The following is a 54,102-nucleotide window of genomic DNA, read 5'->3' on the forward strand; positions in this document are numbered from 1 at the left end:
GCGTGCGATCGCAAGGCGCCGGGAAGTCCTCGTAGCGGAGCTACTCGGGCTTTTCGGCAACGCCGCGAGCGTGCGTGCCAGACGCCGCCGGGCAGGCGGGAGTTTGAAGACAGGCCCTAGGGCCTGTCGTCTGGATCAGGCCCTAGATCTCGATGTCTCCCGAGCGCGTCGGCACGGCGTCCAACCGCGCCAGGGTCGGCGCGTCGAGGGTGAGCGCGCCCGCCGCGACGTTCGCCGCGAGGTGGTCGGAGTCGGCGGTGCCCGGGATCAGGAGGACGTTCGGGGCGTGGTGCAGCAGCCAGGCCAGGCCGACCTGGGCCGGTGTCGCGCCCAGCTCCCCGGCGGCCGCGCCGACGGCGGGCTCGTCGGTGACCTTGGGCATGCCGGGGAAGGCGCTGCCCAGCGGGAAGTAGGGCACCCAGGCGATGTCCTCGGCGAGGCAGAGGCGCAGCATTTCCTCGTCGCCGCGGGCCACGAGGCTGTACGCGTTCTGTACACAGGCGATCCCTGCGGGCAGGCCCCGGCGCAGTTCGTCGAGGCCCACGTTGCTGAGCCCGATGGCACCGATCTTGCCCTCGTCGCGCAGGGCGGTCATGACGGCGAGCTGGTCGTCGATGTCGACGACCTGGTCGCCCTCCGCCCGCAGGCCTGGCCCTGTCCCGGCGCGGCGCAGGTTGACCAGCGGGACCTGGTCGACGCCAAGGCTCTTGAGGTTGTCCTCGACGCCGGCCCGCAGCTCCTCGGGGCGCTGGGCGAGCCGCAGCGGCAGCGGGCCGCCGGAGTCGGGGGTGGCGCCGACCTTGCTGACGACGAGGACGTCGTCCTCGGGGCGCAGCGCCTCGCGGATGATCCCGTTGGAGAAGCCGTCCCCGTAGAACTGGGCGGTGTCGATGTGGTCGACGCCCAGTTCGACGGCGCGGCGCAGCAGCGCGACGGCCGCGGCGCGGTCCGGGTCCAGGCGCGGCAGCTGCATCGCGCCGAACCCGACGCGCGAGACGTCCCGGCCGATGAGCCGTCCGGCGCCGCCGGGGCGCGGGGTGCCGTTCGCGGTGACCGCGAAAGGAGGGGAAGCAGAAGAAGACGCGGAAGAGGTCATGGGAATCCCGCCTCGTGCGAAGATAGAAGAAACGGAGGAACCTCCGTTACGCCGAAGGTAGCACAACCGGAGGAGCCTCCGCTTTGCCTGCGTCCACATCTTCCCCGAACCCGGCACCCGGCGGGGACAAGGCCGACCGCCCCGCCCGCGCGGACGCGCGCCGCAACCGGGAGCGACTCCTCACCGCCGCCCGCACCGCCTTCACCCGGGACGACACGACGGTCGCGCTGGAGGCGATCGCCCGCGAGGCGGGGGTCGGCATCGGCACCCTCTACCGGCACTTCCCCACCCGCGAGGCCCTCGTCGAGGCCGTCTACTCCGCCGAGCTGGACGCCGTGACCGACGCCGTGCAGCCCTTGCTCCGCGAACTGCCGCCGCAGGACGCGCTGCGCGCCTGGCTGGACCGGTACGCGGACCTCGTCACGGCCAAGCGCGCCATGGCCGGCAGCCTCACCCTCGCCCCGGCCTCCGGGCGCGGCGTCACGGCGGACACCCGGGAGCGCCTGACCGCCGCGGTCGCCGCGTTCCTCGACGCCGGGTCACGCACCGGCACACTGCGCACCGACGTGCCCGCCGACGACGTGATCACCATGCTGCTCGGCGTGTTCCTGTCCACGACGGCGGGCGACCGCGCGGACCGCGTCGGCCATCTGCTCGACCTCGTGGCGGACGCTCTGCGCCCGCGCGAGGCGCCGGAGTAGCTCCGGAGCCGGGTGGCCGATCAGCACCGCACACCTCCCCCGCCCACGTTTCGCCCCGCACACGTCGGCAAGGCACCCACGGACGTCGATCACTGCGTGGGGAGGCCAGATGCGGACAGCCGGTCACGACACCGGCCGGGACGGCAACACGGGCGACGGGGCGGGCGGTTCGCGGCGGGCACTGCTCGCCGCGGGAGTCACGTCCGCGGCCGCGCTCATCGGCGGCTGCGGCCGGTCCGGGGCCGACGACCGGCCCTCCGGTACCGAGAAGGCCGGGCGCGGCCCCTCGGAGTCCTCGCGCTCACCCTCACCCCGCCCCACCCGCCGCCGCCCCGAACTGCCGCGCGGCGGGCGCCGGTTGTTCCCCGAGCACCGGCTCGTCGGCTACTGCGGGCTGCCGGGCGCGACCGCGCTGGGCCGGCTCGGCACGGGTGACCTCGACGACCGTGTCGCGGAGCTCGAACGGCGCGGACGCGCGTACGCCGACGGCCGCCGCGTGCTGCCCGTCCTGGAGCTGCTCGCCACCGTCGCCAACCCCGGCGCGGGCCCCGACGGCACGTACCGCACGCGTACGCCCGACGCGACGATCCGCACCTTCCACGAGGCCGCGCGCCGGCACAAGGCACTACTGCTCCTCAACATCCAGCCCGGCCGCGCGGACCCACTCGGCGAGGTGAAGGCCCTGGAGAAGTGGCTCCTCCGGCCGGACGTGGGCATCGCCCTCGACCCCGAGTGGGAGATGGGTCCCGGCCAGATCCCCGGCGACACCTACGGACACACCAGCGGCCCCGAACTCACCCGGATCGCCGCCCACCTCGCCTCTCTCGTGGACCGCCACGACCTGCCGGACAAGGCGTTCGTCTACCACCAGGTCGCCGAGTCCGTCGTCCACGACGAAGGCGCTCTCGATGCCCCCGAGGGCGTCGCCGTGATCAAGAGCGCCGACGGCATAGGCAGCCCCCAACTCAAACGGCACACCTGGGACCGCCTGGTCGACCCCATGCCCGACCGACTTCACACCGGTTTCAAGCTGTTCTACGACGAGGACACCGAGGGCGGCACCGACCTGATGACCCCCGACCAGGTCCTCGGCCTGCGTCCACGCCCGTCGTACGTGATGTACGAGTGAGGGTATTGATATCGCGGACATCTCAATAGCCTGCAACAAGATATTTGTGGGGTATGGGGTCCGCTCCCTACGCTGAAGCGCAACGAGGGCCCCACCGATCCGCAACAAAGGGGCAGTCGGATGGAATTGAGGCACCTGCGCTACTTCGCGGCTGTCGCCGAGACACGTCACTTCGGCAAGGCCGCGCAGGCACTGCACATGGCTCAGCCGCCGCTCTCCCAGGCGATCCGCCGCCTGGAGACGGAACTGGGCGTGGAGCTGTTCACCCGCACCACCCGGCAGGTGTCCCTGACCGGCGCCGGCGAGGTGTTCCGCACCGATGTGGAGCGCATCCTCACCTCCGTCGACGAGGCGGTGGCCCGCGTGGGGCGGTTCGCCACCGGCGTCGAGGGCGTGCTCCGGGTCGGCCTGACCGGATCCGCCTCGTACCGCCAACTTCCCACCCTGGCACGGCTGGTGAAGCACGAGATGCCGCACGTACGGATGGAGGTGCACACGGAGATGCTGACGCCCGCACAGGAACTCGGCCTCATCGAGCGGCGCCTCGACGTCGGCGTGCTGCGCCCGCCCATCCGCCAGGAGGGCATCGCGCAACGGCTGATCACCGACGAGCCGCTCATCGCGGCCGTCCCCGAGGGCCACTGGCTCGCCGACACCCAGGGCATCCGCGTCGAGCAGCTGCGCCACGAGGACTTCATCATGTACGGCGCCACGCTCGGCTCCGTCGTCAACGACGCCGTCGTCCGCTCCTGCCTGGCCTCGGGCTTCTATCCGCACCGCGCGTACGAGGTCACCGAGACCTCGGCCGCGCTCGCCCTGGTCGCCGCCGGACTCGGTGTGGCGGTGCTGCCCGACTCGATCCGCTCCGCGCCCCGCGAGGGCGTGGTGTGCCGGGAGATCGAGGACGCGCTGACCGTGCCGCTGGCGCTGGCCTGGCGCCACGACGACGATTCGCCGCTGATCCGGCAGCTGCTGGACGTACTGGAGCGGCACGACATGTTCGTGAGAGAGATCGAGGGAATGCCATGAAGATCGTCAAGGTGGAGGCCGTTCCCTTTGCCATTCCCTACGTCAAGCCGCTGCGGTTCGCGAGCGGCGAGGTGCACACCGCCGAGCACGTACTGGTCCGTGTGCACACCGACGAGGGCCTGGTGGGAACGGCCGAGGCGCCGCCCCGCCCCTACACGTACGGCGAGACGCAGGAGTCCATCGTCGCGGTGATCGAGAAGATCTTCACGCCGCAGATCCTGGGTCTCACCGTCCTGGAACGGGAGGTTGCGCACACCCGCCTCGACCGGACCGTCGGCAACCCGGCCGCCAAGGCCGCGATCGACATGGCCCTGTGGGACCTGCTCGGCCAGTGCGCGGGACTGCCGGTGTCCGGGCTGCTCGGCGGCTTCGGCGACCGGATGCGCGTCAGCCACATGGTCGGCTTCGCCCCGGCCGACGCGATGGTCGCCGAGGCCGAGCGGGTCAGGGACACGTACGGCATCACCACCTTCAAGGTGAAGGTCGGCCGCAACCCGTACGGCGAGGATGTCGCCGCCTGCCGGGCACTGCGTGCGGCCCTCGGCCCGGACGTGGAGCTGTACGTCGACGGGAACCGCGGCTGGTCCCCCTCCGACGCGGCCCGCGCCCTGCGCGAGATGGCCGATCTGGACCTGACGTTCGCGGAGGAACTCTGCCCCGCCGACGACGTGTTGGGCCGACGGTGGCTCGTCGCGCAGAGCCAGGTCCCCTTCATCGCCGACGAGAGCGCGACGCGGGCCGCCGAGGTCACCCGCGAGCTGCTCGGCGGCTCGGCGACCGCCATCAGCGTCAAGACCGCCCGCACCGGCTTCACCGCCTCCCAGCGGGTACTGCACCAGTGCGAGGGCCTCGGCGTCGAGGTGGTGATGGGCAATCAGATCGACGGCCAGATCGGCACGTTGTGCTCGGTCGCGTTCGGCGCCGCCCACCGCTCCTCCTCGCTGCACGCGGGCGAGCTCTCCAACTTCCTCGACATGTCCGACGACCTGCTCACCGAGCCGCTCACGATCGCGGACGGCACGCTGCGCGTCCGCGAGGGCGTGGGTCTCGGGATCGACATCGACCCCGAGAAGCTGAGCCGCTACCGCCAGGACGTCTGACCCACCCGACGCACTTCCACCTCCTCAAGGACGGGACACACCATGACCGACACCGCCACCGAGCAGGCCACGGCCGCCGCGTCAGGGAACGCGGCCACCGAGCAGTTCCGCAGCAAGCAGCGCGCCGGCGCCCCGGTCGCCGACACCGGGCGCGTGAACACCCTCGTCTCCGAACTCCTGGGCGCCACCCACGACATCATCCGCCGCCACAAGGTCACCTACGCCGAGTACGACGCGCTGAAGTCGTGGCTGATCCAGGTCGGCGAGGACGGCGAGTGGCCGCTGTTCCTCGACGTGTGGGTCGAGCACGTCGTCGAGGAGGTCGCGAGCGAGGACCGGGAGGGCAGCAAGGGCACCATCGAGGGCCCGTACTACGTCCCCGACGCGCCGGAGCTGCCCGCCGAGGCCACCCTGCCGATGCGCGAGGACGAGGGCGGCACGCCGCTGCTGTTCCAGGGCCAGGTGCGCACGGTGGACGGCACGCCGCTGGCGGGCGCCACCATCGAGATGTGGCACGCCGACGACGACGGCTTCTACTCCCAGTTCGCTCCCGGCCTGCCGGAGTGGAACCTGCGCGGCACGGTCGTCGCCGACCCCCAGGGCAACTTCAAGATCCACACGGTGCAGCCGGCCCCGTACCAGATCCCGACCGACGGCTCCTGCGGCAAGCTCATCTCGGCCGCGGGCTGGCACGCCTGGCGCCCGGCCCATCTGCACCTCAAGGTGTCGGCGCCCGGCCACCAACTCGTCACCACCCAGCTGTACTTCACCGGCGGCGAGCACGTGTCCGACGACATCGCCTCCGCCGTCAAGCCCGAGCTGATCCTCGATCCGACGCCGGTCGCCGCCGGCGACGGGCGCGAGGTGACGTACGACTTCGTTCTCGACAAGGCGTGATGCACTGTGTTGTTCGCTGTACGCATGGACGTCGACATCCCGCGCGACCTCGCGCCGGACGAGCGCGCCGACCTGGTGGCCCGCGAGAAGGCCTACTGCCAGGAGCTTCAGAAGTCCGGTGAGTGGGTGCACATCTGGCGGTGTGTCGGCCAGTACTCCAACCTCAGCGTCTTCGACGTCGCCGACAACGAGGCGCTGCACCGCATCCTGTGGAACCTCCCCCTCTTCCCCTTCATGTCCATCGAGGTGACACCACTCGCCCAGCATCCGTCGGACCTCGCGGCCGGGGGCGCGGGGGGATGACGACGATCTGCCCGTGACATCGCCGCTTTCGCCGAGGCACAACTCAGATGGTTCCCTCGCAACACCGCTATAGGGTTCGATCATGACCGAAAGCGCACCTTCCGACACACCTCCGGGCACACCTCCGGAGGCTGCCGGGTACGACCGTGCCGCAGTGCGCGGTGAGCGCCTGAAGGAGCGCATCTACGCGTCCTTGACCCTGCTCGCCGTACTGGTCGGCCTCGCGCAGGGCGGGCACAGCACCCACACCGGGGCGGCGGTCGCGGTGGCTGCCACCGCGCTCGGTCTGTGGATGGCGACCCTGGTCGCGGACATGCAGGCCCACCCCGTCGTGCACGGCAGCCGCCCCACGCTGCACGAGGTCCGGCACGAGCTGTTCACCAGCAGCCCGTTGCTGACCAGCGCCATCGGACCGCTCCTGCTGATCGCCCTGTCCGCCCTGGGAGCCGTGGGCCTCACCACCGCGCTGTGGATCGCCGCAGGCAGCGAGGTCGCGACGCTGGCCCTGTGGGGGTTCGTCGGCGGTCGCCGGGCCGGCGCCGGCGTCCTGCACGCCACGGTGACATCGGCCCTCAACGCCGCGATCGGCCTGGGCGTGGTCTCCGTGAAGCTGCTCGCCGGTCACTGACCCGCGCGCCGGGTGGCCTCCTCAGAGCGGATACGTGATGACCTCCGAGAAGCTCATGCTGACGCCGCCCGGCGCGACGAAGTTGGCGATGTCCTCGGCGCCCGCCCGACCGGCCGGTGTGGCGAGCGCGGCGAGCGCCTCGTCCTTGGAGTCCCAGTCCAGCGCCGCCACCACGAAATGCGGAGGCCGCGATCCGTCGGGCATCTCGGACACGCTCCACTGGAAGGACCGCAGCCCCGGCGTCTGTGAGGCGAGCGGCGCGTGCACCTCCCGGTAGTGCTTCAGGAACTTCTCGGGGTCGGCGGGGTGATCGTAGATGACGGTCATCCGGTACATCGGTCGGCCTCCTCGTGGCACGGTCCGCTGAAGGCGAGGGCCGTGTCGCCCGGCCCTCCCGCACCACTGTCACCTTCCCCGGCCGCGACAGAGCAGTCCGGCTACTTCTGCGGCCCGTCCTGCCCCTTGTCCTGATCCATTCCGAGATGCTTCCTGGCCTGCTCCTGGGCGGAGTCGACCTGGGAGCTGTACTTGCCCTTCGTCCTCTTGTCCACGGCATCGCCCGCCATGTCGACGCCCTTACCGGCCTGGGTCTCGTGCCCCTTGATCATCCGTTTGATCTTGTCCAACGCGGACATGGCAACCTCCTCGTGGGCCACTCTCCTGTCTTCCAGGATCGCCCCTGCGAGCGTGGCCCGCATGCGCGCGCACCGGCGCGGCGGGGAGGGAGCGGGCGTGGCACGCGGGGAAAACGGAGTGCCCGGGGCCCGCCGTCGGCGGCACACTGCCGCCATGGATCACGTGAGGACCGCAGAGCGACTGGTACGCGACCGCTTCCCCGACGCCCGCGCCGCCTTCCTGGCGGGCAGCGTCCTGACCGAACGCCGTACGCCGCGCTCCGACTTGGACATCGAGGTCCTGCTGTCCGGCCCGCCCGCGCCCTACCGCGAGAGCCTCCTCCACGAGGGGTGGCCGGTGGAACTGTTCGTCCAGACCGAGGCCGACTGGCACCGCTTCGTCGAACGGGAGACCGCGGACCGCATCGGCGCGGCGCTGCGGGTGGAGGCCCGGCGCCGGTGGGCGGCCGGGCCTCCACCGGCCTCGGAGAGCGAACTGGAGGACAGGCGCTACGCCCTCACCGACACCCTCGACGACCTCGAAGGCTGCGCCGACCCCCTGGAACGCACCTACCTGGTCGCGCACTTGCTGGGCCGCGCCTCGGAACTCGCACTGCTCGCGGGCGGCCACTGGCTCGGCAGCGGCAAGTGGCTCTCGCGGCGACTCGCCGACGCCGACGCGGAGTTGCACAAGCGTCTGACGGACGGCGCGGCGGCGGCAGTGTCCGGCGAGGACGACGCCGTAGGGCGCTTCGCCTGCGAGGTGCGCGGGATCCTGGAGGCGGCGGGCGGACCGTGCTGGGCCGGGTACCGCCGCGGCTGATCCGCCCCTGAGCTCGGTTACGTCCCGCGTGGCAACGCCCGTGGCCCTCCGACTCCCCCTCACCCACAGCCCCTTAGCCCCATAGCGGTCATACTCGATGAAACACGCACAACGTCGCAGATCGAGGAGTCCGTCATCACCATCACAGGAACCGTGCACAGCGCGGCCGTTGACCGAACCCCCGGCCTTTCCCGGCCCTGGCACGGCGTGTTGGCCGTCGTCGTCGCGGCGGCGCTGGTCACGCAGCTCGTGCTCGTGTTCAGCGGCGGGTCCACCGCCGGGGCCGGGGGCGCGACCGGGGACGAGGCCGACGCACTGACCCGGCTGGTGCGCACGCTCAGCTATTTCACCATCCAGAGCAACATCCTCGTCCTGGCCTGCACCGTGTCTCTGGTGCTGCGCCCCGGCCGGGACGGCCCCGGGTGGCGGGTGCTGCGGCTCGACGCGCTGCTCGGCATCACGATCACCGGCCTGGTGTTCGCGATCGTCCTCGCACCGCAGATCCACCTTGAGGGCGTCTCGCTGTGGGTCACCGTGGGGCTGCACTACGTCGCGCCGCCGATGACGCTCCTCGGCTGGCTGCTGTTCGGGCCGCGCGGGCGGATCGACGCCGTGAGCGTGGGGTGGGCGTTCGTGTGGCCCGCGCTGTGGATCGCGTACACGCTCGTGCACGGCGCGGTCACGGACTGGTACCCGTATCCGTTCCTCGACGTGCACGCGCGCGGGTACGGCCTCGCGCTGCGGAACATCGTCGGCGTGCTGGCCGTCGCGGGTTTGCTGGCCTGGCTGTTCGCGTGGATCGACCGGCGGCTGGGGCGTCGGCTCAAGCGGCCGCTGCCGCTTCCCTCTCGCTTCTGACGCGGAGCGCCCCGCACACCCCTGTCGTCACGGCCTCACCGCGTGAAAGGATGCGCGAGCACAACTCCGACACAGCACGCCCGCAGGAGGCCCGCATGCGTAGGAGGACGGGCGGGCTGTTCACGACCGGTGACGGAACCGTGGTGATGCTCGCCGAACAGCGCCCCGGCGCCGACGGCCAGTGGCGGATCACCGCCCGCACCCAGGCCGGCCGGCAGATCGCCGAGGTCGGGTTCCGGTTGTGCGAGGACTGCGCCGTCGGGCGGATCCAGGCGATCTGGGTCGACGAGCCGTGGCGCCGCGAGGGGATAGGGCACGAGCTGCTGCGCGGCGCGATCGCCGTCGGTGACGGCTTCCGCTGGACCACCACACTCCAGTCGTCCGTCGGCCGCCGCTTCTTCGTCGCCACGGGTGCCACGGAGGGCGTGGAGCTGCTGCACGGCCGGCCGCAGTGCCCGCACATGATGGGGCGGTGGGGCCGGGCCTGGGCGAGACGGGCGGCGGCCTGACCCGGTCGCCGTCCCCCTCTGATCTCTGCTGCATGGACCGGTACGCCTTGGGTACGCGGGGCGCCACCCGTCATCCACCAGAGGCGAATGATCATGGATCCGAACGCAACACCCCAGAACGGCCACTCCCCCGCGCAGCAGGCGCTCAGCGCCCTCAGCCTGAACACAGAGGACCAGGTCGCACTCGACGCGCTCGCCGGGTGCGAGGTCCTCGTGCCGGTGCCCGACGACGTGGGCGAGGAACAGGATTCCGACTCCCCCGCGCTGTCCCTGCCGGTCATCGAGCAGCCCGGCGGCGAGCAGCTGGTCCCGTTGTTCACGTCCGAGCTGCGCATGTCGGAACTGCTTCCGTTCATCTCGCGCTGCACGCCGGTACCGCTGGGCGCGCTCGCCGCGCGCTGGCCCGCGGAGCTGTCGATGACGATAGACGCGGGTTCACCGGACGCCCTGACGCTCAACGGGGAGGGCGTACGGGAGTTGCTCGGCCACCGGTCCTGAGGAGGCACCCGTGCCCTTTCGTGACCGTACGCACGCCGGTGAGGAACTCGCGCTGCGGGTGCTGGAGTGGGCCGACTCCAGCGATCTCGTCGATCCGGTCGTGCTCGCGCTGCCACGCGGCGGCGTCCCCGTCGCGGCGCCCGTCGCGCACGCGCTGCACGCGCCTCTCGACGTGCTGGTCGCCCGCAAGATCGGCGTGCCGGGCCGGCGCGAGACCGCGATCGGCGCCGTCGTCGGAGAGGAGCCGCCGCTGTTCGACCGGGCGGCCCTCGAACTCCTGGGCCTGAGTGAGGACGGGCTCGGCTCCGATGTCGCCGAGGCCCGCGACGAACTGCACCGCCGCGCCCATCTGTACCGCACCGACCGCCCCGCGCCACCGGTCGAGAACCGCACGGTGATCCTGGTCGACGACGGGCTCGCCACGGGCCTCACCGCCACCGCGGCCCTCCTGTCGCTACGCCGCCGGGGCGCGGCCCGCCTCGTTCTCGCGGCGCCCGTCGGCAGCCCGCAGTCCGTGGCGGATCTCCGTGCGCACACGGGCGACGTGATCTGCCTCGACCAGCCGCCGGACTTCCGCGCCGTGAGCGAGGGCTATGAGCGGTTCCCGCAGGTTTCGGACGCGGAGGTGATGGACGTACTGAACGCGTTCCGCGCCCAGGAGGAGCGTCAGGAGAAGAGCGGGCGCGGGCGCTGACCCGCGCCGGGCTCCCGCCTCACCATCCGGTGAGCACCAGGTGGTTCACGAGCAGGGCGAGCGCCACCTGCGCGGCGAGCCACGGCCTCGCCCGGGGAAGGAACGCGCAGGCGGGGACGAGCCACATCGCGAAGGGCAGCCAGATGCGTTCCGTCTCCGCCTTGCTCATGCCGGACAGGTCGGCGGCGAGCAGGGCGAGGAGGGCGGCTCCCGCGAGGAGCGCGAGCCGTGCCCGCCCGCTTTCCCGGTCGTCCGGCCGGACCAGTTGCCCGACGGCGCGCCGCAGGCCCGCCACCGTCGCCACTCCGACGACGAGGACGGTGCACGCGAGATTGGCCCACACCCAGTAGCCGTACGGCCGGATGCCTCCGGCGCCCTGGTAGTAGCGGGTGGTCAACAGGTGGTACGCCTCCCACCAGTTGAACCCTGCGAGTGTGAACGCGGCCGGCACGACCGCCAGTCCGGCGCAGAACAGCCCCGCGAGCGCCGCCGGCCGCTCCAGCACCCTCTTCCGCCCGAGGAAGAGGACCGCGAGTGCGATCAGCGCGAACAGCGTGAGCCCGTACGAGAGATAGCAGGTCAGCCCGAACAGCAGCCCCGCGCCCGCCGCCCACCAGAGCGAGCGCCCGCTGACCGCGAGCGCGAGGAGGGCGACCGCCCACGCGGCGACGGCGGCGAAGTAGGCGTCAGCCGAGACACCCATCCACACCGCGCCCGGCACGACGACCAGGAACGGGGCGGCTCGGCGTGCCAGTTCCTCCCCGGCGAGCGCGCGCACGGCGACGAGCACGGCCACGCACGCCGTCGCGCCGACGGTGACACACCACAGCCCCGCCCATCCCCCGCCGCCGAGCCCGACGCGGTCGAGGAGGACGAAGGTGAGCGGGGCTGCGGGCGGGTGACCGGCCGTGTGGGCGGGCCAGTGGTCGGGTGAGTCGATGAGGATGTGCCGCGTGTAGTCGCGCAGGGTCGCCGGGATGTCGTGGAAGCGGTCGATGACCTGGAGGTACTCGTACTTGGTGGTGAGCCGTCGCGCGATGCCGCGGTGCCATCCGTCGATCAGGGCGAGGGAGAGGATCCAGGCGGTGGCCGTGGCCCACGCCGTGGCGAGCAGCGCGCGCCAGCGCCAGCGGGTCGCAAGGGAGGGACCGTACGCGACGACCGCGGCAGCCACCGCGAGGGCGGCGGGCGTGCCGGGGCCGAGGTGCGGGAGCCACCTTCCGTACAGCGGAGGCGCGCCGACGTGCAGGGTGCCGTAGGTGTCCTCGATGTGGCGGCCGACGAGCGCGGCGGTCAGCACGAGGAGCAGCGCGGCCACGGCGGCGTACAGGTCGCGGCGCGTGCCGCGCGGTTCGTTGCGGGGGTCCGTGCGGGGGGTCACACCGGAACGCTAGGCCGAGAGGCGTCCCGCACTGCGCCGACCGGCCCTGATGTCAGCGTTTCGTCATGAGTCGCACACCCCGATGGCCGGTCCTCGCGGCCTACGGTCGACGCATGCGCGACACTCCCGCCTCGCCCTCCTTCTGGCGCAGCCCGCTGCGCGGCCCCTGGTTCACCTCCGTGCTGGGCCTCGTGCTCCTCGTCGGCGTCACCGTTCTGTTCGTGACGGGCCTCGTCTCGTACGCGGCGTACAACCCGGGCCTGGCCCCGGTCAACGACAAGACCCCGGACAAGGGGATCCTCGGCTTCTACCTCTTCGCCTGGCCGACGGACCCGCACTGGCTGTACCGGCTCACGCAGGGCCTGCATGTCACGCTCGGCATCACGCTGATCCCCGTACTGCTGGCGAAGCTGTGGTCGGTGGTGCCGAAGCTGTTCGCACTGCCGCCGGCCCGTTCGCTGACCCACGCGCTCGAACGTGTCTCGCTGTTGCTGCTGGTCGGCGGCGGGCTCTTCGAGTTCGTCACGGGGGTGTTGAACGTGCAGCTCGACTATCTCTTCCCCGGCTCGTTCTATCCGCTGCATTTCTACGGGGCGTGGGTGTTCTTCGCCGCGTTCGTGACGCATGCGGTGCTGAAGGTTCCGGCGGCCGTGCGCAATGTGCGAAAGGCGCGCGAGGAGGGGCAGTTGGTGGCTCCGCGGCCGGATCCGCCGACGGTGTCGCGGCGGGGTGCGCTGTGGTTTGTCGGGGGCGGCTCGCTGCTGTTGTTCGCCACGACGGCGGGGCAGAGCTTCGACGGCCTCCTGCGCCGCACCGCGCTGCTCGCCCCGCACGGCGGCGCCGACCCGGCCGAAGGCCCGAACGGCTTCCAGATCAACAAGACCGCCGCGTACGCGGGGATCGACCGCGCGGAGACGGCAGAGGACGCGTGGCGCCTCGTCGTGGTCGGACGCTCCGGCCGCACGGTCCGCCTCGGTCGCGCCGAACTCTCCCAACTCCCGCTGTACAGCTCGGCGTTGCCCATCGCGTGCGTGGAGGGCTGGTCGACCTCCGACCAGTGGTGGCGCGGCGTACGGCTTCGGGACCTGGCGGCACTCGTGGGGTACGACGGCGATCCACCGGATGTGCTCGTCGAGTCGCTGCAACGGCGTGGCGCCTTCCGGCACGCCGCGCTGCGCGCCAACCAGGTCGCCGATCCTCGCTCGCTGCTCGCCCTGTACGTCAACGGGGAGGCGCTCTCCCCCGACCACGGCTATCCGGCGCGCGTGATCGTGCCCGCCGCGCCGGGTGTGCTCAACACCAAGTGGGTCGCCCGGCTCACCTTCGGAAAGGTGTGACCGCGATGTCGCTCTTGCGCCGGGCCCCTTTGAGGAGTCCGCTTCAACTCCTGTTGCTGCTCTGCTCGTTCGCGCTCGCCGGTTACGCGGGGGTGCGGCTGCTGGCGGACGACTGGTTCGGGGTGGCGCTGTGGTTCGTGGGGGCCGCCCTTGTGCACGATCTCGTACTGGTGCCGCTGTACGCGGGGGTGGACCGGCTCCTCGTTCGGGGGTTCGCGGCGGCAGGCCGGCGGGAGCGGGTGGGGTACGTGCGCGTTCCTGCCGCCCTGTCGGGACTGCTGCTGCTCGTCTGGTTCCCGCTGATCAGCGGGGCGGTGGACGAGCGTTACCGGTCGGCGACCGGCCGCTCCGCCGATGTGTACCTCGGTCACTGGCTGCTGGTGACGGCCGCCCTGTTCGCGGGTTCTGCGCTGCTGCTCGGGGTGCGGGTGCGCAGCGCGGCAAAGCAGCGGCCGCCCACGGACCACTGATCGACGGGGCGCAGCGCGGCCCGGGCGGCGTACCGGAGCAGGGCGGGGGTGCCGAGCCGGGCCCATGGGAAGGGGTGACCTCCGGGCTGTTCCGCGTGTCCCGTACGTTCCGGTGAGTCGGTGACCTGGACGCTGGCGCGTTCGTCCACGTCGAGGGGTGCCGTCTCGGCCAGCAACAGGCCCCCGGGAGCGAGGAGTTGGGCGACGCGGGTGAGCAGGGTGTGCGGTTCGCCGCCGATGCCGATGTTGCCGTCCATCAGCAGCACGGTGTTCCAGCGGCCCTCGCCGGGCAGCGCGTCGAACACCGAGCGGCACAGTGCCTGGCCGCCGAGGCCCCGGCTGTGGGTGACGGCGGCGTCGCTGACGTCGACGCCGAGCGCGGTGCGGCCGCGCGCGGCGAGTTCCGCGACGAGCCGTCCGGGCCCGCAGCCGACGTCGAGCACGGCGCCCTCGCAGCGGTCGAGCACCTGCCGGTCGACGGCGTCGGCCCGCGCGCACCAGCGTTCGACCTCCAGCGGCAGCAGCCAGCCGTCGGCGCGGCGCAGGAAGAGGGGGCCGCGGCCGGTGCGCAGGGCGGCGGAGTACGGGTCGGCGCCCGCCCAGGCGACGGTGGGCGCGCTCACCGAGGGGCCTATGCGCGCCCTCACTGGTGCACCCCCGTCGTACAGCGCGCCAGGCGCGCGGCGAACCGGCCGTGCGGTGCCTCGGCGGCCACCGCCGCGGCGTCCTCGGCGGTGTCGACGTCGCGCAGCGGCGGCAGGTCGCGTACCCGCAGGCCCGCCGCGACGAGCCGGGCGCGCTGTGCGGCGCCGGTGTGCGCCGTGGACATGGGCACGCCGCGCAGCAGCCCCGGGTCGGGGTCGGCGAGGCCGAGGGCCCAGAAGCCGCCGTCGACGGCCGGGCCGAACCAGGCGTCGCAGTCGGCGAAGTCGACGGTGAGCAGGCCGGCGCGGACCTGCGGGGTGTCCATGCCGATCAGCAGGGCGGGCCCGGAGCATCCGGCGAAGGCGGCCGCGAGGCGCTCGTCGAGGCCGCCCGCGCACTGCGGCACGACATCGAAGCCGGGCGGCAGCCAGGGGCCGGGCGCGCCGTCGAGGACGAGGACGCGGCGGGCGGCCGGGGCCTGGGCGACCGCTTCGAGGGTGTCGGCGAGCGCGGCCTCGGCGAGCTCCGCCGCCTCCTGGGGTGTGAACGGCGGGGTGAGCCGGGTCTTGACGCGGCCGGGGCGCGGCTCCTTGGCGATGACCAGGAGGTCGACGGGCGGATGGTGGTGTGTGCTCACCGTGTGCTCCCTTCCCGTTCTTCGCGTTCGGGCGCCTCGCCCAGCACCCGGCTCATGTCGCGCACCGCGTGCCAGGTGCCGCGCCAGGTGCCGGTCACCTTGGAGGCGCCGGTGCGCGGCAGGTACGGCACGTCGTGCTCGGCGATCCGCCAGCCCGCGTCGGCGGCCCGCACCACCATCTGCAGCGGGTAGCCGCTGCGCCGGTCGGTGAGGTCGAGCCCGAGCAGTGCCTCGCGGCGTGCGGCGCGCAGCGGTCCGAGGTCGTGCAGACGCAGTCCTGTCCTGCGGCGCAGCATGCGGGCGAGCGCGAGGTTTCCGGCGCGGGCGTGCGCGGGCCAGGCGCCGCGTGCTGTCGGGCGGCGCCTTCCGAGCACCAGGTCGGCCTCGCCGTCGGCCACTTCCCGTACGAAGGGGGCGAGCAGGCCCGGGTCGAGGGAGGCGTCGCAGTCGCAGAAGCACACGATGTCGGCGTCGGAAGCGGTCAGGCCCGCGTGGCAGGCGGCGCCGAATCCGCGCCGTTCCTCGCGCACGACCTGGGCGCCCAGCGAGCGGGCGATCCCGGCGGAGCCGTCGGTGGAGCCGTTGTCGACGACCAGGGCGCGCCAGTGCGGCGGAATCCGGTCGAGGACCCAGGGCAGGGCCTCGGCCTCGTTGAGACAGGGAAGGACCACGTCGACGGTGGTGGGTGGGCTTGTCACGGGTCTCACCCTACGAGCCTGATTCCGACATTTCGGGTGCGAGATCCTTACGAAACACGGACGTCGGCCGCTCGCGCCCGGCTGGGACACCTCGCAGGCCCGGCGCGGTGCGAGGCTGGTGGCATGCAGCAGTCATACGAGCCCACGGGGCCGGCCCCCGACGGCGGAGCGGCCCGTGTCCTGGTCGTCGACGACGATCCGACCGTCGCCGAGGTGGTGGCGGGCTATCTGGACCGTGCCGGGTACCGCGTGGACCGCGCCGACGACGGCCCCACGGCCCTCGCGCGCGCCGCCGCGCGCCGTCCCGACCTGGTGGTGCTCGACCTGATGCTGCCCGGCATGGATGGCTTGGAGGTGTGCCGCCGAATGCGTGAACGAGGGCCCGTCCCGGTCATCATGCTCACCGCGCGCGGCGACGAGGAGGACCGGGTCCTCGGCCTGGAGGTCGGCGCGGACGACTACGTGACGAAGCCGTTCAGCCCGCGCGAGCTGGTGCTGCGGGTGGAGTCGGTGCTGCGCCGCGCCCGCCCGGCCACCGCCCGGCAGAGCCCGCTGTACGCGGCGGGCCTCACGGTCGACCCGGCGGCGCGCCGGGTCACGCGGGGCGGCGCCGAACTCGCCCTCACCTTGCGCGAGTTCGACCTCCTGGTCTTCTTCCTGCGCAATCCGGGGCGGGCGTACAGCAGGGAGGACCTGATGCGCGAGGTGTGGGGCTGGGAGTTCGGCGACCTGTCGACGGTCACGGTCCACATCCGCCGCCTGCGCGGCAAGGTCGAGGACGATCCGGCGCGCCCGTGCCTGATCCGGACGGTGTGGGGCGTGGGCTACCGCTTCGAACCCGACTCACGCTCCGAACCCGACTCGCGCCGCGAACCCGGCCCACGCTTCGAGCCCGAGCCACGCCCCGAACCCGAGCCACGCCCCGAACCCGAGCCGCGCCCCGAACCCGACTCGCGCTTCGAACACGACTCACGCTCCGAACCCCACTCACGCCGCGAACCCGACCCACGCTCCGGGCCTGACCCACGCTTCGAACCCGGCCCACGCTCCGGGCCCGACCCATGCTTCGAGCCCGACCCACGCCCCGAACCCGACCCGCCCCTCGGGCCCACCGAGCCGGAGGTCTCATGACCGTGCGTGACACCCTCCTCATCGCCCTGTACGCCTTCGCCGGCGCCGCCGCCACGGGTCTCGCCGGGGCGGGCGCGCTGCGGCTGCTGCGGCGGCGCTCGCTGACCGCTTCGCTCGCCGTGGTCGCCACCGTCGGCGTGGTGGCGATGCTGGCGGGGACGCTCGCCGTGGCGTGGGCGATGTTCCTGTCGCCGCACGATCTGACCGTGGTGACGCTGGTGGTGGCGATGGCGGCGGCCGTCTCGCTGGCGACCGCGCTCGTACTCGGACGCCGGGTGGTGGCCCGCAGCCGTGAACTGGCCGTCGCCGCGCGCTCGTTCGGCGACGAAGGCGACTTCGCCGCACCCGACGCCCCGGCCACCGCCGAACTGGAGGAGCTGAGCCGGGAGCTGGCGGCGACCAGCGCCAAGCTCGCCGCCTCGCGGGAGCGCGAGCGCGCCCTGGAGACCTCGCGGCGCGAGCTGGTCGCCTGGATCTCGCACGATCTGCGCACCCCGCTCGCGGGCCTGCGTGCCATGGCGGAGGCGCTGGAGGACGGTGTCGCCGCCGACCCTGACCGCTATCTGCGCCAGATGCGCACGGACGTCGAGCGGCTCAACGACATGGTGGGCGACCTCTTCGAACTGTCCCGCATCCACGCGGGCGCGCTGCCGCTGGCCCCGGCCAGGATGTCCCTGTACGACCTGGTCGGCGACGCGCTGGCGGGCGCGGACCCACTGGCGCGCGAGCACGGGGTGCGGCTCGTCGGCGAACAGGTGGAGCCGTTGCCGGTGGAGGTCGACGGCAAGGAGATGAGCCGCGTCCTGGGCAACCTCCTCGTCAACGCGATCCGCCGCACCCCTGCGGACGGCACGGTCGCCGTCGCCGCGCACCGCTCGCCGGAGGGTGTGGTGGTGTCGGTCTCGGACGCCTGTGGCGGCATCCCCGAGGAGGACCTGCCGCGCGTCTTCGACACCGGCTGGCGCGGCACCCACGCCCGTACTCCCCCGGCGGGCGCGGGGCTCGGTCTGGCGATCGTGCGCGGCATCGTGGAGGCGCACGCGGGCCGGGCGACGGTCCGCAACATTCCCGGCGGCTGCCGCTTCGAGGTCACGCTCCCCAGTGCCACTTCTGGATAGATACTTGACTTGGACATAGTCCAAGTTAGGATCTGTACACGATCTAAAGCACTCTGGGTCGCTCCCAGGAGCGCGCCCCGGTACCACGCCGAAGGAGCCAGCCTTGCCCGAGAACAACCAGAAGCCGCTGACCACGGTCGCCGGAGCGCCGGTCCCCGACAACCAGAACTCCGTGACCTCCGGGCCCCGCGGCCCGATGCTGCTCCAGGACGTGTGGTTCCTGGAGAAGCTCGCCCACTTCGACCGCGAGGTCATCCCCGAGCGCCGTATGCACGCCAAGGGCTCCGGCGCGTTCGGCACCTTCACGGTCACGCACGACATCACGCGGTACACGAACGCCAAGATCTTCTCCGAGGTCGGCAAGCAGACCGACATGTTCGCCCGGTTCTCCACGGTCGCCGGTGAGCGCGGCGCGGCCGACGCCGAGCGCGACATCCGTGGTTTCGCCCTGAAGTTCTATACGGACGAGGGCAACTGGGACCTGGTCGGCAACAACACCCCGGTGTTCTTCTTCCGGGACCCGCTGAAGTTCCCCGATCTCAATCACGCGGTGAAGCGCGACCCGCGCACGAACATGCGCGACCCCGAGAACAACTGGGACTTCTGGACCAACCTCCCCGAGGCCCTGCACCAGGTCACCATCGTGATGTCGGAGCGCGGCATCCCTGCCTCGTACCGGCACATGCACGGCTTCGGCTCGCACACGTACAGCCTGATCAACGCCGCGGGCGAGCGGTTCTGGGTGAAGTTCCACCACCGCACCCAGCAGGGCATCAAGAACCTCACCGACGCCGAGGCCGAGGCCCTGGTCGGCAAGGACCGCGAGTCGCACCAGCGCGACCTCTTCGACTCGATCGAGAACGGCGACTTCCCGAAGTGGAAGCTGTTCGTCCAGGTCATGCCGGAGGCCGACGCGGACAACTACCGCTTCCACCCCTTCGACCTCACCAAGGTCTGGTCGAAGAAGGACTACCCGCTGATCGAGGTCGGCGAGTGGGAGCTCAACCACAACCCCGACAACTACTTCGCGGACGTGGAGCAGGCCGCCTTCACCCCGGCCAACGTGGTGCCTGGCATCAGCTTCTCGCCCGACAAGATGCTTCAGGGCCGGCTGTTCTCCTACGGTGACGCGCAGCGCTACCGGCTCGGTGTGAACCACCACCAGATCCCGGTCAACGCGCCGAAGAACCCGGTGAACTCCTACCACCGCGACGGCGCCATGCGCGTCGACAGCAACCAGGGGGCCACGCCCGGCATCGAGCCGAACTCGTACGGCCGCTGGCGGGAGCAGCCCGCCTACCGCGAGCCGAGCCAGGCCGTGGGCGCCGTCGCCGACCGGTTCGACTTCCGGGAGGACGACGACAACTACTTCGAGCAGCCCGGCAACCTGTTCCGGCTGATGAGCGCCGAGCAGCAGCAGGTCCTGTTCGCGAACACGGCGCGCGCGATCAACGGCGCGTCGCAGGCGACCGTCGAGCGGCACATCGCCAACTGCACGCAGGCCGACCCGGCCTATGGCGAGGGTGTCCGCAAGGCGATCGAGGCCCTGGCCGCGGGCGAGCTCTGAGCCGTGAACAGTGCCGCACTGACGCCCGAGCAGACGGAGCGGGTCATCGCCCTCGCCCTGGACCTGGCGCGGGAGGGCAGCACGGCGGAGCTCGTGGAGTTCGTGGAGCACGGGCTGCCGGCCGACGTGACGGACCCGCAGGCCAACAGCCTGCTGATGCTGGCCGCCTACCACGGTCACGCCGACACGGTGCGCGCCCTGCTCCGGCTCGGCGCCGACCCCGACCTGTGCAACGCCCGCGACCAGTCGCCCATCGCCGGGGCCCTGTTCAAGGGGGCGGACGACGTGGTCGCGGTGCTGCTCGAAGCCGGCGCGGATCTCGACGCCGGCACCCCGACGGCGCGCGCCGCGGCGACGATGTTCGGGCGCGAGCACCTGCTGACCGGCTGACCAGGGCTCACCGCTCCATCGCGGCGCGCGCGAACTCCCGTACGCCGTCGTCGAATTGCACCTCGGTCTTCCATCCGAGCTCGGCGCGCAGCCGCGCCGAGTCCGCGGTGATGTGCCGGACGTCGCCGAGCCGGTACTCCCCCGTCACGACGGGTTCCGGCCCGCCGTACGCCGCCGCGAGCGCGGAGGCCATCTCGCCGACGGTGTGCGGTGTGCCGCTGCCCGCGTTGTAGGCACGCAGCGCGCCCGGTTCGGCGTCGGCCTCCAGCGCCACCGCGTTGGCCTCGGCCACGTCCCGTACGTGTACGAAGTCGCGCCGCTGGCGGCCGTCCTCGAAGACGCGGGGTGCCTCGCCGCGGGCGAGCGCGGACCGGAAGAAGGAGGCGACACCGGCGTACGGGGTGTCGCGGGGCATCCGGGGCCCGTACACGTTGTGGTAGCGCAGCGAGACCGCCGCACCGCCGCTCGCGCGCGCCCAGGCCGCGGCCAGGTGCTCCTGCGCGAGCTTGGTCGCGGCGTACACGTTGCGCGGGTCGACGGGGGCGTCCTCGCCCACGAGGCCGGGCGCCAACTCGGCGCCGCAGTCCGGACACCTGGGCTCGAACCGCCCCGCGTCCAGGTCGGCGGCGGCGCGCGGTCCGGGCCGTACGACGCCGTGCCGCGGGCAGGCGTAGCGCCCCTCGCCGTAGACGACCATCGACCCGGCGAGCACGAGCCGCGGCACACCGGCCTCGGCCATCGCGGCGAGCAGCACCGCGGTACCGAGGTCGTTGCGGGAGACGTACTCGGCGGCGTCGGCGACCCCGTTTCCGAGCCCGACCCTGGCCGCCTGGTGACACACGGCGTCGACGCCGATCAGGGCGCGGGCGACCGCGTCCGGGTCGCGCACATCGGCGCCGGGGTCCTCCCGCACGTCGAACACGACGGGCTCGTGCCCGCGCGCGGTCAGTGCCTCGACGACATGGGACCCGATGAACCCGGCACCGCCGGTGACCAGAACTCGCATGCCGCCAGGCTAGGTCCCCCGGCCCCGCACACCACGGCAACGGGCCGATGCGTCATGACTCCGTAAGACACCAGGCGCCGCAGGTGGCGTCGGGGGTCTGTGGCGCCTCTGCCACCGAGGGCTCGCCGCCCGCCTCGTTGAGCGCGTCGAGCGCGGCGATCAGTGAGGCGCGCTGCTCCGGGTCGAGCCGTTCCACGATCTCCGCGATGTCGTGGCGGCGCCGCGCTGTCACGTTCTCGACGGTGCGGCAGCCCTCGTCGGTCAACTGCAGCAGTGTCTCCCGGCGGTTGGCGGGGTTGGCGCGGCGCTCCGCGAGCCCCGCCGCGATCAGCCGGTCCACCATCCGCATCGCGGTGGACGGCGCCACGTGCAACTGGTCCGCGAGCGTGACGAGTTTGGTGGCGCCGCGCTTCGAGAGCACCACCAGCATCCGGAACTGAGCCGGCGTCACCCGCTCCTCGACCTCCGCGAGCGACCGCGCCGACACGGCGACGAGCAGCCGCGACGCGGTGAGCAGCGCACGGGTCACCGCGTCGACGTCGTCCCGGCCCTCGGCCCGGGCCCCGTTCCCGCTGTCAGCCATGCGCTCTCCTCGCGGTGTCGACACCCGCCAGTATGAGGTCGATGCCGACCAGAAACCGCACGCGGTCGTCATGTTCGGGCAGCATGGTCTTGAGGTCGGGCTGGATCCCGGTTCGAACCCGGCAGGCCGATCGCCGCGCGAGCCTGACCGACGAAGCCCACCGAAAGGCGCAGTCGATGCCCCTCCCCCGCACCCCCGAAGGGCGACCGGCCCTCCCCACCGGCCTCCAGCGCCGGCTGGCCCGCCTCCCCATCGGCCTGTACCGCGCGGGCCTCGGCCCCCTGCTCGGCAAGCGGCTCCTGCTGCTGCACCACAAGGGACGCGTGTCGGGCCTGCACCGGCGGGTGGTCCTGGAGGTCGTCGCCCACGACCGTGCGCGCGGCACCTGGACGCTCGCCTCCGGGTTCGGCCCCACGTCCGCCTGGTACCAGAACCTCCGGCACACCCCGCGAACCATGATCCAGCACGGCGCCCACCGGCATCTCGTCGACGCGCACTTCCTCACGCCCGACGAGGGCGCCGTCGTCATGGCCCGCTACGCCCCCGAACACCCCCGCACCGCACGCGAGTTGTGCTCCTTCATGGGCTTCGAGACCGACGGCAGCGAGGAGTCGTTCCGGGAGGCTGGGCGGCAGATCCCGTTCGTACGCCTGGAGCGGGTGCCCGACGCACGGCGCCGGTCCTGGCGGGACTCCGGCTCGGCCACGACGCGGCGGCCCACGTAGCCCGGCCCCGGGCCAAGCCCCCCTCACTCCTGCTCCTCCAGCAGACAGAACCCGCCGCCACGGCATTCAACGCACACCTCCCCCTCGCGCCTCCCGCTCCCATGGCAGGCCCCGCACAGCCCGTCGTGCCACGTCGTCCCGTCCAGCGCGTGGTGCGGGTGCGGATAGTGCGTGTCGGGGAGTACGCACTCCACCTGTGTGTCCGGATGACGCCGGACACACAGGTCCCGGCCGGGCTGCCGGCGCCGAGCTTCCTCTGTCATGACTGCTGCTTCCCCTTCCGCTACGACTCCAGGGAAGCACCCGCCACTGACAATCGGCCCCCGAATCGCCCTGTCAGTCGGTCAGCCAGCCCGGGATGACCATCCCGGACTCGTAGGCCAGGACGACGAGTTGGGAGCGGTCACGGACGGCCAGTTTCGTCATGATGCGGCTGACGTGGGTCTTGGCGGTGGCGGGGCTGAGGACGAGGCGGCCGGCGATCTCGTCGTTGCTCAGGCCCGCGGCGACCAGCACCATGACCTCGCGCTCGCGGTCAGTGAGGGCGTTCAGGCGCGGGCCCGGCTCCGGTACCTTGACGCGGCCCGCGAACTCGGCGATGAGGCGGCGCGTCACGGAGGGGCTGATCAGGGCATCGCCGCGGGCCGCGACCCGTACGGCGTGCACCAGCTCCTCCGGCTCGGTGTCCTTGACGAGGAAGCCGGTGGCGCCCGCGCGCAGCGCCCCGTACACGTAGTCGTCGAGGTCGAACGTGGTCAGGATGACGACCTTGACGGCGTCGAGGCGCGGGTCGGCGGCGATCCGGCGGGCCGCCTCCAGCCCGTCGACGTCCGGCATGCGGATGTCCATGAGGACGACGTCCGGGCGCAGTTCACGGCAGGCGGCGACGGCGGCCTCCCCGTCGCCGGCCTCGCCGACCACCTCCAGGTCGTCCTCGTCCTCCAGGATCGAACGGAATCCGGCGCGCACCAGGCGCTGGTCGTCCGCCAGCACGACTGTGATCATGACGTGGACCGTACCCCGTCCGTCCGGGCGCGACCGGCCTCGTACGGGAAGCGGGCGCGGACCGTGAAGCCGCCGTCCGGTGCCGGACCTGCCGTCAGTTCGCCGCCCAGCGCGCGGGCCCTCTCCCGCATGCCAGTGATGCCGCTGCCGGGCACGAACCCCTCTCCGCCTTGTCCGTCGTCCGTGACCTCTACGGTGAGCCGCCCCGGCTCCACGGCCGTGCGGACGGTGACGGTGGCGGCGCGGGCGTGGCGGGTGACGTTGGTCAGCGACTCCTGGATGACGCGGTAGGCGGCGAGGTCCACTTCGGCGGGCAGCTCGTCGTGCGCGCCGCCCGTCTCCGTACGGACGTCGAGGCCGGCGAGCCGGGCGGATGCGACGAGGTCGTCGAGGCGGTGCAGGCCGGGGGCCGGCCCCGTGGGCGCCGCCTCGTCGACGCTGCGCAGCACCCCGAGCGTGGTGCGCAGTTCGCGCAGCGCTTCACGGCTGGCGCCCTTGATCGCGCCGAGCGCCTCCTCGGCGCTCACGGCTCCCTTGACCGGGTCCTTCTGGACGCGGCGCAGGGCTGCCGCCGACTGCACGTTGATCAGCGAGATGTGGTGCCCGATGACGTCGTGCAACTCCCGTGCGATCCGCATCCGTTCCTCGTACGCGGCCCGTCGCTCCGCCTCCTGCGCCATGATCAGCCGGCCCAGCCTGACCCGGCCGAGCGCGACCACGCCGACGAGCCATCCGGTGAGCATGAACAGGGCGACGCCGTTGACGTCGTCGTTCCCCGCGAGCGTGCCCGCGCCGGTCAGCGCCACGGTCAGCGAGGCGAGCCCGATCGCCGCCTGGAGGTGGCCCTCGGCCGACACCACGTACAGCGCGACGACGAACGCGACCGTCAAAGGCCCGTCGTACACGCTGAGCAGGTAGTAGCCGAGGGTGGCGGCGAGGACGAACGCGGCGACGGGCACGGGTGCGCGGCGTGCGAAGTACAGCGCGCCGCAGGCGGCCGCGATGAGCACCCAGCCCAGGACGGTGGCCTGCCGGGACTCCTCCGGTTCGCCGATGAGGGAGCGCAGGCTGCCGAGCCCGACGAGGACGAACACGGCGGCGGCGAGCGCGGCGTCCGCGGCCCGCCCGCGCGGGCGGGGCGGAAGGCGCCGGCGGGAGGCTGCGTTGACCATGCCACCAGCCTAGAAGTCGCCCGGAGGCCTGCGCTCGTCCGCAGGACCGAGGCGCGCCGCGGGGCGGCGCAACTCACGGGGTACGCGCGACGGCCGGACCGCGACCGGTGGGGTAGCAGTACTGCCCCCACCGGGCCGACGCCCCGGCCGTAACCCTCGCCCGATGCTGGGGCACATGAACACCACACCCCGCCCCGGCCCGCACCCCCACCACCCCGGCGCCCCGCTCGCCGTCCGGCTGCGCGACGTCAGCCGCCCGCTGGTCGTGGCCCTCACCGCCATCGCGCTGCTCCGTCCCCTGTTCTCGATCGTCGGACTGAGCGACGTACTGGGGAAACCGGCCACGCCGTTGCTGTTGACCGTGGGCATCACGGTGGCGTGGATCGGACTCGCCGCGCGGGAGCGGGTGCGCGAGCCCCTGTTGACGCTGGTGGCCACGGGAGTCGCGTACGCGCTGATCGCGATCGTCGGCAGTGCGATCCTCTCGCCGATCCTGACCGGGGAGCTCCAGGGTCCCCTCGCGCAGCCGCAGGCGATCGTGCCGATGCTGATGGTCAACGTCGCGTGGGGCGCCTTCTGTGGTGCGTGCGCCGTGGGCCTGCGCGAGGTCGTCAGGCGGCGACGGCACGCTCCGCGGTGACCACCACCGCCGTGTACGGCAGGGTGAACTCACCGCCCATCGCGTCGATGGCGGCGCCCGTGCGTGCCAGCAGGTCCTCCAGTTGCTCCGGCCGGTACGTGCCCGCCTCCCCGCTGGTGCGCATCTGTTCCAGCCACGCGCCGCGCGTGTACGTGGCTTCCCAGTCGAAGTGCCACTCCTCGGGTTCGCCGAACGCGGCGGTGTCGCGCAGCCGGTCGGCGACCTTCGCGAAGATCGCGCCGTACGTGTCGAGGGTGGGGCGGGCCCACGGGTTGCGCGGCGCGTCGGGCAGGGCCTCGCGGTGGGCCGCGGCGAAGGCGTCCGCGAGGTCGGGGCCGGGGCGGAAGACGTTCCAGAAGAGGGCGAGGCGTCCGCCGGGCCGCAGCACTTCGGCCGCCTTCGTGGGTCCTGCGACCGGATCCACCCAGTGCCAGGTCTGTCCCGCGACGACCGCGTCGAAGGTGCGGCCCGCCGCGTCCCAGGTCTCGAACGTGCCGATTTCCACGTCGAGTCCGTGGCCGCGGGCGTACCCCGCCATGCGCGCGTCGACGTCGACGCCGAGGACGGTGCAGCCCGCCGCGCGGAACTGGCGGGAGGCGATCCCGGTGCCGCAGCCGACGTCGAGGACGTTCGGGCCGGGCGCGGCGGCGACGATCCGGGCGACCAGGGCCTTCGGGTAGCGGGGCCGGGTGCGGTCGTAGCGCTCGGGGTCGGCGCCGAAGGACTCGGCCATGGCGCGGGCCTTGTGCGGTTGGTTCGCAGTGGCCTCGGCGGGCTTCACATCACGAGTGGGCATGCGCCCACCATAGTGGGCACATGCCCACTCTTCTAGTCTGGCCCGAGCCGAACGAAGGAGAAGCGCAGGTGCCGACCGGTGTGGCCATACGCGATGTGCGCGAGCAGCTCTTCGACGCGGCCGAGCGCGTCCTCATGCGGGACGGCGCCGCCGCGCTCACCAGCCGGGCCGTCACCACGGAGGCGGGCTGCGCCAAGGGCGTACTGCACCGCCACTTCGCCGACTTCGACGCCTTCCTGGCCGACCTCGTCATCGACCGGGCGGGACGCATGGAGAAACGGGCCGCCGCACTCGTCGCCTCCGCCGGCACCCGCACCGTCGTCGACCTCCTCACCGACGCGCTGACGGACCTGTTCACTCCGGTCGTCGTCGCCATGGTCGGCCTGCTCACCTTCCGCGACGGCCTGCGCGCGCGGCTGCGGGCGGCCGGGCGCCCCGGCGTCACGGTCCTGGCGGACGCCACCGCCATGCTCCGCTCGTACCTCGAAGCGGAGCGGCGGGCGGGCCGCTTGGCACCCGACACCGACATCGACTCCCTGGGCCTCACCCTGATCGGCTCGGGCCACCTGCTGTACGCGAACCGCGAGGACGGCCCAACCGGGGAGCCGGACGTCCGCCGCCTCGTCACGTCGGCCGTCGCCGGGGCGCTGCCGCGCTAGGGCCCTTCTGACGGATCTTGCTGGAGTCGCGGGCCCTGGCACGCGCATCTGCGGCGTTGTCGTCGGTTGCCAACGCTCCGCGTTGACGCCCTCCTCCGCCTTGCACCTGCACGCACCAGACCCCACTCGCCGGAACCGGCCATTGCGGCCACCCGGATCCAGCCTGATCCGTCAGAAGGGCCCTAGGGCGTGTCTTCAAACTCCCGTCGTCGCCCGGAGGGCGGCGCGGCGGCGTCTGGTGCGTGCGATCGCAAGGCGCCGGGAAGTCCTCGTAGCGGAGCTACTCGGGCTTTTCGGCAACGCCGCGAGCGTGCGTGCCAGACGCCGCCGCGCAGGCGGGAGTTTGAAGACAGGCCCTAGGCCCCGTCGTCCAACTCCCCGCGGCGCGGATCAGCCGGCCAACACCGGCGCCCCCTCCCGGTCCCCGCTCCCGTCGGGGTCAGGCCTGGATCGGCGGGGTGCCGTGGGTATGGAAGGACTCGATGGTCTTCAGGCCCCAGGCCTGGCCCTTCTTGCGCTCTGCCTCGGTCCACGTGATCAGCGGCCAGTCGGGCGCGAGGACGAGGCGGGTGAGCGGGTTGCACAGCTCGATGCGGTTGCCGCCGGGCTCGTAGACGTAGAGGAAGAACGTCTGCTGGATGGCGTGCTTGTGCGGGCCCGTCTCGATGAACACGCCGGTGTCGATGGCGAGGTCGGCGGCGCGCAGGATGTCCTCGCGGGTGTCGGTGGCGAAGGCGATGTGGTGCAGGCGGCCCTCGCTGCCGGTCCAGTCGGACGTGTAGACGACGTCGTACGACTTGTTGGTGTACGTCAGCCAACGCGCCGCGACGGTCCCCGAGTCGAGCCGGACCTGCTCGGTCGGGCGGGCGCCGAGGACCTGTTCCTGGAACTCGGCGTTGGCGAGCACGTCGGCCGCGAGAAAGTTGACGTGGTCGAGGCGGCGGACGCCGACGCCGCGGTGGGGCTTGGCCTGCGGCTGGTTCTTGAGCGACGGCTTCAGGTCGTCGGGGGCCCGGTAGTGCTCGCTGTCCCAGTAGAGGGCGTGTTCGTGGCCGTCTGGGTCGGTGGTGACGTAGAGCTTGCCGAGGCCGGGCTCGTCCTCGACCCACCTTCCGGTGCCGCCCGCTTCCTCGACGGCCCGCACGCGCCGCCGGAGCGCCTCCTCACTGGAGGTGCGCAGTGCGAGCCGGCCGAGTCCCGGCTGGTCGCGGGCGGTGAGGACCAGGCTGTGGTGCTCGTAGTCGTCGAAGGTCCGGAGGTAGACCGTGTCTCCGTCCCGGCCGTTGACCGTCAGGCCCAGGAAGTCGGTGAAGAAGGCGACGGAGGCGCCCAGGTCCGGGGTGAACAGCTGGGCGTGGCCGATGTGGGCGATGTCTCCGAGGGGCGGAGTCATGAGCGACCTCCAGTGAGCGGTACGGGGAAGACGGTGCCGTTGAAGAGTTTTCGGGCCGTGCGGACGACGGCGCTGCGCTGGGCCCGGAACCCGCCGTCGCAGGTGCGGTCGACGGTGCTCTCGATGTCCGTGAATCCGCTGGGATGCTCGATGCGCAACCGGTCGCCGCCGACGGGCGGTTGAGCGATACCGGCCGCCACGCTGCCGTCGATCCGCAGCCCCGCCGCCACGCTCGCCGCGCCGAGCACGCCGATGGAGGTGTGGCAGCGCACGGGGATGAACGTACGGGTGGTGACGGCTCCGCCGTTTCGGGGCGGGGCGAGCAGGGTCAGCTTGGGCACGGTGGCGTGGGAGACGTCGCCGAGGCCCATCAACTCCCCTGCCGCGAGCCGGATTTCGCGCAGGCGCGCCGCGAGACCGGCGTCCGCCTCCAGGTCCTTCGGGTCCTCGTAGCCGGTGACCTTCAGGGATTCGGCGGGGATGAGCACGGTCGGCATGCCGTTGTCGACGCAGGTCACCTCGGTGCCCGCGACGGTGTCACGCACCTTGCCCGTCGGCAGCAACGCGCCCTGCCCCGGCGGGAATTCGATGACCACGGCGGCTGCGATGCCGGGTACGCCGGAGATCTCCGCGTCACCCGTGTAGTCGACCCGGCCGCCCGGCGTCGGGAAGGTGGCCGTCGCCCGGTCACCGGAGTTGACCATACGGATACGGACCGAGGTCTCCTCCTCCGCCGCGGCCACCAGACCCCGCTCGACGGCGAACGGGCCGACGCCGGCGAGGACGTTGCCGCAGTTCTGACGGCCCGACACCACGGGTTCTTCGACGTTCACTTGGAGAAACAGATAGTCGACGTCCACCTCATCACCCTCGGACGGCGACACCACCGCCACCTTGCTGGTGAGGGGGTGGGCGCCCCCGATGCCGTCGATCTGGCGCGGGTCGGGGCTGCCCATCACCCGCAGCAGCAGCTCGTCGCGGGCGGCAGGTTCGGCGGGCAGGTCATCGGCCAGGAAGTAGGCGCCTTTGGAGGTGCCGCCGCGCATCAGCATGCAGCGCAGCCCCTCGGTCCCCGTCACGAGGTGTGTTCCTCGTACGTGCGGTACTCGACGCCGAGCCGCTTGAGGGTGTCGCGCAACTCATAGCGGTCCAGGCCCAGTTGTCCCTCCACGAACGCCGCGCGGGTGGCGGCCTCCTTCTCCTCGCGGGCCCGCGACTTGTCCGCCGCTTCACGGGCGCGCTCGCGCGGCACGACCACCACACCGTCGTCGTCCGCGACGATGACATCGCCGGGACGGATGGTCTCACCGCCGATGTTCACCGGTACGTTGACGCTGCCGCCGGTCGCCTTCACGGTGCCCTGCGCGGACACGGCCGCCGACCAGGCGTGGAAGCCCATCTCGCGCAACTCGGAGGTGTCGCGGATACCGGCGCCTGTGACGACGCCGCGCACGCCGCGCTTGTGCAGCGCGGTCGCGAACAGTTCGCCGAACATGCCGTCCGTGGACGGTGACGTGGTGGTGACGACGAGGATGTCGCCTTCGCCGCACTGCTCCACGGCCGCATGGATCATGAGGTTGTCGCCGGGCCAGGACAGTACCGTCACCGCGGTGCCTGCGATACGGGTGTCCTGCTGGTTGGGGCGCAGATGGTGGCCGAGGAGGCCGGTGCGGCCCATCGCCTCGTGCACGGTGGCGACGCCGTACCCGGCGAGTGCCTCGACGTCCTTGGCCTCGGCCTTGGGCGGGTCGGTGACGATGACGCCGGGCATCAGGCGAGCTCCTTCGCGATCTGCGGGTACGGGCGCATGTACGCCTCGGCCATGGCCTTGTGGGCGAGTCCGAGGTTCGGCCCCGCGTTGCGCTTGAGCTGCACACCTCGGCGTACGGCGAGGTCGGTGTAGTACTCCCACAGGTGCGCTTGCGCACCCAGGCACTCCATGGCCTCGCGCTTGGTGTCCCAGACGTCGGTGATGTCGAGGAGGACCTCGGGCTTGAAGCCGCTCATCTCGGGCTGGTGCGGCTCGAAGTAGAAGACGGGCGGGGCGCCGATGATCTCGCCCTCGCCGGGGTAGCCGATGGCCTGCGCGAGGACGCGGGCCTGGAGGGCCATGCGGTGGGCGGCCGGGTGGTCGCCGTTGTACGGGTCCTCGACGGGGTGGGTGAGTACGACGTCGGGCTGGGTGTCGCGGTAGACGGTGACCAGTTGGTCGGTCAGTTCGGCGCTCTCGACGAGGGGGTAGTCACCGGCGTCGAAGAAGCGGACCTCGGCGCCGAGGGTGGCGGCGGCCCGCTCGGCCTCGTCGCGGCGCATCGCTTTGATCTCGTCGAGCTTCCCGCCCTCACGCCACGCCTTGGCGGACTCGCCGCGCTCCCCGAACGTCAGGCACGCGATGGTCACCTTCTCGCCGCGGGCGGCGGCGAGCGCGATGGCGCCGCCGGCCCGCCACACGAAGTCACCTGCGTGCGCGGTGACCACCAGGGTCGATCGTGGTGGGGCGGCGGGCGCGTGGCTGTTGGTCATGACGGCATCTCCTGGGTGGCAGGTGTGCGCCCGCCTCCAAGCCACGTCAGTCGGCGCTCAGCGCGTCGATCACACTGCGGAGGTGGGCGCGGACGGCCCGTTCGGCCGACTGCGGGTCCCTGGCGCGGATCGCCTCGATCATCGCCAGATGCTCGCTCAGGGACTGCTGCGAACGCCCCGGGCGCAGCGCCAACTGGAAGCGGTGGCGCACCAGTTGGGCGTTGAGACGTTCCAGGAGTCCTACGGCCGTGTGCTGGCCGGAGATCTCCCGGATCCGGGCGTGCAGCTCGTGGTTGAGGTCGGAGTAGGTGAGCGGGTCGCCGTCTGAGACCGCCTTGGACATGGCGTCGCCGAGCGTGGTGAGCTCGTCGAGCTGTGCGTCGGTGGCCTCCTCTGCCGCCTTGGCCGCGCACAGTCCTTCGAGTGCCATCCGGCACTCGGTGATCTCCACGGCCTCCTCGACCGTGACGACCCGCACCCGCGAGCCGCGGTTGCGGATCCGCTCGACCAGGCCTTCCGCGGCCAGTTCGAGCAGCGCCGCACGGATGCTCGCCCGCGTCACGTCGTACTGCTCGGCGAGTTCGTTCTCCACCAGCCGCTGGGCCGGTGACATCTCGCCGCGCAGAATCGCCTTCCGCAGTTGATCGAGCGCGTACTGCTTGGCCTGCTCTCCGGAGCCCGGACGGGCTTCCTCCGGCATCTGCCCTCCCTGAGTGAGTGCGTGTCGACGCTAAATCTAGGCGAACGAAATTGTCAACGATTTCGTTCGCAATGCTTCTCCGCACCGTGAATTCGCCGCTCGTACGCCTCCGCTTCGGACACCACCCCCTTCCCCCTCACGCCAAGATCACAGGATGCTCACGTCATGCTCGCGACAAGAAGGAGCTTTCACGTGGCCACTCCACGGACGTCCCTGCTCGCCCTCGCCACCGCCGTCACCGCGCTCGCCGTGACCGCGACGGGCCCGACGCAGGCCGCCTCCCGCTCGCTGCCCGCCGTCCCGCCGCGTGCCGAGACCGTCGCCCTGCACGACGACGCCGAGGGTGGCGACGCGGACGCCGACGACCCCGCGATCTGGCGCGACCCCGCGAACCCCGACCGCAGCCTCGTCGTCGCCACGGCCAAGCAGGGCGGCCTGCGCGTGTACGACCTCGACGCCCGCGAGGTGCAGTCGCTTCCGGCCCCCGCGGGACCCGGCGCCGAGGACGCGCCCGGCCGGTTCAACAACGTCGACCTGGTCCACAGCGCGGGCCTCGGCGACCTGGCCGTGACCTCCGACCGGGGCAACGACCGGCTGCGCATGTATCGCATCGACCGCGACCGGCCCGGCGGCCCGCTCACCGACGTCACCGACCCGAAGGCGGTCCCGGTCTTCTCCGCATCCCAGGGCGAGATCAACGAGCAGCGCACGGCGTACGGCCTGGCCACCTGGACGGACCGGGCGAGCGGCCGCTCGTACGCCCTGGTCAGTCAGCGCGAGCGCACCCGCCTCGCCCTGCTGGAACTCAAGGCCGACACCGACGGCACGGTCGGCTACACCAAGGTCCGCACCCTCGACCTGCCGTCCGCGTTCCGCCTCCCGAACGGCGCGACCTGGTCACCGTGCGGCGAGCCCGGCGAACTGCCGCAGGTCGAGGGCATGGTGGTGGACCCGGCGACCGGCACGCTCTACGCCGGCCAGGAGGACGTCGGCATCTGGCGGCTGCGCGCCGACCTGCGCGGCACGCCGAAGCTGCTCGACAAGGTGAAGGAGTACGGGGTCCCCGGCACCTACGACGAGACGAGCGAGGAGTGTGTCGCGGGCGCCGACCCGGGCTTCGGCGGCAAGCGCCTCGCCGCGGACGTCGAGGGCCTGACCCTGGTCACCGAGGACGACGGCGACGGCCTGCTGCTCGCCTCCAGCCAGGGCGACAACACCTTCGCCGCCTACGACCGCGAGGTGTCCGGCGCGGGCGCGTACGAGGGCGGCTTCCGCGTCACGCCCGCCTCGGCCGAACTCGACGGCTCCGAGGAGTGCGACGGCGCCGCCGCGCTGAACGAGCCGCTGGGCCGCCGCTACCCGAACGGCCTTCTGGTCGTGCAGGACGGCCACGACGCGCCGGGCGAGACGGACCGCCCGTCCACCAACTTCAAGTTCGTGGACCTCGGCGCGATCACGGACGCGGTCGACGACTGACGGCCGCGGCGGGCCGCTCGTCGGACGGCCCGCCCCACGGCGCCTCCAGCGCCGCACGCAGCGCGTCGAGCGCCTCCTCGCCGATCCGCTCCGCCAGCCGGACCTCAAGACCGTCCAGCGCGCGCCGCGCCCGGTCATGGGCGCGGCGCCCCTCCGCGGTGCGGCGGACCAGGCGCTGCCGGGCCGACGCGGGGTCCGGCACCTGCTCAAGAAGCCGGTCGTCGACCAACGCGCGCACGGCCTGATGGACGGTCTGCCGGGTCACGCCCATGCGTCGGGCCAGCTCGGAGACGGTGGTGCCGTCCGCGTCGAGCATCGCGAAGAGCTGCACCTGGGTGGGCGTTATCGGCGCCACACCCTGCGCCTCCAGAGCCGCGAGCAGCCCGTCCTCGAACCAGCGCCGGGCGTCACCGAGGAGCTGCGGCAGATCACGTCGGGGCTGGCTCATCGCTTCTTCGTCCTCCCGGACCGCCGGACCTTTCGGCGCGGACCCAGACCCCTGGCCTTGCCCGTCGACCGCTTCTCATGTCAGGCTACCTGACACAGGAACGTCAGGCACCCTGACACAGGCAAGGATGATCCACATGACCATGGAGTTCGCGAAGCGCTACCGCAGCGCCTCCCGCATACCGGCCGACCCCTCGAAGCCGTACGTGATCGAGAAGGGCGAGGGCGACCGGGCCCACCTCTTCGGCGACCTCGTCACCGTCTACGCGGGCGGCGAGCAGACCGACAACACCTTCAACTTCTTCACTGTCGAGGGCCCGAAGGGCGACATCATCCCGGCGCACGTGCACGCGGACACCCACGAGGTGTTCTACGTGACGCAGGGCGCGGTCCGGCTCTTCGCCGAGGACACCGAGGGCGAGCAGCTGGAACGCCTGCTCACGCCGGGCGACTTCGGTTTCGTGCCGAAGAACTGCGCGCACGCCTACCGCATGGAGCGCCACCACTCGCAGGTCGTCGGCGTCGCCGCGGGCCCCGGCGGGACCTTCGAGCGGTTCTTCGAGACGCTGGGCACCCCGGCGGAGGGCATGGGCCTGCCCGCCCAGCCGTTCGTCCCGGAGCCGCACAAGTTCGGCACGGTGCCGCAGGAGTACGACGTGCGCTTCCTGCCCGACCACCAGTGGCGGACCTCGTGACGCCGGGCGAGCTGCGGCAGTTGATCGCCGCGCCGCACCCGGACGTCGCGCCGCTGCCCCGGGCGACCGAGCACGCGGGCGGCGTGCGCGCGCTGCGCGGCGTCCCGTACGCGGACGTCATGGGTGCCCGCCCGCTGGAACTCGACCTGTGGCTGCCCGCGTCGGCGGCCCCCGCCCGACTGGTGCTCTTCGTGCACGGCGGCGCGTGGCGGCGCGGCCGGCGCGGCCGGCGCGACGACATGGGTGCGCGTACGCGGGGGTGGGCCCCCGGCCCGTTCGAGCGGCTCGCGGCGGCGGGGCTCGCGGTGGCCTGCGTGGACTACCGGCTCAGCGGCGAGGCGACGTTCCCCGCGCCGCTGGAGGACCTGCGGTCGGCGCTGCGCTGGCTGGGCCTGCGCGCGGACGAGCTGGGCATCGACCCCCAACGCACCGTCGTCTGGGGCGAGTCGGCGGGCGGCCATCTGGCCTCGCTGCTGGCGCTCACCCACCACGAGCCGCGACTCGCGGGGGCCGTCATCTGGTACGGGCCCGCGGACCTGACGACGCCGCGGCCCCCGTTCGACCCGGCGGACGCGGCCACGCCCGAGGCGCTGCTGCTGGGCGGCGCGCCCGCGTCGCTGTCCGAACTGGCGGACGCGGCAAGCCCGTTGAGGCAGGTACACGCGGGCGCACCGCCCTTCCTCGTCGTGCACGGCGAGGCCGACTCGATGGTGGCGTGTTCGCACGGCCGTGACCTCGCGGACGCGCTGCGGGCGGCCGGAGCGCCGGTCGAGCTGCGGACGGTGCCGGGGGCCGACCACGGCTGGCACGGGCCGGCCGACGACGAGGTCCAGCAGATCTTCACCACCTCCCTGGACTTCGTACGGCAGCACACCTGAGCACCCCTTTTCGCCGGACGGTCGACCTGGCAGATTGGGGTGCCCCTGCCCCCTGATGAAGAGGTGCGTGATGAGCCCGCAGTTCGGCGACTACCAATTCGAGATCTACCTCGACGGACTGCGGGGCGTCACACCCACCCAGCCGATGGACTTCGCCACCCTCGAACAGCAGGCGCGGGCCGCGCTCTCCCCCTCCGTCTGGTCCTACGTCGCCGGGGGCGCGGGCGACGAGCACACGCAGCGCGCCAACGTGCGGGCCTTCGAGCGGTACGGACTCGTGCCCCGGATGATGGTGGGTGCCACGCAGCGCGACATGTCCGTGGACCTGTTCGGGACGCGGCTCACGTCACCGCTGTTCATGGCGCCGGTCGGCGTGATCGGACTGTGCGCGCAGGACGGGCACGGGGACCTGGCGACGGCGCGGGCCGCCGCGCGCACCGGGGTGCCCATGGTGGCGTCGACGCTGACGGTCGACCCGATGGAGGACGTGGCCGCCGAGTTCGGTGACACACCCGGCTTCTTCCAGTTGTACACACCCACCGACCGGGCGCTCGCCGAGAGCCTCGTCAAGCGGGCGGAGGCGGCGGGCTACAAGGGCATCGTCGTCACCCTCGACACATGGGTCACCGGCTGGCGCCCGCGCGACCTGTCGACCTCCAACTTCCCGCAGCTGCGCGGCCACTGCCTCGCCAACTACATGTCGGATCCGCGCTTCCAGGAGATCGCCGCGACCACCGACCCCACGGACCTCGTACGTTCCTGGGTCGGCCTCTTCGGCAACCCGCTCACCTGGGACGACCTGCCGTGGCTGCGCTCCCTCACCGATCTGCCGCTGATCCTCAAGGGCATCTGCCACCCCGAGGACGTACGCCGCGCCAAGGACGGTGGCGTGGACGGCATCTACTGCTCCAACCACGGCGGCCGCCAGGCCAACGGCGGCCTTCCCGCGCTCGCCGCGCTGCCCGGTGTCGTGGAGGCGGCGGACGGCATGCCGGTCCTCTTCGACTCCGGGGTCCGCTCGGGCGCCGATGTCATCAAGGCGCTCGCGCTGGGTGCCACGGCGGTGGGCGTCGGGCGTCCGTACGCGTACGGGCTCGCGGTCGGCGGCGACGACGGTCTGGTGCACGTGCTCCGCGCGCTGCTCGCCGAGGCCGACCTGATCATGGCGGTGGACGGCTATCCGACCCTCGCGGACCTCACCCCGGAGTCACTGGTCACGCTGGACTGAGGCCGCCTTCGCGGGACACCGCGTCCACGAGGTTCGCGAGCGCGGCGGCGGCCCTCGCCAGTCCGCCGTGCGGGGTGACGGGCTCATCGAGGTAGCGGTCGCGGCGCAGTTCCAGCATGAGGGCGGTGACGCGGGGCTCCTCGCCGTAGTGCTCCAGCGGGATGTACGCGTCCGCGAAGGGTGTGTTCTCGGCCGTGTCACCGTACGGGGCGAAGGCCTCGCGGGCCCGCGCGAGGAGGGTGTCCGGGGTGTGGAACGGGTCGGCGCCGAGGCACACCGGTGGGCGCGGGCCCGTGCCGTGCAGTTCGTAGGGCAGGGCGCGGCTCGGGTAGGAGTGGACGTCGATGACGACCGCCCGGCCGGTCGCGGCCAGGCGGTCGGCCACGGCCTGTGTCATGGCCTGCGCGTAGGGGTGGAAGTACGTGTCCAGCAAGGTGTGCTCGTCCGCCGGGGGTTCGGGGCGCAGTGGCTCACGGTGTGTGGTGCGTGTGTAGACCGCGCCCATGCCCACGGCCCGCATCTCCTCGCGTTCGTCGGGGAACCGCTCCGGGTCGACGACCAGGCGCGAGCGCTCGTTCACGAACCGCCAGGGTGTGACGGACGCGGCCCGCGCGGCGCGTTCCGCGATGACCTCGGTGTGGGCGTCGGTGATGAGGTCCAGTTCACGGGCCAGGGCCTCCCCTTGCAGCAGCAGGCCCTCGCGTACGCGCGCGGGGATCGTGCGGGAGGCGTGCGGCACGTGCAGGAGCACCGGGGAGGCCGGGTCGCCGGGGTGGAGCCGGAAGCGCGGGGTGTCCATGTGTCCCACTCTCCCATCTCGTCCACTTTCTGGGACAGGTGGTTTCGAGGTGTGGGCGCGGGGTAGGTGGCCCAGCCGCTACTACTGAATGGACAGTAAGTAGCTGGAGCGCGACAGGAGTACCTCACCTTGCCCGAAAACCTGCCCGAAGCTTCTTCAGAACTCGTGCGTCACCTGTGGATTCCGCTGGCCGACGGCACGCGGCTCGCCGCCCGCGTCTGGCTCCCGGAAGGCTCCGCACGCCCGGCGCCCGCGATCCTCGAGTACATCCCGTACCGCAAGAACGACGGGACGGCCGACCGCGACAACAGCTTGCACGCCCGCTTCGCCGCGTCCGGCTACGCCGCCGTCCGCGTCGACCTGCGCGGCAGCGGCGACTCCGACGGGCTGATGCTCGACGAGTACGCGCAAGCAGAGCTGGACGACGGCGTCGAGGTCATCGCGTGGCTCGCCCGGCAGGAGTGGTGCGACGGCACGGTCGGCATGATCGGCAAGTCGTGGGGCGGCTTCAACGGCCTGCAGATCGCGGCCCTGCGCCCGCCCGAGCTGAAGGCCATCGTGACGGTCTGCTCGACGGACGACCGGTACGCCGACGACGTGCACTACACGGGCGGTTCGCTGATCGCCTCGGAGATGCTGCCGTGGGCGTCGACGATGCTCGCCTACAACGCGCGCCCCGCCGACCCCGCCGTGGTCGGCGACGACTGGCGCGCGCGGTGGCTGGAGCGGATGGCCGACACCCCGGTGTACGTCGAGGAGTGGCTGCGGCACCAGACCCGCGACGCCTTCTGGAAGCACGGCTCGGTGTGCGAGGACTTCGGGGCGATCGAGGCACCGGTGCTCGCGGTGGGCGGCTGGTACGACCCGTACTGCGGGGCCGTACTACGCCTGCTGGAGGGCGTGAGCAACGCTCCCGTGCGGGCGCTCGTCGGGCCGTGGGCGCACACGTATCCGCACCAGGCCGCGCCCGGGCCCGCGATCGACTTCCACGGTGAAGTGGTGCGCTGGTTCGACCAGTTCCTGCGCGGCAAGGACACCGGAGCCCTGGAGGACCCGGCACTGCGCGCGTGGCTGCCCGAGTGGGCGGCGCCCGGCGGCGACCGCGAACAGCGTCCCGGCCGGTGGGTCGCCGAGCAGCAGTGGCCCTCCGAGCGCATCGAGCGGCAGGAGTTCGCGCTCGCCGGCGAGTCGGCGGGCGAGGCCGTCGGACACGACCCGCTGCGCTTTCGCGACGCCCACCTCGACAGCACGCGCGTGCTCGGCACGGCGGGCGGCAGCTGGCTCCAGTTCGGCGACGCGGCCGGGCAGTTCGGCCCGCAGGGTGGCGACGACGGGCTCGCGCACTGCTTCACCACGACGCCGCTCGACGACCGTGCCGAGATCCTCGGGGTACCGTCGGTGACGCTGCGGGTGAGCGCCGACCGGCCCGCCGCGCAGCTCGCGGTGCGCCTCAACGACGTGGCTCCCGACGGGAGTTCGCGGCTCGTCACGCGCGGCCTGCTCAACCTCACGCATCGCGAGGGCCACGAGGAGACGCTGCCCCTGGAGCCCGGACAGGCCTATGACGTGACGGTGCCGCTGATGGCGACCGCGCACGCCTTCGCGCCGGGCCACCGCATCCGGGTCGCGGTCTCGTCCTCGTACTGGCCGCTGGCCTGGCCCTCCCCGGAGCCGGTCACGGTCACCCTGCACCCGTCCCCCGCCGCCGCACTCCACCTGCCGGTGAGGCCGACGACGGACGCGGACGCCGCGCTGCGCCCCTACGGGGAGCCGCAGCCGGACCTGCCGGTCGAGCTGTCCACGTCCGGTGAGGGCTCCTCGCGGCGCATCGAGCACGACCCGGTGTCCGGCCGCACCGTCATCGAACTCGTCGTACGGGACGGGGAGTTCAAGGACCTCACCGACGGGCTGTGGAAACGCGGCGACGCCGTCGACCGCTTCTCCCTCACCGAGGGCGACCCGTCCTCCGCCGTCGTGGAGTGCGAGCGCACCGAGGAGGGCGGGCGCGGCGACTGGCACTGGAAGGTCGTCACGCACAGCCGGATGACCTCAGACGCCGCCGCGTTCACCGTCGTCAACACCCTCACCGCCTACGAAGGGGACACCCGCGTCTTCCATCGCACCACGGACGCCGTGATTCCCCGGCAGGGAGTCTGAGCATGCGCAGACGCACGTTCCTGACCGGCTCGCTCGGTGTCGTCGCGGCCGCCGGGGTGGCCACGGCCACCGGGTCCGCCGCCGGCACCGGCCCCGTCATCACGGTCGGCTCCAAGCAGTTCACCGAGTCGTGGGTGATGGGCGAGCTGTACGCCCAGATCCTGCGGGGGCGCGGCTTCGACGTCGTCCTCAAGTCCAACGTCGGCAGCGCCGACCTCATCGACCGCGCGCTGCGCAACGGGCAGATCGACCTGTACCCCGAGTACACGGGCGTCGTCCTGCAGACGTTCGCGATGCCGAAGCGCATGCCGACGACGGCGCACGACACCTACGTAGCGGCGAAGAAGTTCGAGGCGGGGCGGGGCATCTCGCTGCTGCCGCCGACGCCTTTCCAGAACCGCAACGCCGTCGCCGTGCGCACCGCCGACGCCCGCAAGCACAAGCTGAAGACCGTCGGCGACCTGAAGAAGCTGGGGAAGATCTCGTACGCCGAGTACCCCGACAACATCACGGGCCCGCTCGGCTTCGACGCCATCGTCAAGGCCTACGGGCTGCACGACATGAAGGTGCGGCCGCTCAACATCGGCCTGCAGTACCCGGCGCTGAAGAACGGGGACGTGGACGCGGCCGACGTGTTCACCACCGACCCGCAGCTGCGCCGCTACGACTTCACCATCCTCGACGACGACCAGGCCATCTTCGGGTTCCAGAACGTCTCCCCCGTGGTGCGCACGTCCCTCGTCGAGCAGTACGGCGAGCGGCTCACCGAACCGCTGAACGCCGTCGACGAGTTGCTCACGGAGGAAGCCATGCAGGCCCTGAACGAGGCCGCCGCGATGATGCGGCTGAGCCCGGCGAAGGTCGCCGACCGGTTCCTGAGAGCGAACAAGCTGATATGACCGTGACCGAGGAGCATTCCACGATGCAGACCGCCGGCGCCGCCGACGACATAGTTTTCGACGCGGCCACCAAGACGTACGACGGCACGGACGAGGCGGCCGTCGACGCGCTGTCCCTGACCGTTCCCGCGGGCGAGATCTGCGTCCTGCTCGGCGCCTCCGGGTGCGGCAAGACGACCGCGCTGACCCTCGTCAACCGGCTCACCGAGCTGACGAGCGGGGACATCCGGATCGGCGGCAGCAGCATCCGCGAGCAGGACGTCATCGAACTGCGGCGCGGTATCGGCTACGTCATCCAACAGGCCGGTCTCTTCCCGCACTTGACGATCGAGGAGAACGTCGCGACGGTGCCGCAGGTGCTCGGCTGGAAGAAGCCGAGAATCGCGGAGCGCTCGCGCGAGCTGCTCGAACTGGTCGGCCTTCCGCACAAGGAGTACGCCCACCGCTACCCCTCGCAGCTCTCCGGCGGCCAGCGCCAACGCGTCGGCATCGCACGGGCGTTGGCGGCCGACCCGCCCATCATGCTCATGGACGAGCCGTTCGGCGCGCTCGACCCGGTGACGCGCGAGCACGTGCAGGACGAGTTCCTGCGCCTCCAGGAACAGGTGCAGAAGACGACGCTGTTCGTCAGCCACGACATCGACGAGGCCGTCCGCATGGGCGACCGCATCGCGATCCTCGCCAAGGGCGGCAAGCTGCTCCAGTACGACACCCCGGAGCGGATCCTGCGCGCGCCCGCCGACGAGTACGTGGCCCGCTTCGTCGGCACGGACCGGGGGCTGAAGGCACTGACGCTGCGCACGCTCGGCGACCTCAAGCTGGAGCCGTCGGACCCCGCAGGCGGGGACGAGGAGGTGTTGCGCACGAGCGACACCCTGCGCACCGCGCTGTCGGCGTTGATGGCCGGCGGCGCCGAACGGCTGCCCGTGCACGACGACGACGGCAAGCCCGTCGGCTCGGTCACCGTCGCACTCATACGGGAGGCGGCGTGAGCGGCCTGCTGTCCCTGGCGGCGGGGTCCCTGGCGGCGGGGCCCTTGGCGGCCGGCTCCGACCCTGTCATCCCCGACTTCGGCACGGTCAGTTCGTGTGTGCGGGACAACGGCGTGTTCTGCGTCGACTGGTTCACCTCGAACTTCTCCAGCGTGTTCGGCCCCGCCCTCGTCCAGCATGTGCGCCTCACGGTGATCGCGGTCGGGATCGGTTTCTTGATCGCGTTCCCGCTGGCGCTCCTCGCGCACTTCCGGAAGTGGCTGGTCAGGCCGCTGGGCGGGCTCACCTCGTTCCTCTACACGATCCCGCCGATGGCCCTGTTCACGCTGCTCGTCCCGGTGTCGGGCCTCTCCGTGCTCACCGCCGAGATCGCCCTGGTCGCGTACACACTGATGGTGCTGTTCAAGTCGACGGTCACCGGGCTCGGCGAGGTGCCGGACGACGTACGGCGGGCCGGTGTCGGCATGGGTCTGACGCGGCGCGAGGTGCTGTGGCGCATCGAGCTGCCGCTCGCGCTGCCCGCCGTGATCAGCGGCCTGCGGGTGGCGACCGTGACCACGATCAGCGTGGTGGAGATCGCCGCGTTCATCATCGACCAGGGCCTCGGTTCGCCGATCATCCAGGGCCTCCAGTCGCCGTTCAACACGCAGTTCATCGGGGCCGGCCTGCTCGCCGTGGCGCTCGCGCTCGCCGCCGACGGGCTGCTCGTGCTGCTCGGCCGGGTGCCCACGCCGTGGGCCAGGACGCGGAGGACCGTCTGATGCACACCTTCCTCGCGAGTTTCTCGTTCATGGCCGACCACTTCGGCCTGCTCCTGAACCGCACGGTCGACCATCTGCTGCTCTCGGCGGCGGCCGTCACCGTGGCCCTGGTGATCGGTGTGCCGCTCGGTGTGTGGCTCGGGCACCGCGGCAAGGGCTCGTTCCTGACCGTGAGCATCTCCAACATCGGCCGGGCGCTGCCCTCGCTCGCCCTCATCGCGATCTTCCTGGGGCTGCTCGGCATCGGTTTCGTGAACGTCATGACGGCGCTGGTCGTGATGGCGATCCCGCCGGTGCTCACGCACGCGTACCTGGGTGTGGAGCAGGTCGACGCGGACCTGGTGCGGGCCGCGCGCGGCATGGGGCTGACGCAGTGGCAGATCCTGTGGCGGGTCGAACTGCCGCTCGCGCTGCCGGTGTTGTTCACCGGGATCCGGATCGCCGTCGTGTACGTGATCTCCAGCGCGACCCTGGCCGCTGTCGCCGGCGGCGGCGGGCTCGGCGACATCATCCTCAACCAGGTGTCGTACGGCCTGTCGGGTGTCATCGCGGCGGCGCTGTGGGTGGCGGTCCTGGCGCTGGTCGCCGACGGCCTGTTCGGGGCCGTCGGCAACCGGCTCGCACCGCGGGGGACGCGAGCCTAGATCCCCGCGTCGCAGCAGCCCTCGCGGCGCATATGGCGGCCCACTTCCAGCCAGTCGTCACCGGTGGCCCTCAGTGTTCTGGAGGCCACCGGTTCGAACGAGCCGACCAGGTCGGCCTGTTGGAAGGGGACGCCGCCGCGCAGCACCGCCGTCGTACGGATCAGGTCGTCGAAGTCGGTGAACGGGTCGCCGTCGACGATCGTGAGGTCGGCGAGCTTGCCCTCCACCAAGGTGCCCAGGTCCGCGTCCGCCCCGAAGACCCGCGCCGGCATCAGCGTCGCCGTGTGCAGGGCCTGGGCCGGTGAGAGCCCACCGCGGTGCAGGGCGCGCAGGGCCAGGTGGAGGTGGAGGCCGACCGGCACCAGCGGCTGGTCGGTGCCGAGCGCGATGTGCCCTCCGGCTGCGAGGACGCGCCGGTAGACCGCGATCTCCCGGTCCAGCGTGGCGAGTTGCGCGGCCGTGGGCGGGGTACCCGCCAGCTTCTCCACGGCGGCGGTGTCCCACGGAGGCATCAGCCGCGTGACACGCGGATCGTCCGCGAGGGCCGGATCGGCGCCGATCAGCGGCTGCGCCGTGAACGGGGTGGCGATGAGATGGAAGTCGCCGGTCTTCGAGTAGATCTCCTGGACGTCCTGACCGGAGTGTCCGCTCGCCGTCGTGGCATGCCCGAACTCCAGGCGCTGCGTGGCCTGGAGATGGGTCGTCAGGTCCTGGCCGAGCTGGATTCCCGGTGTGCACAGGTGGCTTCCGCTGCGCACGCCGAGCCGTTCGTGCGCGAAGGAGGCCGCCTCCTTCATCACCCAACCCGGCGCCCGCACATAGGTTTTGACGAAGTCCCAGTCGAGTGCGGCGGCCCGGTCGAGCGAGCGGCGCAGGCCCGCGCGGGTGCGGTGGGCGCGGCCCATGCTGTAGGCGACGCGCGGCCCGTCGAGCAGTTCCCCGGTGGCGAGGAGCCGCGGCCCTGCGAGCGCGCCCGCGTACACCGCCTCGCGGATGCGGGCCTGCTCGTAGGCGAAACCGCCGAGGGAGACCGCGGTGGTGATGCCGTACGCGAGTTGGAGCGCGGTCTGGCGGCCGCCGTAGGTCGACTGCCATGGGTGGGTGTGGGCGTCGAAGAGCCCCGGGATCACGGTCTTCGCGGAGGCGTCGACGCGCTTGGCGGCCGTCCGTCCGCCCGCGCGGTGCGGGGTGACGGCGGTGATGCGGCCGCCCTCGATGGTGAGGTCGACGTCGTCACGGACCTCGGATCCGGTTCCGTCCCAGAACCGGCCGGCGTGCACGACGGTGTCGGCGGGACGGGGACGGCGGTGGTCGAGCGGCACCTTGATGGTACGGGCGGCACCCTTCGCGACATCGAGGAGACGAAGCCGGCCCGCGCTCAGATAGAGAAGCCGCCGGCTGTCGGCGGACCAGCTCGGGTGGTCGGCGGCCTCGTCGGTGACCTGGCGGGGGTCGCCGTCCGGGGTGCCGTCGGCTCGTACGGGCAGCAGGCACAGCGCGGACTCGACGACCACGGCCATGGTGCGGCCGTCGGGCGACCAGGCGGGCCCGGAGTCGTAGCGGTCGGCGATCGAGACATGCGGGGCGACCTGGTGAACGACCGCCTTGCCGGACGTGGTGTCGACGACACGGATGAGGTTGTAGCCCTCGCGGAAACGCTGGTTGAGGCGGCTGCGGTCGCACAGCGCCACGTATCTGCCGTCGGGCGACCAACAGGGTCTGCCGGGCAGTCCGCCGCTGCCCATCGGTGCGGCGAGGACACGTTCGGTGCCCGCGGCGAGGTCGCGCAGGACGAGGTTGCCCGACATGTCGATGCACGCCAGGCGCTGCCCGTCGGGCGAGAGCGCGGGGAACACACGCCCGCCCTCGGCGAGCACCGTTTCCTTGCCGCTGGCCAGGTCATGGCGGCGTACGGAGAACAGGCCCGCCCGGTCGTCGGCGTAGACGAGCGCCTTGCCGTCGGGGGTCCAGGTCGGAGCGAGTACGTAGCGGGTCTGCGGGGCCTGTACGACCTTGCGCGGGGCGCGGCCGCCAGAAGTGGCGCCGATCCACAGGGAGTTGAGGGCGGCGAAGGCCACCTGCTTGCCGTCGGGCGACAGGGCGGGCAGATGCGGGGAGCGGACCGGGCGGACTCCCCCGGCCTCGAAGTCGTAGCGCTTGACGCGGTAACGCGGTCGGTCGACCGGAAGCGTCGCCGTGAACGCGATCCGCTCCCCCTCGCTCGGCACGGCGGGGCGCACGAGGCGGAAGCGGCCGTCGACGGTGAGCAGCAAGGTGTCGGGGCCGGTCCAGCGGGGCGGCACCGGGGCGAGGTCGCCGGGCACGTCGACCGGTCTACCGTCGACGACGAGGGTGCAGGTGGCGGAGGGCGCGGCGGTGGTCCGCAGATACGCGAGCGGGCCCTTCGGCCCCGGGGCGACGGCGGGTGTCATGACCTGGGCGCCGGAGTCGTCGGTGTGCTCGGTGGTGACGGCTCCGGTGCCGTCGGCGGCGACCGAGGCGAGGGTGGACGCCTGGAGGGTTCCGGCGTCGGTGACCACTCCCCGTACGAACACCACGCGTGTACCGTCCGCGGACCACGTCGGGTCGAAGTCCTCCCAGGCACCGCCCTGCCCCGGGCCCTCCTGACCGGGCGCGCCGGTGAGGCGGGTGAGGGTTCCGTCGCGTACGTCGATGGTCCAGATGCGGTACGGGGCGGCGGACTCGGGGTCGCCGCCGCGCTCGGAGGCGAAGGCGATCCGGTGGCCGTCCGGTGACCAGGCGGGGCCGCGGTCGTCCCACGGGCCGTCGGTGAGCTGCTTCGGTGTGCCGCCGTCGGCGTCCAGGAGCCACAGATGGAAACCGCCACCCTGGTAGCCGCAGACGACGAGCCGCTTCCCGTCGGGGGCGAACTGGGGGCGGGTGGGCTCCAGTTCGGGGGTGGTGAGCGGCCTCGCGGTGCCGCCCTTGCGCGGGATCGACCAGAGGATGTTCTGGATCTCGGCGACGAAGCGGTCGCCGGACGGGGCGAGGGTGGCGGCGCCATTGGTGGCGGCGGCGAAGGAGAGGGAGACGGGGGCGGCGGCTGCGGCCGTGGCGGCCACTGCGGCTGTCGCGGGTTCGAGGAGGGCGACGGCCCCGGCAGTGGCGGTGGTGGTCTGCAAGAAGCGGCGACGGGTGAGAGCGGTGGAGACGGGGGTGGTGGAGACAGGAGTGGTGTCCATGAGACTCCCCTTGCACGGAGGGCGTGTGGTCCCACGGGGCCGAGGGGGCCCGTGGGCCTTGCGGGACCGAACTGTGCGCGAGTCGAAGAGGGGACGCACAGCAACATACGTGGCACCCGCAGTGAGTCAACATGGCCGACGCCACGAACCGGCCGATGGACACTCGGAAGCGGCCGGCCGGAGCGTCCCTGCGCGCCCCGGGAATACCCCACCCCTCGCCCCCGTTAAAGGCGTCGAGCAAGGAGGCAACTGTGGAGCAGAAGTACTACACGCACGGGACGGCCGCGGAGCGCTGGGACCGTGCCCAGATGTTCTTCGAAGCGAAGGAGTACGCGAACGCCGCCCGGATCCTCGACGGCCTCGTCGAGGAGGTCCCCGAGCAGACCGGCCCCCGCCTCCTCCTGGCCCGTTCGTACTACCACTCGGCCCAACTGCGCCGCGCCGAGACCGAGTTGCGCACCATCGTGGAGCGCGACCCGGTGGAGCACTACGCCCGCCTGATGCTCGGCCGCACCCTGGAGCGCCAGGGCCGCCCCGACGAGGCGACACCGCACCTGCGGATGGCGTCGGCTCTCACGGGCGACTTCGACGACTAGGCGGTTTCGTTTGGATCAGCTGGTCGTTGGTCCGGGTGTGCCGTTGACTGAGCGCAGTGGGCGCGGATCGAGCCGTTACTCCCGGACAGGACGCCGAAACCGGGTGGCCGCTGGCGGGACCATCGTGAGGTGATCGACGCGATCGCCTTCAAGTTCCAGACCGGTACCCAGTGGGTGCATCTGCCGGAGAAGTACGGCAAATGGCGAGGTGTCTACAACCGCCTGCGGATGTGGGCCGTCGACGGCACCTGGGAGCGGGTGTTCACCGCCCTGGTGGCCCAGGCTGATGCGAACGAAGACGTCAGCTGGGCCGTCTCGGTGGACTCCACGGTCGTGCGGGCTCACCAGCATGCGGCCGGGGCCCGCAAGAAGGGGCTCCGGTCGGTGAGCCGGACGATCACGCCATCGGCCGGTCCCGCGGCGGGCTGACCACGAAGATCCACCTCGCGGCCGACGGCCAGTGTCGGCCACTTGCGTTCGTCCTCACCGCCGGCCAGGCCGGAGACGCACCCGCCTTCAGGGAAGTCATGGCCCGCCTGCGCGTTCCCCGCCCTTTCGGACGGCCCCGCACCAGGCCAGACCGGGTCCTGGCCGACAAGGCGTACTCCTCCCGCGCGATCCGCGACCACCTACGCGGACGCGGTATCCGGGCGGTGATCCCGGAGCGGGCCGACCAGCAGGCCAACCGGCGGCGGCGCGGACAGGCAGGCGGCAGACCGCCGACCTTCGACCGCGAAGCATACAAGCAGCGCAACACCGTCGAGCGGTGCATCAACCGCCTCAAACAATGGAGAGGTATCGCCACTCGCTACGAGAAGACCGCCACCATCTACCTGGCCGGACTCCACGTCGCGGGCATCTTCCTCTGGTCTGCCCGGTGACTCGAACGCGACTGACTATTCCTGCGGACGGGCCGTCACCATTTCGGGAGTGGGCTTCTCGCCGCGCTCTTGCAGGGTGGTGGAGGAGGACGGCTTCTGGGTGAGGACGGCGGCGCACAGGATCAGGGCCACCGCGACGATCGTGACGGCGTGGAGCGGTTCGCCGAGGATTCCGACACCGATGATGATCGCCACGACAGGCGGGATGTAGGTCGCGGTCGACGCGGTCAGTGCACCGAGGCCGGCCACGGCGACGTAGTAGCAGACGAAGGCGAATCCGGTGCCACCGACGCCGAGCCCGAGGGTGACGCCGAGCAGCGCCGTCGGGTCGTGTGCGATGGCGGTGACGCCGGACAGGTCGGTGACCATGGTCAGGCCGAGCACGGCCAGGAGCATCTGGTAGGAGGCCGCCGCGGCTGCGGGGATTCCCAGCGGGCTGATGAACCGGCGGGTGTAGCCGAACGACACTCCCAGGCTGGCGGAGCCGAGCAGCATCCATATCAGGCCGGCCATGTCGACCTCGTCGGCTGCCCAGGGGCGTGCCAGCGCCGTTACCCCGACCGCCCCCACTACCACCGCTGTCGCCTTGCGCGCCGTGAGCGGCTCCGTGCGGAAGACCAGGACGGCGGCGGCGGTGGCGAACAGCGGGATCGATCCACTCAGCGCCCCCGCGATGCCGCTGTCCAGCTGGGATGTGCCGGCGGCGTAGGCGTAGTAGTAGAAGCCGGCGGCCAGCACCGCTTGAACGGCGAAGTGGTGGAAGTGACGCAGATGCCGCCATGCCAGCGACTGCGTCACCAGGGCGAAGACCAGGACGGGGACGACGCCGAACGCCACACGCAGCAGCGTCGTCTGCGCCGGGCTGATGAACGGCGCGGCCATGTGCATGAACAGGAAGCTGAAGCCCCAGATCGTGCCCAGAGCGATGTAGGCCGCAACGGCGGCCTGGCGATGTGCCGTCATGGCAGCGTGATGACCTCCCCGGTCGAGGCGCCCTCGACCGCCTTCTGGAATCCGCGTGCGACATCGGCCACGTCGACCGGGGCGAAGCCGGGGAAGAAGTCGCCGAAGTCGTCCAGGCTCTCGGTGAACACCGACGGGCTGATCACGTTGATCCGCCGGGGAGCGATCTCGATCGCGGCTGCGCGGACGAATGCCTCGATCGCGCCGTTGACGGTCGCCGCGGCAGCCCCGGAGACGATCGGATCGCGCGAGGGGATCCCGCTGATCAGCGTGAACGAGCCGCGTTCGGACACGTGGTCCAAGCCGGTGCGGACGAGATTGATCTGCGCGAGCGCCTTCTGCTGCCACGCCGACTCGAAGTCTTCACCGCAGAGCTCGGCCAGCGGCGCGTAGGGCACCTCCCCGGCTGCCGAGACGACGGCATCGACCTGCCCGACCCGCTCCCACATCCCCGCCAGCTGCGACGGGTCGGAGATGTCGCAGCGGACATCCCCGGACGTCCGGCCGCAGGTGACGATCTCGTGGCCCCGCGCACCCATCAGCTCGTGGACGGCCCCGCCTGCTTTACCTGCTGCACCTACGACAATGATTCGCATACCCCCGAAGCTAGACACCGGGTCTCCTGGAGGGAAATACGCCGACGCACCACCTGTTATACGCTCAACGTATGGATGTGGAGCTGCGGCATCTGCGCGCCCTGGTCGCCCTGGCCGACTCCAACACGTTCACGACCGCCGCGGCCGTGCTGGGCACGACGCAACCGACCCTGTCGCGCACGATCAATCAACTGGAAGAGATCACGAGGGCACGGCTGGTCGAACGCACCACCCGGGAGATGTCCCTCACCCCGGCCGGACGCCAACTCTCCGCGACCGCGCGAGAACTGCTCGCGTCGCTCAACACCGCACTGGACAAACTGGGCCACACCGAGGCCCCGCTGCGCCTCGGCTGGGCCTGGGCCGGCTTCGGCCGCCACACGGTGCCGCTGCTCCAGGAATGGAAGCGGGCCCACGCAGGGGCGGTCGAACTCAGCCGCCCACCCGACCCTGTAGCGGCTCTCCGGCGCGGCGCCATCGACGCCGCCCTCGTTCGCAGGACATCGCCCTCGCCGGAACCGATGCCCGACCTGGCGGCGGCCACGCTGTTCACGGAGAGGCTGGTTGCGGCGATCGCGGTGGAGGACCCCCGTGCGGCAAAGACCAGTACTACGCTGCCCGAGCTGGCGGAGGGCTCAGTCGCCGTCTGCGCGACTGCACCCACGGTGACCGACCACCTCTGGGACCACACCGGCCACAACCCGCACATGATCAGTGTGGCCAACACCGACGAATGGCTGACCCGGATCTCCGTCGGCGACGCCGTGGGCGTGACCGCAGAAGCCACGACCTACAACCACCAGGCTCCCGACGTGGCCTACCGGCCCATCGAGGACTCTCCGCTTGTGGAGGTGGCCCTCGCCTGGAGGGCCACCGATCCGCACCCGCAAGCACACGCCTTCGCACAGTTCGCGCGCGACTACTTCGCCCGGCTTCTCGACACCAGCACCCCGCCCTTCAGCCTCAACCACGGCGAAAACGCTGAGGGATCGAAGGCCCCGTGAGCACCAGCCACTCACGCCCCGGACCGCCCGCGAGCAGCTCATAGCCACATCAAGGGGCTCCATCCTCACCCAAAGTGTCAGACAACGGCATACCCCGGCCAACGGTCGGATGATCCAAACGAAACTGCCTAGCCGGACCGGTTGTCGATCACGGAACACGCGGGTCCTGCCGACTGGGCAGGACCCGCTGATGTCGAGGTCGAAGGGGGGCTTCACCCCCCGCCACCCATGACTCGGCTAGCCTTGCTGGACGATGAACCGCACAGATCAGCCCGCGCCGGCCCCCCGTCTGACCACTCCCTGGGGAGACGTCGGCCTCACCCGCTTCCCGGAGAACCCCCGCGACCAGCTGCGCGCGTGGGACGCCGCGGACACGTACCTGCTGCGGCACCTCGCCGAGACGGGCACGGGGCTGACCGGTGCGGTGACCGTGGTGGGTGACCGGTGGGGCGCCCTGGCCGCGGCGCTCACGGGGGTTCCCGGCTGCTCGCCGACCCTGATCTCGGACTCGTACCTCGGCCAGCAGGCGACTTACGCGAACCTGACCCGGAACGAGCGCACGGGCGCCCGCCTCCTCACCACCCGGGACGCCCCGCCGACGACCGTCGACGTCCTCCTCGTCCGCGTCCCGAAGAGCCTCGCGCTCCTCGAGGACCAGCTGCACCGCCTGCGCCCCGCCGTGCACGCGAACACGGTGGTGATCGGCACCGGCATGGTCAAGGAGATCCACACCTCGACGCTGAACCTGTTCGAGCGGATCATCGGCCCGACGCGTACGTCGCTGGCGGAGAAGAAGGCCCGACTGATCTTCACCGAGCCGGACCCGGAGCTCTCCCCGGCCCCGAACCCGTGGCCGCACACCTACCAACTCCCCTCCGGCATCGGCCCGTTGTCGGCCCGCCCGGTCGTCAACCACGCGGGAGTGTTCTGCGCGGAGCACCTCGACATCGGCACCCGTTTCCTCCTCCAGCACCTCCCCCGGGACACGGACGCGCGCAGGATCGTCGACCTGGGCTGCGGCAACGGCGTCGTAGGCACGAGCGCCGCACTCACCCACCCGCACGCGGACGTCCTCTTCACGGACGAGTCGCACCAGGCGGTGGCCTCGGCGGAAGCCACGTACACCGAGAACGTCGGCGACCGCCCCGGCAAGGCCGAATTCCACGTCGCCGACGGCCTCGCCGACACACCTCCGGCCAGTGTGGACCTGGTCCTGAACAACCCCCCGTTCCACACTCACCAGGCCACGACGGACGCGACGGCGTACCGCATGTTCACCCAGGCACGCACGGCGCTTCGCCCCGGCGGCGAACTGTGGGTGGTGGGCAACCGCCACCTCGGCTACCACGTGAAGCTGCGCCGCCTGTTCGGCAACAGTCAACTGGTCGCCAGCAACGCGAAGTTCGTGATCCTGAAGGCGGTCAAGCGCGAGCCTCGCGGGCGACGCGACTGAGGGGGTTCAGGCGCGTCGGGTGTGGGGGATGATGTGGTGCGGATCGCGGCCACAAGGTGGCCGGGCCCGGCGGGATCACAGCACAATGTGCTCCCGTGACTGAACCGCACCCGCTCCTGGCGTACTTCGCCCTCGCGTCCGAGGGCCGCTTCCCGCCCTGCGACGGCGGCGTGACGGTACTGCCACCACTGCCCGGCGGCCTGGAATGCTCCATCGCCTTCACCGGACACGCGGTCGTCGCCACCGCCCTGGCCGCCGCCGACGTCCAGGCCCACGCCCCCGATGGCTTCGGCGCCTCCCTGGCCCCCGACTTCCTTCGTCACCTCGCCGGCCCCACCGGATGGGTCGGCTGCACCGACGCGACCCTCACCGCGCGCGGCACCGGAGGCGCCCCGCGCCTGGCAGACCTGACACACGAGGTGACCGACCACCCACGTGTGCTCCACGCCCGTGAACTACGGGCGAATGTCGAGGTCCACGGCGACGAGCGCGGCCTCGTCACTCTCGCCGACGGCCTCGCCGGGCGGCGCGAGCTGAGCATCGAACTGCACGCACCCCACGGCGGCAGCCTGGGCCACGGCCGCGGCCTGCTCGCCGATGCCCTCTCCCTGGTCCACGAGGGCGAAGCGGTCTTCGCCGCGGTGTCCCCCGGCAACGCGCGCTCCCTCCGCGCCTTCCTGGCGTGCGGCTTCACCCCACTCGGAAGCGAAGTGATCCTCCGCCCGGACCGCCCCACCCGGCCCCGCGCTTCGCGAGGCGCTGACCGGTTGTCACCGACGGTTGCTGATCAGTAGGTTCGTGTCGGCGGTGCGAATCCGGACCTGAGACGTTCGATCCGAGGCAGGAGCGGTGACGGTGGCGGTGCGAACGGTTCCGTTGGTGGGTGGGCCGGTGGAATTCCGGGGTGCGCTGGACCTGGAGAGCACGCGGGCGGGGGTGATGCCGCGCCGGTTGCCCGCCTGGACCACGGAGCAGTATCAGGACCCGACGGTCTACGGGGTGACCCTGATGCCTTCGGGGGTGCGGCTGGTGTTCCGCACCGATGCCCGTGAGCTGGAGTTCGAGGTGCTCACCTCCACAGGGCAGCTCGACACCGACCCCGAGCCCCGCTCGACCGGGATGCTGGAGCTGATGGTGGACGGCGCCCCGGCCGGGCGTCGGCAGGCGCCGGTGGGCAACGTGCTGCGGATGGCGGGGCCCGGGGCCACGCAGCGGCTGATCCCTGGCGAGCCGGGGACCGTACGGTTCTCCGGGCTGCCGGCCGGCATGAAGAACGTCGAGCTGTGGCTGCCCCAGCAGACACCCACGGAACTGGTGGCACTGCGCGCCGACGGCGAGGTGCTGGCGCCGCTGCCGGACGGACGTCGCCGGTGGGTGCACTACGGCAGCTCCATCAGCCACTGCCTTGAGGCTGACGGTCCGACCGGCACCTGGCCGGTGGTGGCGGCCGCGTTGGGAGGAGTTGAGGTGATCAACCTCAGCCAGTCGGGCAACGCGCTGCTCGACCCGTACGTCGCCCGGACCATCCGCGACATGCCCGCCGACCTGATCAGCCTCAAGGCAGGCATCAACATCGTGAGCCTGACCGCCTTCCGCCTGCGGACGTTCGGCCCGGCGGTACACGGGTTCCTGGACACCATCCGGGACAGTCACCCGGACACCCCGCTCCTTCTGATGTCCCCGGTGAGCTGCCCCGCTCTCGAGGATTCGTCCGGCCCGACCACGACGGGGCCGGACGGGATGATCAGAGCGCTGGGCGACGCGGACGACGTGGCCACCGGAGCGTTGTCACTGACCGTGGTCCGTGCCGAGCTGGCCCGGATCGTGGCAGCCCGCAAGGCCCACGATCCCCACCTCCACTACCTCGACGGCCGCGAGCTGCTCGGCCCGGACGAGGTGACCGACCTGGCCGACGGCCTGCACCCCACAGCCGCCGCCTACCGCCGGATGGGCAAGCGTTTCGCCGCCCACGCCTTCGCGGACGACGGCCCCTTCGCCTGACTGCGGCGGCTCCGTCCCCGGCCCGACCCGACCTCACCCTTGTAGGAACGATTCCCTCCGGGCCACGATGCCCGCATGAAGGGTGATCTTTTCGCGAGTGAGTACATGGTGCAGCCCGCCGCCGCACCGGGCATGACCGTGCAGAACGCCAAGTCGATCCGCTACGTGATCGACGGCGAGATGCTGGCCCGGCAAGGGGCGATGGTCGCGTACCGGGGGGACCTGACGTTCGAGCGGAAGGGTCAGGGCGTCGGCGGCATGCTCAAACGGGCCGTCACCGGGGAGGGGCTTCCGGTGATGAAGGTGCGCGGGCGGGGTGAGGCCTGGTTCGCGCAGGAGGCGCAGAACGTGTTCGTCGTGGATCTCGAACCCGGCGACGTCTTCACCGTCAACGGCCGCAACATTCTGTGCTTCGACGCCAGCCTGTCGTACGAGATCAAGACCGTGAAGGGCGCCGGAATGAGCGGCGGCGGACTGTTCAACAGCGTGTTCACCGGGCAGGGGCGGCTCGGGCTGATCTGCGAGGGCAATCCGCTGGTCTTCCCCGTATCCCCGCAGCAGCCGATGTACGTGGACACGGACGCGGTCGTCGGGTGGAGCGCCAACCTGCGTACCTCACTGCACCGTTCGCAGTCGCTGGGCTCGATGATCCGCGGCGGGTCCGGGGAAGCCGTGCAGCTGATGCTGGAGGGCGAGGGGTTCGTGGTCGTACGGCCCAGCGAGGCGACCCCACAGAAGCCGCAACAGCACTGAGTCCCGTACGCAGCCATATGAGCAGCAACTGAGGAGCGCTCAGGGGCGCTTCGCGCAGACGGGCGGCCGGGCGGCCGCCCGGAATCGCTCAGACGGTCAGGACCCGGCGCCCGCGCGTGTGTCCGGCCTGGCTGTCGACGTGTGCCGCCGCGGCCTCGGCCAGCGTGTACGACTTCTCGACCGGGATGTGCAACCTCCCCCGCGAGATGAGGTCCACGGCC

General features: G+C 71.9%; 58 protein-coding genes and 2 pseudogenes (1 of these 60 only partly in view). 37 read left to right on the forward strand and 23 right to left on the reverse strand.

The features are described 5' to 3' along the window. Positions 1-142 precede the first annotated feature (142 nt). Positions 143-1,096 (reverse strand): aldo/keto reductase, encoded by a 954-nt coding sequence (locus ACFYWS_RS37765; RefSeq protein ID WP_389284045.1) that lies wholly within the window; start codon positions 1,094-1,096, stop codon positions 143-145. 83 nt (positions 1,097-1,179) lie between these two features. Here ACFYWS_RS37765 and ACFYWS_RS37770 point away from each other — a divergent pair, with 83 nt between their 5' ends. From ACFYWS_RS37770 to ACFYWS_RS37800, 7 genes are all read left to right on the forward strand, one after another. Continuing rightward, positions 1,180-1,797 (forward strand): TetR/AcrR family transcriptional regulator, encoded by a 618-nt coding sequence (locus ACFYWS_RS37770; RefSeq protein ID WP_389284047.1) that lies wholly within the window; start codon positions 1,180-1,182, stop codon positions 1,795-1,797. Positions 1,798-1,906: 109 nt separating this feature from the next. Further along, on the forward strand, positions 1,907-2,926 hold the full coding sequence (locus ACFYWS_RS37775) for a hypothetical protein (RefSeq protein ID WP_389284049.1): 1,020 nt from the start codon (positions 1,907-1,909) through the stop codon (positions 2,924-2,926). A 120-nt stretch (positions 2,927-3,046) separates the two neighbouring features. Continuing rightward, the gene (locus tag ACFYWS_RS37780; protein ID WP_389284050.1) at positions 3,047-3,955 is read left to right on the forward strand and encodes a LysR substrate-binding domain-containing protein; all 909 of its coding nucleotides are present in this window, start codon (positions 3,047-3,049) and stop codon (positions 3,953-3,955) included. Then, entirely contained in the window at positions 3,952-5,055 is a 1,104-nt protein-coding gene (locus ACFYWS_RS37785) for a mandelate racemase/muconate lactonizing enzyme family protein (protein WP_389284052.1), read from the forward strand. Before ACFYWS_RS37780 ends, ACFYWS_RS37785 begins: the two co-directional genes overlap by 4 nt. A gap of 42 nt (positions 5,056-5,097) precedes the next feature. Beyond that, positions 5,098-5,952, forward strand: a complete 855-nt coding sequence (gene catA, locus ACFYWS_RS37790; protein WP_389284054.1) for a catechol 1,2-dioxygenase — start codon at positions 5,098-5,100, stop codon at positions 5,950-5,952. A 6-nt stretch (positions 5,953-5,958) separates the two neighbouring features. Beyond that, complete coding sequence (catC, locus tag ACFYWS_RS37795; protein WP_389284056.1) at positions 5,959-6,255, forward strand: muconolactone Delta-isomerase; 297 nt, start codon at positions 5,959-5,961, stop codon at positions 6,253-6,255. Positions 6,256-6,334: 79 nt separating this feature from the next. Beyond that, a complete protein-coding gene (locus ACFYWS_RS37800) occupies positions 6,335-6,883 on the forward strand; it encodes a hypothetical protein (RefSeq protein WP_389284172.1) in 549 nt (182 codons plus the stop codon). Between the two features lie 21 nt (positions 6,884-6,904). On the opposite strand, the gene ACFYWS_RS37805 is transcribed toward ACFYWS_RS37800, so the two are convergent. Beyond that, positions 6,905-7,219 (reverse strand): EthD family reductase, encoded by a 315-nt coding sequence (locus ACFYWS_RS37805; RefSeq protein WP_389284058.1) that lies wholly within the window; start codon positions 7,217-7,219, stop codon positions 6,905-6,907. 101 nt (positions 7,220-7,320) lie between these two features. Next, positions 7,321-7,518: an antitoxin gene (locus tag ACFYWS_RS37810; protein WP_389284060.1), complete on the reverse strand. Its 198-nt coding sequence runs from the start codon at positions 7,516-7,518 to the stop codon at positions 7,321-7,323. A gap of 154 nt (positions 7,519-7,672) precedes the next feature. Between ACFYWS_RS37810 and ACFYWS_RS37815 the strand changes: the two genes are divergently transcribed. From ACFYWS_RS37815 to ACFYWS_RS37835, 5 genes are all read left to right on the forward strand, one after another. Next, positions 7,673-8,320 carry a nucleotidyltransferase domain-containing protein gene (locus ACFYWS_RS37815; protein WP_389284061.1) on the forward strand — a complete coding sequence of 216 codons (648 nt, stop codon included), beginning with the start codon at positions 7,673-7,675 and terminating at the stop codon, positions 8,318-8,320. A 153-nt stretch (positions 8,321-8,473) separates the two neighbouring features. After that, a complete protein-coding gene (locus tag ACFYWS_RS37820; protein WP_389284063.1) occupies positions 8,474-9,178 on the forward strand; it encodes a Pr6Pr family membrane protein in 705 nt (234 codons plus the stop codon). A gap of 95 nt (positions 9,179-9,273) precedes the next feature. Continuing rightward, positions 9,274-9,687, forward strand: coding sequence for a GNAT family N-acetyltransferase (locus ACFYWS_RS37825; protein WP_389284065.1), 414 nt, complete (start codon positions 9,274-9,276; stop codon positions 9,685-9,687). Positions 9,688-9,780: 93 nt separating this feature from the next. After that, a complete protein-coding gene (locus ACFYWS_RS37830) occupies positions 9,781-10,185 on the forward strand; it encodes an SseB family protein (protein ID WP_389284067.1) in 405 nt (134 codons plus the stop codon). A 10-nt stretch (positions 10,186-10,195) separates the two neighbouring features. Further along, positions 10,196-10,879: a phosphoribosyltransferase gene (locus tag ACFYWS_RS37835; RefSeq protein WP_389284069.1), complete on the forward strand. Its 684-nt coding sequence runs from the start codon at positions 10,196-10,198 to the stop codon at positions 10,877-10,879. Positions 10,880-10,898: 19 nt separating this feature from the next. Here the strand turns inward: ACFYWS_RS37835 and ACFYWS_RS37840 are convergent, their stop codons facing one another. After that, complete coding sequence (locus ACFYWS_RS37840; protein ID WP_389284070.1) at positions 10,899-12,260, reverse strand: hypothetical protein; 1,362 nt, start codon at positions 12,258-12,260, stop codon at positions 10,899-10,901. A 113-nt stretch (positions 12,261-12,373) separates the two neighbouring features. Between ACFYWS_RS37840 and ACFYWS_RS37845 the strand changes: the two genes are divergently transcribed. Further along, positions 12,374-13,597, forward strand: a complete 1,224-nt coding sequence (locus ACFYWS_RS37845) for a molybdopterin-dependent oxidoreductase (protein ID WP_389284071.1) — start codon at positions 12,374-12,376, stop codon at positions 13,595-13,597. 5 nt (positions 13,598-13,602) lie between these two features. Beyond that, positions 13,603-14,067 (forward strand): hypothetical protein, encoded by a 465-nt coding sequence (locus ACFYWS_RS37850; RefSeq protein ID WP_389284072.1) that lies wholly within the window; start codon positions 13,603-13,605, stop codon positions 14,065-14,067. Here ACFYWS_RS37850 and ACFYWS_RS37855 read toward each other — a convergent pair. Genes ACFYWS_RS37855 through ACFYWS_RS37865 form a run of 3 tightly spaced genes read right to left on the reverse strand, consistent with a single transcriptional unit; the run spans position 13,965 to position 16,047 of the window. Then, complete coding sequence (locus tag ACFYWS_RS37855; RefSeq protein ID WP_389284074.1) at positions 13,965-14,690, reverse strand: class I SAM-dependent methyltransferase; 726 nt, start codon at positions 14,688-14,690, stop codon at positions 13,965-13,967. The genes ACFYWS_RS37850 and ACFYWS_RS37855 overlap by 103 nt on opposite strands. A 20-nt stretch (positions 14,691-14,710) precedes the next feature. Further along, positions 14,711-15,349 (reverse strand): DUF2064 domain-containing protein, encoded by a 639-nt coding sequence (locus tag ACFYWS_RS37860; protein ID WP_389284076.1) that lies wholly within the window; start codon positions 15,347-15,349, stop codon positions 14,711-14,713. Continuing rightward, entirely contained in the window at positions 15,346-16,047 is a 702-nt protein-coding gene (locus ACFYWS_RS37865) for a glycosyltransferase family 2 protein (protein WP_389284078.1), read from the reverse strand. The genes ACFYWS_RS37860 and ACFYWS_RS37865 overlap by 4 nt, the downstream gene beginning before the upstream one ends. Positions 16,048-16,170: 123 nt before the next feature. Here ACFYWS_RS37865 and ACFYWS_RS37870 point away from each other — a divergent pair. From ACFYWS_RS37870 to ACFYWS_RS37885, 4 genes and pseudogenes are all read left to right on the forward strand, one after another. Beyond that, positions 16,171-16,890: pseudogene (locus ACFYWS_RS37870) on the forward strand (response regulator transcription factor); the annotation flags it as partial. A 290-nt stretch (positions 16,891-17,180) separates the two neighbouring features. Continuing rightward, the gene (locus tag ACFYWS_RS37875) at positions 17,181-18,296 is read left to right on the forward strand and encodes a sensor histidine kinase (protein WP_389284174.1); all 1,116 of its coding nucleotides are present in this window, start codon (positions 17,181-17,183) and stop codon (positions 18,294-18,296) included. A 103-nt stretch (positions 18,297-18,399) separates the two neighbouring features. Further along, on the forward strand, positions 18,400-19,863 hold the full coding sequence (locus tag ACFYWS_RS37880; RefSeq protein ID WP_389284079.1) for a catalase: 1,464 nt from the start codon (positions 18,400-18,402) through the stop codon (positions 19,861-19,863). A gap of 3 nt (positions 19,864-19,866) precedes the next feature. Then, positions 19,867-20,253, forward strand: a complete 387-nt coding sequence (locus ACFYWS_RS37885) for an ankyrin repeat domain-containing protein (protein WP_389284081.1) — start codon at positions 19,867-19,869, stop codon at positions 20,251-20,253. 7 nt (positions 20,254-20,260) lie between these two features. On the opposite strand, the gene ACFYWS_RS37890 is transcribed toward ACFYWS_RS37885, so the two are convergent. Further along, on the reverse strand, positions 20,261-21,259 hold the full coding sequence (locus ACFYWS_RS37890; RefSeq protein WP_389284082.1) for an NAD-dependent epimerase/dehydratase family protein: 999 nt from the start codon (positions 21,257-21,259) through the stop codon (positions 20,261-20,263). A gap of 52 nt (positions 21,260-21,311) precedes the next feature. Then, positions 21,312-21,842: a MarR family winged helix-turn-helix transcriptional regulator gene (locus tag ACFYWS_RS37895; protein ID WP_389284084.1), complete on the reverse strand. Its 531-nt coding sequence runs from the start codon at positions 21,840-21,842 to the stop codon at positions 21,312-21,314. 176 nt (positions 21,843-22,018) lie between these two features. Here ACFYWS_RS37895 and ACFYWS_RS37900 point away from each other — a divergent pair, with 176 nt between their 5' ends. Further along, positions 22,019-22,567: a nitroreductase family deazaflavin-dependent oxidoreductase gene (locus ACFYWS_RS37900; protein WP_389284086.1), complete on the forward strand. Its 549-nt coding sequence runs from the start codon at positions 22,019-22,021 to the stop codon at positions 22,565-22,567. A gap of 336 nt (positions 22,568-22,903) precedes the next feature. Here ACFYWS_RS37900 and ACFYWS_RS37905 read toward each other — a convergent pair whose 3' ends face one another. Both ACFYWS_RS37905 and ACFYWS_RS37910 read right to left on the reverse strand, forming a co-directional pair. Further along, the gene (locus tag ACFYWS_RS37905; RefSeq protein ID WP_389284088.1) at positions 22,904-23,572 is read right to left on the reverse strand and encodes a response regulator; all 669 of its coding nucleotides are present in this window, start codon (positions 23,570-23,572) and stop codon (positions 22,904-22,906) included. Beyond that, on the reverse strand, positions 23,569-24,744 hold the full coding sequence (locus ACFYWS_RS37910) for a sensor histidine kinase (protein WP_389284089.1): 1,176 nt from the start codon (positions 24,742-24,744) through the stop codon (positions 23,569-23,571). The genes ACFYWS_RS37905 and ACFYWS_RS37910 overlap by 4 nt, the downstream gene beginning before the upstream one ends. A 175-nt stretch (positions 24,745-24,919) precedes the next feature. Between ACFYWS_RS37910 and ACFYWS_RS37915 the strand changes: the two genes are divergently transcribed. Then, the gene (locus tag ACFYWS_RS37915) at positions 24,920-25,384 is read left to right on the forward strand and encodes a hypothetical protein (RefSeq protein ID WP_389284091.1); all 465 of its coding nucleotides are present in this window, start codon (positions 24,920-24,922) and stop codon (positions 25,382-25,384) included. Here the strand turns inward: ACFYWS_RS37915 and ACFYWS_RS37920 are convergent. Further along, complete coding sequence (locus ACFYWS_RS37920; protein ID WP_389284176.1) at positions 25,356-26,117, reverse strand: class I SAM-dependent methyltransferase; 762 nt, start codon at positions 26,115-26,117, stop codon at positions 25,356-25,358. The two genes, ACFYWS_RS37915 and ACFYWS_RS37920, sit on opposite strands and share 29 nt — an antisense overlap. A gap of 131 nt (positions 26,118-26,248) precedes the next feature. Here ACFYWS_RS37920 and ACFYWS_RS37925 point away from each other — a divergent pair, with 131 nt between their 5' ends. Next, a complete protein-coding gene (locus tag ACFYWS_RS37925; protein ID WP_389284178.1) occupies positions 26,249-26,839 on the forward strand; it encodes a TetR family transcriptional regulator in 591 nt (196 codons plus the stop codon). Between the two features lie 439 nt (positions 26,840-27,278). On the opposite strand, the gene ACFYWS_RS37930 is transcribed toward ACFYWS_RS37925, so the two are convergent. The 5 genes from ACFYWS_RS37930 to ACFYWS_RS37950 are packed head-to-tail and all read right to left on the reverse strand — an operon-like array spanning position 27,279 to position 31,455. Then, a complete protein-coding gene (locus ACFYWS_RS37930) occupies positions 27,279-28,232 on the reverse strand; it encodes a catechol 2,3-dioxygenase (RefSeq protein WP_389284092.1) in 954 nt (317 codons plus the stop codon). Then, positions 28,229-29,284 (reverse strand): 4-oxalomesaconate tautomerase, encoded by a 1,056-nt coding sequence (locus tag ACFYWS_RS37935; RefSeq protein WP_389284180.1) that lies wholly within the window; start codon positions 29,282-29,284, stop codon positions 28,229-28,231. Before ACFYWS_RS37935 ends, ACFYWS_RS37930 begins: the two co-directional genes overlap by 4 nt. Before the next feature lie 23 nt (positions 29,285-29,307). Beyond that, positions 29,308-30,003, reverse strand: coding sequence for a 4-carboxy-4-hydroxy-2-oxoadipate aldolase/oxaloacetate decarboxylase (locus tag ACFYWS_RS37940; RefSeq protein ID WP_389284094.1), 696 nt, complete (start codon positions 30,001-30,003; stop codon positions 29,308-29,310). Next, a complete protein-coding gene (locus ACFYWS_RS37945; RefSeq protein WP_389284096.1) occupies positions 30,003-30,755 on the reverse strand; it encodes a PIG-L deacetylase family protein in 753 nt (250 codons plus the stop codon). The genes ACFYWS_RS37940 and ACFYWS_RS37945 overlap by 1 nt, the downstream gene beginning before the upstream one ends. Before the next feature lie 46 nt (positions 30,756-30,801). Continuing rightward, complete coding sequence (locus ACFYWS_RS37950) at positions 30,802-31,455, reverse strand: GntR family transcriptional regulator (protein ID WP_389284097.1); 654 nt, start codon at positions 31,453-31,455, stop codon at positions 30,802-30,804. A 165-nt stretch (positions 31,456-31,620) separates the two neighbouring features. Between ACFYWS_RS37950 and ACFYWS_RS37955 the strand changes: the two genes are divergently transcribed. Further along, positions 31,621-32,931 (forward strand): phytase, encoded by a 1,311-nt coding sequence (locus ACFYWS_RS37955; protein WP_389284099.1) that lies wholly within the window; start codon positions 31,621-31,623, stop codon positions 32,929-32,931. Here ACFYWS_RS37955 and ACFYWS_RS37960 read toward each other — a convergent pair. Continuing rightward, the gene (locus ACFYWS_RS37960; RefSeq protein WP_389284100.1) at positions 32,909-33,379 is read right to left on the reverse strand and encodes a MarR family winged helix-turn-helix transcriptional regulator; all 471 of its coding nucleotides are present in this window, start codon (positions 33,377-33,379) and stop codon (positions 32,909-32,911) included. The two genes, ACFYWS_RS37955 and ACFYWS_RS37960, sit on opposite strands and share 23 nt — an antisense overlap. Before the next feature lie 136 nt (positions 33,380-33,515). On the opposite strand from ACFYWS_RS37960, the gene ACFYWS_RS37965 reads away from it, so the two are divergent. The 3 genes from ACFYWS_RS37965 to ACFYWS_RS37975 all read left to right on the forward strand — a co-directional run bounded on the left by ACFYWS_RS37965 (position 33,516) and on the right by ACFYWS_RS37975 (position 36,179). Beyond that, positions 33,516-34,073, forward strand: coding sequence for a quercetin 2,3-dioxygenase (locus ACFYWS_RS37965; RefSeq protein WP_389284102.1), 558 nt, complete (start codon positions 33,516-33,518; stop codon positions 34,071-34,073). Next, positions 34,058-34,951, forward strand: a complete 894-nt coding sequence (locus ACFYWS_RS37970) for an alpha/beta hydrolase fold domain-containing protein (RefSeq protein WP_389284104.1) — start codon at positions 34,058-34,060, stop codon at positions 34,949-34,951. Before ACFYWS_RS37965 ends, ACFYWS_RS37970 begins: the two co-directional genes overlap by 16 nt. 70 nt (positions 34,952-35,021) lie before the next feature. Beyond that, positions 35,022-36,179: an alpha-hydroxy-acid oxidizing protein gene (locus ACFYWS_RS37975; protein WP_389284105.1), complete on the forward strand. Its 1,158-nt coding sequence runs from the start codon at positions 35,022-35,024 to the stop codon at positions 36,177-36,179. On the opposite strand, the gene ACFYWS_RS37980 is transcribed toward ACFYWS_RS37975, so the two are convergent. Next, positions 36,166-36,978 carry an N-formylglutamate amidohydrolase gene (locus ACFYWS_RS37980; RefSeq protein WP_389284107.1) on the reverse strand — a complete coding sequence of 271 codons (813 nt, stop codon included), beginning with the start codon at positions 36,976-36,978 and terminating at the stop codon, positions 36,166-36,168. The two genes, ACFYWS_RS37975 and ACFYWS_RS37980, sit on opposite strands and share 14 nt — an antisense overlap. 129 nt (positions 36,979-37,107) lie before the next feature. On the opposite strand from ACFYWS_RS37980, the gene ACFYWS_RS37985 reads away from it, so the two are divergent. From ACFYWS_RS37985 to ACFYWS_RS38005, 5 genes are read left to right on the forward strand one after another with little or no spacing between them, the layout of a single operon-like run. Next, a complete protein-coding gene (locus tag ACFYWS_RS37985) occupies positions 37,108-39,135 on the forward strand; it encodes a CocE/NonD family hydrolase (protein WP_389284109.1) in 2,028 nt (675 codons plus the stop codon). Positions 39,136-39,137: 2 nt separating this feature from the next. Continuing rightward, positions 39,138-40,034 (forward strand): glycine betaine ABC transporter substrate-binding protein, encoded by an 897-nt coding sequence (locus tag ACFYWS_RS37990; RefSeq protein WP_389284111.1) that lies wholly within the window; start codon positions 39,138-39,140, stop codon positions 40,032-40,034. Beyond that, positions 40,031-41,026 (forward strand): ABC transporter ATP-binding protein, encoded by a 996-nt coding sequence (locus ACFYWS_RS37995; protein WP_389284113.1) that lies wholly within the window; start codon positions 40,031-40,033, stop codon positions 41,024-41,026. Before ACFYWS_RS37990 ends, ACFYWS_RS37995 begins: the two co-directional genes overlap by 4 nt. Next, positions 41,023-41,787: an ABC transporter permease gene (locus ACFYWS_RS38000; RefSeq protein WP_389284115.1), complete on the forward strand. Its 765-nt coding sequence runs from the start codon at positions 41,023-41,025 to the stop codon at positions 41,785-41,787. The genes ACFYWS_RS37995 and ACFYWS_RS38000 overlap by 4 nt, the downstream gene beginning before the upstream one ends. After that, the gene (locus tag ACFYWS_RS38005; protein ID WP_389284117.1) at positions 41,787-42,431 is read left to right on the forward strand and encodes an ABC transporter permease; all 645 of its coding nucleotides are present in this window, start codon (positions 41,787-41,789) and stop codon (positions 42,429-42,431) included. Before ACFYWS_RS38000 ends, ACFYWS_RS38005 begins: the two co-directional genes overlap by 1 nt. Here ACFYWS_RS38005 and ACFYWS_RS38010 read toward each other — a convergent pair. After that, entirely contained in the window at positions 42,428-45,634 is a 3,207-nt protein-coding gene (locus ACFYWS_RS38010) for an amidohydrolase family protein (RefSeq protein WP_389284119.1), read from the reverse strand. The two genes, ACFYWS_RS38005 and ACFYWS_RS38010, sit on opposite strands and share 4 nt — an antisense overlap. A gap of 308 nt (positions 45,635-45,942) precedes the next feature. On the opposite strand from ACFYWS_RS38010, the gene ACFYWS_RS38015 reads away from it, so the two are divergent. After that, on the forward strand, positions 45,943-46,230 hold the full coding sequence (locus tag ACFYWS_RS38015; RefSeq protein ID WP_389284182.1) for a tetratricopeptide repeat protein: 288 nt from the start codon (positions 45,943-45,945) through the stop codon (positions 46,228-46,230). Between the two features lie 66 nt (positions 46,231-46,296). After that, positions 46,297-47,111: pseudogene (locus ACFYWS_RS38020) on the forward strand (IS5 family transposase). A 15-nt stretch (positions 47,112-47,126) separates the two neighbouring features. On the opposite strand, the gene ACFYWS_RS38025 reads toward ACFYWS_RS38020, so the two are convergent. Together ACFYWS_RS38025 and ACFYWS_RS38030 are read right to left on the reverse strand one after the other, a co-directional pair. After that, positions 47,127-48,074: a DMT family transporter gene (locus tag ACFYWS_RS38025; RefSeq protein WP_389284121.1), complete on the reverse strand. Its 948-nt coding sequence runs from the start codon at positions 48,072-48,074 to the stop codon at positions 47,127-47,129. Beyond that, a complete protein-coding gene (locus tag ACFYWS_RS38030) occupies positions 48,071-48,670 on the reverse strand; it encodes a short chain dehydrogenase (protein ID WP_389284123.1) in 600 nt (199 codons plus the stop codon). Before ACFYWS_RS38030 ends, ACFYWS_RS38025 begins: the two co-directional genes overlap by 4 nt. Before the next feature lie 71 nt (positions 48,671-48,741). Here ACFYWS_RS38030 and ACFYWS_RS38035 point away from each other — a divergent pair, with 71 nt between their 5' ends. From ACFYWS_RS38035 to ACFYWS_RS38055, 5 genes are all read left to right on the forward strand, one after another. Continuing rightward, positions 48,742-49,674, forward strand: a complete 933-nt coding sequence (locus ACFYWS_RS38035) for a LysR family transcriptional regulator (protein WP_389284125.1) — start codon at positions 48,742-48,744, stop codon at positions 49,672-49,674. A 253-nt stretch (positions 49,675-49,927) separates the two neighbouring features. Next, a complete protein-coding gene (locus ACFYWS_RS38040) occupies positions 49,928-51,127 on the forward strand; it encodes a methyltransferase (RefSeq protein WP_389284127.1) in 1,200 nt (399 codons plus the stop codon). Between the two features lie 95 nt (positions 51,128-51,222). Continuing rightward, the gene (locus ACFYWS_RS38045) at positions 51,223-51,921 is read left to right on the forward strand and encodes a hypothetical protein (RefSeq protein ID WP_389284129.1); all 699 of its coding nucleotides are present in this window, start codon (positions 51,223-51,225) and stop codon (positions 51,919-51,921) included. A 67-nt stretch (positions 51,922-51,988) separates the two neighbouring features. Beyond that, on the forward strand, positions 51,989-53,128 hold the full coding sequence (locus ACFYWS_RS38050) for a GDSL-type esterase/lipase family protein (RefSeq protein WP_389284183.1): 1,140 nt from the start codon (positions 51,989-51,991) through the stop codon (positions 53,126-53,128). 75 nt (positions 53,129-53,203) lie between these two features. Next, positions 53,204-53,881 (forward strand): AIM24 family protein, encoded by a 678-nt coding sequence (locus tag ACFYWS_RS38055; protein WP_389284130.1) that lies wholly within the window; start codon positions 53,204-53,206, stop codon positions 53,879-53,881. 88 nt (positions 53,882-53,969) lie between these two features. Here ACFYWS_RS38055 and ACFYWS_RS38060 read toward each other — a convergent pair whose 3' ends face one another. Further along, positions 53,970-54,102, reverse strand: partial view of an NADP-dependent oxidoreductase gene (locus ACFYWS_RS38060; RefSeq protein ID WP_389284185.1) — the final stretch only. 752 nt of this gene lie beyond the right edge of the window; only the last 133 of its 885 coding nucleotides appear in the window; its start codon lies off the right edge, out of view; the stop codon is at positions 53,970-53,972.

Origin of the sequence: Streptomyces sp. NPDC002795 (genome assembly GCF_042888725.1) — a bacterium.
In the GTDB taxonomy this organism is placed as follows: Bacteria; Actinomycetota; Actinomycetes; order Streptomycetales; family Streptomycetaceae; genus Streptomyces.

What these genes read in the sequence shown, in the direction of transcription:
- ACFYWS_RS38010 (WP_389284119.1), bottom strand. Translation starts at nt 45,634, where the DNA reads ATGGACACCACTCCTGTCTCCACCACCCCCGTCTCCACCGCTCTCACC.
- ACFYWS_RS38040 (WP_389284127.1), top strand. Translation starts at nt 49,928, where the DNA reads ATGAACCGCACAGATCAGCCCGCGCCGGCCCCCCGTCTGACCACTCCC.
- ACFYWS_RS37915 (WP_389284091.1), top strand. Translation starts at nt 24,920, where the DNA reads ATGAACACCACACCCCGCCCCGGCCCGCACCCCCACCACCCCGGCGCC.
- ACFYWS_RS38005 (WP_389284117.1), top strand. Translation starts at nt 41,787, where the DNA reads ATGCACACCTTCCTCGCGAGTTTCTCGTTCATGGCCGACCACTTCGGC.
- ACFYWS_RS37900 (WP_389284086.1), top strand. Translation starts at nt 22,019, where the DNA reads ATGCCCCTCCCCCGCACCCCCGAAGGGCGACCGGCCCTCCCCACCGGC.
- ACFYWS_RS37965 (WP_389284102.1), top strand. Translation starts at nt 33,516, where the DNA reads ATGACCATGGAGTTCGCGAAGCGCTACCGCAGCGCCTCCCGCATACCG.
- ACFYWS_RS37920 (WP_389284176.1), bottom strand. Translation starts at nt 26,117, where the DNA reads ATGGCCGAGTCCTTCGGCGCCGACCCCGAGCGCTACGACCGCACCCGG.
- ACFYWS_RS37895 (WP_389284084.1), bottom strand. Translation starts at nt 21,842, where the DNA reads ATGGCTGACAGCGGGAACGGGGCCCGGGCCGAGGGCCGGGACGACGTC.
- ACFYWS_RS37910 (WP_389284089.1), bottom strand. Translation starts at nt 24,744, where the DNA reads ATGGTCAACGCAGCCTCCCGCCGGCGCCTTCCGCCCCGCCCGCGCGGG.
- ACFYWS_RS37975 (WP_389284105.1), top strand. Translation starts at nt 35,022, where the DNA reads ATGAGCCCGCAGTTCGGCGACTACCAATTCGAGATCTACCTCGACGGA.
- ACFYWS_RS37905 (WP_389284088.1), bottom strand. Translation starts at nt 23,572, where the DNA reads ATGATCACAGTCGTGCTGGCGGACGACCAGCGCCTGGTGCGCGCCGGA.
- ACFYWS_RS37995 (WP_389284113.1), top strand. Translation starts at nt 40,031, where the DNA reads ATGACCGTGACCGAGGAGCATTCCACGATGCAGACCGCCGGCGCCGCC.
- ACFYWS_RS38015 (WP_389284182.1), top strand. Translation starts at nt 45,943, where the DNA reads ATGTTCTTCGAAGCGAAGGAGTACGCGAACGCCGCCCGGATCCTCGAC.
- ACFYWS_RS37960 (WP_389284100.1), bottom strand. Translation starts at nt 33,379, where the DNA reads ATGAGCCAGCCCCGACGTGATCTGCCGCAGCTCCTCGGTGACGCCCGG.
- ACFYWS_RS38025 (WP_389284121.1), bottom strand. Translation starts at nt 48,074, where the DNA reads ATGACGGCACATCGCCAGGCCGCCGTTGCGGCCTACATCGCTCTGGGC.
- ACFYWS_RS37810 (WP_389284060.1), bottom strand. Translation starts at nt 7,518, where the DNA reads ATGTCCGCGTTGGACAAGATCAAACGGATGATCAAGGGGCACGAGACC.
- ACFYWS_RS37935 (WP_389284180.1), bottom strand. Translation starts at nt 29,284, where the DNA reads ATGCTGATGCGCGGCGGCACCTCCAAAGGCGCCTACTTCCTGGCCGAT.
- ACFYWS_RS37990 (WP_389284111.1), top strand. Translation starts at nt 39,138, where the DNA reads ATGCGCAGACGCACGTTCCTGACCGGCTCGCTCGGTGTCGTCGCGGCC.
- ACFYWS_RS38055 (WP_389284130.1), top strand. Translation starts at nt 53,204, where the DNA reads ATGAAGGGTGATCTTTTCGCGAGTGAGTACATGGTGCAGCCCGCCGCC.
- ACFYWS_RS38035 (WP_389284125.1), top strand. Translation starts at nt 48,742, where the DNA reads ATGGATGTGGAGCTGCGGCATCTGCGCGCCCTGGTCGCCCTGGCCGAC.
- ACFYWS_RS37980 (WP_389284107.1), bottom strand. Translation starts at nt 36,978, where the DNA reads ATGGACACCCCGCGCTTCCGGCTCCACCCCGGCGACCCGGCCTCCCCG.
- ACFYWS_RS37945 (WP_389284096.1), bottom strand. Translation starts at nt 30,755, where the DNA reads ATGACCAACAGCCACGCGCCCGCCGCCCCACCACGATCGACCCTGGTG.
- catA (WP_389284054.1), top strand. Translation starts at nt 5,098, where the DNA reads ATGACCGACACCGCCACCGAGCAGGCCACGGCCGCCGCGTCAGGGAAC.
- ACFYWS_RS37785 (WP_389284052.1), top strand. Translation starts at nt 3,952, where the DNA reads ATGAAGATCGTCAAGGTGGAGGCCGTTCCCTTTGCCATTCCCTACGTC.
- ACFYWS_RS37930 (WP_389284092.1), bottom strand. Translation starts at nt 28,232, where the DNA reads ATGACTCCGCCCCTCGGAGACATCGCCCACATCGGCCACGCCCAGCTG.
- ACFYWS_RS37845 (WP_389284071.1), top strand. Translation starts at nt 12,374, where the DNA reads ATGCGCGACACTCCCGCCTCGCCCTCCTTCTGGCGCAGCCCGCTGCGC.
- ACFYWS_RS37765 (WP_389284045.1), bottom strand. Translation starts at nt 1,096, where the DNA reads ATGACCTCTTCCGCGTCTTCTTCTGCTTCCCCTCCTTTCGCGGTCACC.
- ACFYWS_RS37940 (WP_389284094.1), bottom strand. Translation starts at nt 30,003, where the DNA reads ATGCCCGGCGTCATCGTCACCGACCCGCCCAAGGCCGAGGCCAAGGAC.
- ACFYWS_RS37815 (WP_389284061.1), top strand. Translation starts at nt 7,673, where the DNA reads ATGGATCACGTGAGGACCGCAGAGCGACTGGTACGCGACCGCTTCCCC.
- ACFYWS_RS37955 (WP_389284099.1), top strand. Translation starts at nt 31,621, where the DNA reads ATGCTCGCGACAAGAAGGAGCTTTCACGTGGCCACTCCACGGACGTCC.
- ACFYWS_RS37805 (WP_389284058.1), bottom strand. Translation starts at nt 7,219, where the DNA reads ATGTACCGGATGACCGTCATCTACGATCACCCCGCCGACCCCGAGAAG.
- ACFYWS_RS37830 (WP_389284067.1), top strand. Translation starts at nt 9,781, where the DNA reads ATGGATCCGAACGCAACACCCCAGAACGGCCACTCCCCCGCGCAGCAG.
- ACFYWS_RS37890 (WP_389284082.1), bottom strand. Translation starts at nt 21,259, where the DNA reads ATGCGAGTTCTGGTCACCGGCGGTGCCGGGTTCATCGGGTCCCATGTC.
- ACFYWS_RS38030 (WP_389284123.1), bottom strand. Translation starts at nt 48,670, where the DNA reads ATGCGAATCATTGTCGTAGGTGCAGCAGGTAAAGCAGGCGGGGCCGTC.
- ACFYWS_RS37775 (WP_389284049.1), top strand. Translation starts at nt 1,907, where the DNA reads ATGCGGACAGCCGGTCACGACACCGGCCGGGACGGCAACACGGGCGAC.
- ACFYWS_RS37950 (WP_389284097.1), bottom strand. Translation starts at nt 31,455, where the DNA reads ATGCCGGAGGAAGCCCGTCCGGGCTCCGGAGAGCAGGCCAAGCAGTAC.
- ACFYWS_RS37780 (WP_389284050.1), top strand. Translation starts at nt 3,047, where the DNA reads ATGGAATTGAGGCACCTGCGCTACTTCGCGGCTGTCGCCGAGACACGT.
- ACFYWS_RS37825 (WP_389284065.1), top strand. Translation starts at nt 9,274, where the DNA reads ATGCGTAGGAGGACGGGCGGGCTGTTCACGACCGGTGACGGAACCGTG.
- ACFYWS_RS37850 (WP_389284072.1), top strand. Translation starts at nt 13,603, where the DNA reads ATGTCGCTCTTGCGCCGGGCCCCTTTGAGGAGTCCGCTTCAACTCCTG.